The sequence below is a fragment of the Neobacillus piezotolerans genome (assembly GCF_003362805.1).
Classification (GTDB): Bacteria; Bacillota; Bacilli; order Bacillales; family Cytobacillaceae; genus Bacillus_D; species Bacillus_D piezotolerans.
Map to the genome: position 1 here is coordinate 1 of NZ_QNQT01000010.1, position 56,420 is coordinate 56,420.

The 56,420-nt window shown below is 46.5% G+C and carries 62 protein-coding genes and 1 pseudogene (1 of these 63 running past the window's edge); 9 read left to right on the top strand and 54 right to left on the bottom strand.

The features are described from left to right. Positions 1-67 precede the first annotated feature (67 nt). The 19 genes and pseudogenes from DRW41_RS18095 to DRW41_RS18185 all read right to left on the bottom strand — a co-directional run bounded on the left by DRW41_RS18095 (position 68) and on the right by DRW41_RS18185 (position 17,582). Positions 68-1,219: a YqgU-like beta propeller domain-containing protein gene (locus tag DRW41_RS18095; protein ID WP_115453438.1), complete on the bottom strand. Its 1,152-nt coding sequence runs from the start codon at positions 1,217-1,219 to the stop codon at positions 68-70. 83 nt (positions 1,220-1,302) lie between these two features. Next, entirely contained in the window at positions 1,303-2,484 is a 1,182-nt protein-coding gene (locus DRW41_RS18100) for a M14 family metallopeptidase (protein WP_115453439.1), read from the bottom strand. 155 nt (positions 2,485-2,639) lie between these two features. Beyond that, entirely contained in the window at positions 2,640-3,611 is a 972-nt protein-coding gene (locus DRW41_RS18105) for an ROK family glucokinase (protein WP_115453440.1), read from the bottom strand. Further along, a complete protein-coding gene (locus DRW41_RS18110) occupies positions 3,612-3,830 on the bottom strand; it encodes a YqgQ family protein (RefSeq protein WP_115453441.1) in 219 nt (72 codons plus the stop codon). 52 nt (positions 3,831-3,882) lie between these two features. After that, on the bottom strand, positions 3,883-5,451 hold the full coding sequence (locus DRW41_RS18115) for a rhomboid family intramembrane serine protease (protein ID WP_115453525.1): 1,569 nt from the start codon (positions 5,449-5,451) through the stop codon (positions 3,883-3,885). 172 nt (positions 5,452-5,623) lie between these two features. Next, positions 5,624-5,818, bottom strand: a complete 195-nt coding sequence (yqgO, locus tag DRW41_RS18120) for a protein YqgO (RefSeq protein WP_115453442.1) — start codon at positions 5,816-5,818, stop codon at positions 5,624-5,626. Positions 5,819-5,881: 63 nt separating this feature from the next. After that, positions 5,882-6,081, bottom strand: a pseudogene (locus tag DRW41_RS18125) (L-lactate dehydrogenase); the annotation flags it as partial. A gap of 71 nt (positions 6,082-6,152) precedes the next feature. Further along, positions 6,153-6,935: a DUF92 domain-containing protein gene (locus tag DRW41_RS18130; RefSeq protein WP_245959488.1), complete on the bottom strand. Its 783-nt coding sequence runs from the start codon at positions 6,933-6,935 to the stop codon at positions 6,153-6,155. Then, positions 6,932-7,495 carry a 5-formyltetrahydrofolate cyclo-ligase gene (locus tag DRW41_RS18135; protein ID WP_115453443.1) on the bottom strand — a complete coding sequence of 188 codons (564 nt, stop codon included), beginning with the start codon at positions 7,493-7,495 and terminating at the stop codon, positions 6,932-6,934. Before DRW41_RS18135 ends, DRW41_RS18130 begins: the two co-directional genes overlap by 4 nt. Positions 7,496-7,556: 61 nt before the next feature. Beyond that, positions 7,557-7,706: a 50S ribosomal protein L33 gene (gene rpmG, locus DRW41_RS18140; protein WP_082306913.1), complete on the bottom strand. Its 150-nt coding sequence runs from the start codon at positions 7,704-7,706 to the stop codon at positions 7,557-7,559. A gap of 53 nt (positions 7,707-7,759) precedes the next feature. Next, the gene (locus DRW41_RS18145) at positions 7,760-8,410 is read right to left on the bottom strand and encodes a hypothetical protein (protein ID WP_115453444.1); all 651 of its coding nucleotides are present in this window, start codon (positions 8,408-8,410) and stop codon (positions 7,760-7,762) included. Between the two features lie 269 nt (positions 8,411-8,679). Continuing rightward, positions 8,680-9,339, bottom strand: a complete 660-nt coding sequence (gene phoU, locus DRW41_RS18150) for a phosphate signaling complex protein PhoU (RefSeq protein WP_115453445.1) — start codon at positions 9,337-9,339, stop codon at positions 8,680-8,682. 35 nt (positions 9,340-9,374) lie between these two features. Further along, on the bottom strand, positions 9,375-10,184 hold the full coding sequence (pstB, locus tag DRW41_RS18155; RefSeq protein WP_115453446.1) for a phosphate ABC transporter ATP-binding protein PstB: 810 nt from the start codon (positions 10,182-10,184) through the stop codon (positions 9,375-9,377). A gap of 17 nt (positions 10,185-10,201) precedes the next feature. After that, positions 10,202-11,086 (bottom strand): phosphate ABC transporter permease PstA, encoded by an 885-nt coding sequence (pstA, locus tag DRW41_RS18160; RefSeq protein WP_115453447.1) that lies wholly within the window; start codon positions 11,084-11,086, stop codon positions 10,202-10,204. Between the two features lies 1 nt (position 11,087). Beyond that, complete coding sequence (pstC, locus tag DRW41_RS18165) at positions 11,088-12,035, bottom strand: phosphate ABC transporter permease subunit PstC (RefSeq protein WP_115453448.1); 948 nt, start codon at positions 12,033-12,035, stop codon at positions 11,088-11,090. A 108-nt stretch (positions 12,036-12,143) separates the two neighbouring features. After that, positions 12,144-13,091, bottom strand: a complete 948-nt coding sequence (locus tag DRW41_RS18170; protein ID WP_115453449.1) for a PstS family phosphate ABC transporter substrate-binding protein — start codon at positions 13,089-13,091, stop codon at positions 12,144-12,146. 250 nt (positions 13,092-13,341) lie between these two features. Continuing rightward, a complete protein-coding gene (locus DRW41_RS18175) occupies positions 13,342-15,501 on the bottom strand; it encodes a peptidoglycan D,D-transpeptidase FtsI family protein (RefSeq protein WP_115453450.1) in 2,160 nt (719 codons plus the stop codon). A gap of 139 nt (positions 15,502-15,640) precedes the next feature. Beyond that, complete coding sequence (locus tag DRW41_RS18180) at positions 15,641-16,855, bottom strand: MFS transporter (RefSeq protein WP_115453451.1); 1,215 nt, start codon at positions 16,853-16,855, stop codon at positions 15,641-15,643. Positions 16,856-16,973: 118 nt separating this feature from the next. Then, on the bottom strand, positions 16,974-17,582 hold the full coding sequence (locus DRW41_RS18185) for a superoxide dismutase (protein ID WP_115453452.1): 609 nt from the start codon (positions 17,580-17,582) through the stop codon (positions 16,974-16,976). 320 nt (positions 17,583-17,902) lie between these two features. Here DRW41_RS18185 and DRW41_RS18190 point away from each other — a divergent pair, with 320 nt between their 5' ends. After that, positions 17,903-18,598, top strand: coding sequence for a Crp/Fnr family transcriptional regulator (locus tag DRW41_RS18190; protein WP_115453527.1), 696 nt, complete (start codon positions 17,903-17,905; stop codon positions 18,596-18,598). A gap of 84 nt (positions 18,599-18,682) precedes the next feature. Here the strand turns inward: DRW41_RS18190 and DRW41_RS18195 are convergent, their stop codons facing one another. Further along, positions 18,683-19,165 (bottom strand): DUF456 domain-containing protein, encoded by a 483-nt coding sequence (locus DRW41_RS18195; protein WP_115453453.1) that lies wholly within the window; start codon positions 19,163-19,165, stop codon positions 18,683-18,685. A 145-nt stretch (positions 19,166-19,310) separates the two neighbouring features. Here DRW41_RS18195 and DRW41_RS18200 point away from each other — a divergent pair, with 145 nt between their 5' ends. From DRW41_RS18200 to ispG, 3 genes are all read left to right on the top strand, one after another. Beyond that, positions 19,311-20,081 (top strand): DUF1189 domain-containing protein, encoded by a 771-nt coding sequence (locus tag DRW41_RS18200; RefSeq protein WP_115453454.1) that lies wholly within the window; start codon positions 19,311-19,313, stop codon positions 20,079-20,081. Positions 20,082-20,195: 114 nt separating this feature from the next. After that, entirely contained in the window at positions 20,196-20,516 is a 321-nt protein-coding gene (gene yqfZ / locus DRW41_RS18205; protein WP_115453455.1) for a protein YqfZ, read from the top strand. Positions 20,517-20,628: 112 nt separating this feature from the next. Then, positions 20,629-21,735, top strand: coding sequence for a flavodoxin-dependent (E)-4-hydroxy-3-methylbut-2-enyl-diphosphate synthase (ispG, locus tag DRW41_RS18210; RefSeq protein ID WP_115453456.1), 1,107 nt, complete (start codon positions 20,629-20,631; stop codon positions 21,733-21,735). Positions 21,736-21,789: 54 nt separating this feature from the next. Here the strand turns inward: ispG and DRW41_RS18215 are convergent, their stop codons facing one another. Continuing rightward, positions 21,790-22,263: a DUF308 domain-containing protein gene (locus tag DRW41_RS18215; RefSeq protein ID WP_245959489.1), complete on the bottom strand. Its 474-nt coding sequence runs from the start codon at positions 22,261-22,263 to the stop codon at positions 21,790-21,792. Positions 22,264-22,428: 165 nt separating this feature from the next. Here DRW41_RS18215 and DRW41_RS18220 point away from each other — a divergent pair, with 165 nt between their 5' ends. Then, positions 22,429-23,004 (top strand): 5' nucleotidase, NT5C type, encoded by a 576-nt coding sequence (locus DRW41_RS18220; RefSeq protein WP_245959490.1) that lies wholly within the window; start codon positions 22,429-22,431, stop codon positions 23,002-23,004. 12 nt (positions 23,005-23,016) lie between these two features. On the opposite strand, the gene zur is transcribed toward DRW41_RS18220, so the two are convergent. The 3 genes from zur to DRW41_RS18235 are packed head-to-tail and all read right to left on the bottom strand — an operon-like array spanning position 23,017 to position 25,054. Then, positions 23,017-23,427 carry a zinc uptake transcriptional repressor Zur gene (zur, locus tag DRW41_RS18225; protein WP_115453458.1) on the bottom strand — a complete coding sequence of 137 codons (411 nt, stop codon included), beginning with the start codon at positions 23,425-23,427 and terminating at the stop codon, positions 23,017-23,019. Between the two features lie 5 nt (positions 23,428-23,432). Next, on the bottom strand, positions 23,433-24,284 hold the full coding sequence (locus tag DRW41_RS18230; protein WP_115453459.1) for a metal ABC transporter permease: 852 nt from the start codon (positions 24,282-24,284) through the stop codon (positions 23,433-23,435). Next, positions 24,281-25,054: a metal ABC transporter ATP-binding protein gene (locus DRW41_RS18235; RefSeq protein WP_115453460.1), complete on the bottom strand. Its 774-nt coding sequence runs from the start codon at positions 25,052-25,054 to the stop codon at positions 24,281-24,283. Before DRW41_RS18235 ends, DRW41_RS18230 begins: the two co-directional genes overlap by 4 nt. Positions 25,055-25,199: 145 nt before the next feature. Between DRW41_RS18235 and DRW41_RS18240 the strand changes: the two genes are divergently transcribed. Continuing rightward, positions 25,200-25,454 carry a DUF2624 domain-containing protein gene (locus tag DRW41_RS18240; protein WP_115453461.1) on the top strand — a complete coding sequence of 85 codons (255 nt, stop codon included), beginning with the start codon at positions 25,200-25,202 and terminating at the stop codon, positions 25,452-25,454. Positions 25,455-25,542: 88 nt separating this feature from the next. Here the strand turns inward: DRW41_RS18240 and DRW41_RS18245 are convergent, their stop codons facing one another. Further along, on the bottom strand, positions 25,543-26,436 hold the full coding sequence (locus DRW41_RS18245; RefSeq protein WP_115453462.1) for a deoxyribonuclease IV: 894 nt from the start codon (positions 26,434-26,436) through the stop codon (positions 25,543-25,545). Between the two features lie 39 nt (positions 26,437-26,475). Then, positions 26,476-27,789, bottom strand: a complete 1,314-nt coding sequence (locus DRW41_RS18250) for a DEAD/DEAH box helicase (RefSeq protein WP_115453463.1) — start codon at positions 27,787-27,789, stop codon at positions 26,476-26,478. Positions 27,790-28,003: 214 nt separating this feature from the next. On the opposite strand from DRW41_RS18250, the gene vrrA reads away from it, so the two are divergent. Then, complete coding sequence (gene vrrA, locus DRW41_RS18255) at positions 28,004-28,639, top strand: VrrA/YqfQ family protein (protein ID WP_181884635.1); 636 nt, start codon at positions 28,004-28,006, stop codon at positions 28,637-28,639. 129 nt (positions 28,640-28,768) lie between these two features. Then, positions 28,769-29,725 carry a 4-hydroxy-3-methylbut-2-enyl diphosphate reductase gene (locus DRW41_RS18260; RefSeq protein ID WP_115453465.1) on the top strand — a complete coding sequence of 319 codons (957 nt, stop codon included), beginning with the start codon at positions 28,769-28,771 and terminating at the stop codon, positions 29,723-29,725. 38 nt (positions 29,726-29,763) lie between these two features. On the opposite strand, the gene DRW41_RS18265 is transcribed toward DRW41_RS18260, so the two are convergent. The 24 genes from DRW41_RS18265 to rpsU all read right to left on the bottom strand — a co-directional run bounded on the left by DRW41_RS18265 (position 29,764) and on the right by rpsU (position 51,766). Then, entirely contained in the window at positions 29,764-30,879 is a 1,116-nt protein-coding gene (locus DRW41_RS18265; RefSeq protein WP_115453466.1) for a Nif3-like dinuclear metal center hexameric protein, read from the bottom strand. Then, positions 30,876-31,586 (bottom strand): tRNA (adenine(22)-N(1))-methyltransferase, encoded by a 711-nt coding sequence (locus tag DRW41_RS18270; RefSeq protein WP_115453467.1) that lies wholly within the window; start codon positions 31,584-31,586, stop codon positions 30,876-30,878. Before DRW41_RS18270 ends, DRW41_RS18265 begins: the two co-directional genes overlap by 4 nt. Before the next feature lie 188 nt (positions 31,587-31,774). Further along, the gene (cccA, locus tag DRW41_RS18275) at positions 31,775-32,140 is read right to left on the bottom strand and encodes a cytochrome c550 (RefSeq protein WP_115453468.1); all 366 of its coding nucleotides are present in this window, start codon (positions 32,138-32,140) and stop codon (positions 31,775-31,777) included. A 254-nt stretch (positions 32,141-32,394) separates the two neighbouring features. Further along, the gene (locus DRW41_RS18280) at positions 32,395-33,537 is read right to left on the bottom strand and encodes an acyl-CoA dehydrogenase family protein (RefSeq protein ID WP_115453469.1); all 1,143 of its coding nucleotides are present in this window, start codon (positions 33,535-33,537) and stop codon (positions 32,395-32,397) included. Between the two features lie 287 nt (positions 33,538-33,824). Next, a complete protein-coding gene (rpoD, locus tag DRW41_RS18285; RefSeq protein WP_115453470.1) occupies positions 33,825-34,952 on the bottom strand; it encodes an RNA polymerase sigma factor RpoD in 1,128 nt (375 codons plus the stop codon). A 39-nt stretch (positions 34,953-34,991) separates the two neighbouring features. Then, entirely contained in the window at positions 34,992-36,797 is a 1,806-nt protein-coding gene (dnaG, locus tag DRW41_RS18290) for a DNA primase (protein ID WP_115453471.1), read from the bottom strand. Between the two features lie 14 nt (positions 36,798-36,811). Beyond that, positions 36,812-37,327, bottom strand: a complete 516-nt coding sequence (locus tag DRW41_RS18295; protein WP_115453472.1) for a YaiI/YqxD family protein — start codon at positions 37,325-37,327, stop codon at positions 36,812-36,814. Positions 37,328-37,582: 255 nt separating this feature from the next. Next, positions 37,583-38,386 carry a pyruvate, water dikinase regulatory protein gene (locus tag DRW41_RS18300; protein ID WP_115453473.1) on the bottom strand — a complete coding sequence of 268 codons (804 nt, stop codon included), beginning with the start codon at positions 38,384-38,386 and terminating at the stop codon, positions 37,583-37,585. 33 nt (positions 38,387-38,419) lie between these two features. Further along, the gene (gene ccpN, locus DRW41_RS18305) at positions 38,420-39,052 is read right to left on the bottom strand and encodes a transcriptional regulator CcpN (protein ID WP_115453474.1); all 633 of its coding nucleotides are present in this window, start codon (positions 39,050-39,052) and stop codon (positions 38,420-38,422) included. A gap of 31 nt (positions 39,053-39,083) precedes the next feature. Beyond that, the gene (locus DRW41_RS18310; RefSeq protein WP_115453475.1) at positions 39,084-40,466 is read right to left on the bottom strand and encodes a glycine--tRNA ligase; all 1,383 of its coding nucleotides are present in this window, start codon (positions 40,464-40,466) and stop codon (positions 39,084-39,086) included. 300 nt (positions 40,467-40,766) lie between these two features. Then, positions 40,767-41,519: a DNA repair protein RecO gene (gene recO, locus DRW41_RS18315; protein WP_115453476.1), complete on the bottom strand. Its 753-nt coding sequence runs from the start codon at positions 41,517-41,519 to the stop codon at positions 40,767-40,769. A 30-nt stretch (positions 41,520-41,549) separates the two neighbouring features. Then, on the bottom strand, positions 41,550-41,693 hold the full coding sequence (locus DRW41_RS18320; RefSeq protein ID WP_115453477.1) for a YqzL family protein: 144 nt from the start codon (positions 41,691-41,693) through the stop codon (positions 41,550-41,552). Positions 41,694-41,803: 110 nt separating this feature from the next. Next, complete coding sequence (gene era / locus DRW41_RS18325) at positions 41,804-42,727, bottom strand: GTPase Era (RefSeq protein WP_115453478.1); 924 nt, start codon at positions 42,725-42,727, stop codon at positions 41,804-41,806. Positions 42,728-43,053: 326 nt separating this feature from the next. After that, positions 43,054-43,452, bottom strand: coding sequence for a diacylglycerol kinase family protein (locus DRW41_RS18330; RefSeq protein WP_115453479.1), 399 nt, complete (start codon positions 43,450-43,452; stop codon positions 43,054-43,056). Next, positions 43,430-43,900, bottom strand: coding sequence for an rRNA maturation RNase YbeY (ybeY, locus tag DRW41_RS18335; RefSeq protein ID WP_115453480.1), 471 nt, complete (start codon positions 43,898-43,900; stop codon positions 43,430-43,432). Before ybeY ends, DRW41_RS18330 begins: the two co-directional genes overlap by 23 nt. Then, entirely contained in the window at positions 43,897-46,077 is a 2,181-nt protein-coding gene (locus DRW41_RS18340) for an HD family phosphohydrolase (RefSeq protein ID WP_115453481.1), read from the bottom strand. The genes ybeY and DRW41_RS18340 overlap by 4 nt, the downstream gene beginning before the upstream one ends. A 229-nt stretch (positions 46,078-46,306) precedes the next feature. After that, a complete protein-coding gene (locus tag DRW41_RS18345) occupies positions 46,307-47,266 on the bottom strand; it encodes a PhoH family protein (protein WP_115453482.1) in 960 nt (319 codons plus the stop codon). After that, positions 47,267-48,457, bottom strand: a complete 1,191-nt coding sequence (yqfD, locus tag DRW41_RS18350; protein ID WP_115453483.1) for a sporulation protein YqfD — start codon at positions 48,455-48,457, stop codon at positions 47,267-47,269. It abuts the gene before it with no gap. Beyond that, positions 48,454-48,756, bottom strand: a complete 303-nt coding sequence (yqfC, locus tag DRW41_RS18355) for a sporulation protein YqfC (RefSeq protein WP_115453484.1) — start codon at positions 48,754-48,756, stop codon at positions 48,454-48,456. The genes yqfD and yqfC overlap by 4 nt, the downstream gene beginning before the upstream one ends. 96 nt (positions 48,757-48,852) lie before the next feature. Then, positions 48,853-49,302: a YqfB family membrane protein gene (locus DRW41_RS18360; protein WP_115453485.1), complete on the bottom strand. Its 450-nt coding sequence runs from the start codon at positions 49,300-49,302 to the stop codon at positions 48,853-48,855. A 38-nt stretch (positions 49,303-49,340) separates the two neighbouring features. Further along, a complete protein-coding gene (gene floA, locus DRW41_RS18365) occupies positions 49,341-50,327 on the bottom strand; it encodes a flotillin-like protein FloA (protein ID WP_439330882.1) in 987 nt (328 codons plus the stop codon). A 14-nt stretch (positions 50,328-50,341) separates the two neighbouring features. Further along, on the bottom strand, positions 50,342-50,980 hold the full coding sequence (locus DRW41_RS18370) for an NfeD family protein (RefSeq protein ID WP_115453487.1): 639 nt from the start codon (positions 50,978-50,980) through the stop codon (positions 50,342-50,344). 154 nt (positions 50,981-51,134) lie between these two features. After that, complete coding sequence (locus DRW41_RS18375; protein ID WP_115453488.1) at positions 51,135-51,578, bottom strand: GatB/YqeY domain-containing protein; 444 nt, start codon at positions 51,576-51,578, stop codon at positions 51,135-51,137. A gap of 14 nt (positions 51,579-51,592) precedes the next feature. After that, the gene (gene rpsU / locus DRW41_RS18380; protein WP_019154564.1) at positions 51,593-51,766 is read right to left on the bottom strand and encodes a 30S ribosomal protein S21; all 174 of its coding nucleotides are present in this window, start codon (positions 51,764-51,766) and stop codon (positions 51,593-51,595) included. A 236-nt stretch (positions 51,767-52,002) separates the two neighbouring features. Here rpsU and DRW41_RS18385 point away from each other — a divergent pair, with 236 nt between their 5' ends. Beyond that, entirely contained in the window at positions 52,003-52,923 is a 921-nt protein-coding gene (locus DRW41_RS18385; RefSeq protein ID WP_115453489.1) for a Na/Pi symporter, read from the top strand. Between the two features lie 105 nt (positions 52,924-53,028). Here DRW41_RS18385 and mtaB read toward each other — a convergent pair whose 3' ends face one another. From mtaB to dnaJ, 4 genes are all read right to left on the bottom strand, one after another. Beyond that, positions 53,029-54,384, bottom strand: coding sequence for a tRNA (N(6)-L-threonylcarbamoyladenosine(37)-C(2))-methylthiotransferase MtaB (gene mtaB / locus DRW41_RS18390; RefSeq protein ID WP_115453490.1), 1,356 nt, complete (start codon positions 54,382-54,384; stop codon positions 53,029-53,031). A 6-nt stretch (positions 54,385-54,390) separates the two neighbouring features. Beyond that, positions 54,391-55,137, bottom strand: coding sequence for a 16S rRNA (uracil(1498)-N(3))-methyltransferase (locus DRW41_RS18395; RefSeq protein ID WP_115453491.1), 747 nt, complete (start codon positions 55,135-55,137; stop codon positions 54,391-54,393). A 226-nt stretch (positions 55,138-55,363) separates the two neighbouring features. Next, positions 55,364-56,305 (bottom strand): 50S ribosomal protein L11 methyltransferase, encoded by a 942-nt coding sequence (gene prmA, locus DRW41_RS18400; RefSeq protein ID WP_115453492.1) that lies wholly within the window; start codon positions 56,303-56,305, stop codon positions 55,364-55,366. Positions 56,306-56,321: 16 nt separating this feature from the next. Continuing rightward, positions 56,322-56,420, bottom strand: the end of a protein-coding gene (gene dnaJ / locus DRW41_RS18405) for a molecular chaperone DnaJ (protein ID WP_115453493.1). It continues 1,038 nt past the right edge of the window; only the last 99 of its 1,137 coding nucleotides appear in the window; the start codon falls outside the window, past its right edge; the stop codon is at positions 56,322-56,324.

The window sequence follows — 56,420 nt, forward strand, 5'->3', positions numbered from 1 at the left end:
GTTAGGCCTTTTTATTTCACTGTCCACTTTATAGGGCATAGTTCAGATTGGGCAGTCCTTTTTTGCTTTATTCCTGAATGAGGCTAAGGATCTTTTTCTCCGCGGCATCAATCATCTTCTCGAACCTGTACCCATACAGGAAAGCTTCTCCGTTAGGGGACGATACAATCGGCTGATTTTCCGCTCCTTCCAAGATGACCTTCCTTCCTCCCCCAAACGTATGGGAAGCAAGTATGAATCCTTCTGTATAGGTGTCGGCATCCCCGCTTTTGACGGGCTCAAAAATGGTGAATTCCTGCCTTCCGGCATTAAAATCCATAAACGGGACAAGCCAGCCAGAGAACCTGCCCAACTGGGGAAGTTCAAACGAAAATATAGGGCTGAGTTGGTTATCGTAAAATGCAAAAATCGCTCTTTCGAACTCTGTTCCGGCCGCGCTAATCCCCATAATCAGATTTTTATAGGCTTCAAGGTGATAAAGATTCCTGATGGGCGCTGTTTTTACGTCTCCTTGGACATCCTGGAGCACTAGCGGCGCAAAAAACGACGGGGCTTCCTCATTCCATCCAAGATACGCAAACTTATCCCTGCCAATCCATTTTACAAACGGGTCGGAAATGTCCATCTCCTCCACTTTCCGTTCTTCGGCATCCATGCGGAAAGACTTATAGGACCAGTCCTCATTAAACGCGACGATCAGCAGGTCATCTTCCTCATATGGATTCCATTCGACATGGAGTTCGGATGATGGATACGATTGGTTTGCCAATTCCAATCCGCTTGTATCATAAACTGTTACAACCGCTTCATAAGAAGAGGGGGATGTATGGACCATAAGCCGTGTTTTTTGGGGATTAATGGAGACTGTAACAATGGGATTTTCGGTTTTGAGAATTAATTTGCTTTCTCCAGTTTCAAGGGAATAGAAATAAAGGTTGGAGCCTAACGTAAGATTGGATGCAAAGATGACTTCACTGTCATTAAGCCAGCCGAAAACCTTGAAGAACTCTCCTTCCGGCACCTTAAGCGGAAGTTTCCAGTTTTCAGGCGGTTTGGCGGACTGCCCTTCATTTTCCTCCGGATTTCCGGGATGGGCGATTGGTTTGGTATTTTCTTTTAATTGTGAGCATGCCGCCAGGGAAAAGAAAACGAGGCAAATAAATAGCAGCCTGGCAGGTACTGAATATTGGTCGGATTTGTTTCTCAGACTTTTGCCCATTCCTTTCCCCCTCATGCGCAGATATTAATTAGACGAGTGATACACGCCAATGGTTTCAAAATATTTCGTTTTAATTAAAGAAATTAACAACATCCTCCGATTGCAAATTGAAAGATTCCTGATACATCCCTATATATCTTATTAAAACATGATAGTGGCAGAGGATTTATACCCTTTCCAAGTTCAATTGTAAACCCCGGCCGTCGATATTCCTGAATGAACCAGTCTTTAAATCCCGCATGGCTGTCAATTGTCCTCACCGCCCTATAACCGCTCAGCCGGGAAAATTCAGCAGCGATATACGAAGAGACAGCTGGCTCCCTGCCTCCATATCCCCAGTAAAACTCTTCACCTTGTGTATGGAATGCAATCACAGCATCAAAGCCGCTCTTTTCCGTAAGCCTGGCCATCGCCAAAGCTTCCGGCTCGGATAGCGGGGCGGTTCCGGGAAAATCACGGGGCGCAGGAGACTGGGGCTCCTTTCTCTCTTTCTCAACTTCCCAGTTCGCTGGGAATTGATTATTCAGGTCCACTCCCCTAATGTTGGCTTTCCAGCCGGAAAAGTCTGTTCTTCCTCCGTTCATTCCCGTTACCGCCTCTCCAAACCCGGCAGGCGGCCCGTTCAGGACAAGGTCAACACCATCGGGATTCACCATTGGAACGACCGAGAGTTCAGTGGATTCAAAAATCGATAAAGCTTCCTTGCCGAATACTGATTGATTTTCGCATAGCGCGAGTAAATACATATTGACAAGTTCCATTAGTATTCCACTTGTTATCCATTCATTTGCATGGAAAGACGCATTGAAATGAATCTTTCGTTCACCGCTTCCAATCTTAAGCTCCCATATCGGTTTCCCAAGGACGCTGTAGCCAATGGGCGAAACCTTTGCAAACGGATACGTTTCAGTTAAAGCCTCCAAATCCCTTGCAAGAATGGCGGGACTGTATTCCGTCCTCCCAATGACTACGGGCGACTCTACTCTGTATGGAAGCAGGATACTGCTCCCAGGATGCCCCTGGACACCTTGATTCATAAGCTTGATGGCCTTTGAATCAAAATGGCAATTGGAAGCGACCGAATCAACTGTCTCCCCCTCTTTAAGACGATAAGGCTTCCCGGAATAGCCAGGGATACATACCTTCTCTCCAACTTCCCCTACGCAAAGTCCAGGCTCATTGGATTTTTGGATCAGTTCTGGCTGTAAGCGGAATAAACGGGCGTAGTCTGCAAGGCTCCCGCCGGGCAGTCGGCCGATGATCATAATTTCCCCCCTGGCACTTATATAATATCACGCGTTGGTTCATTAAAATGTATGAGCAACGAATGGAATCATGCCAGAAGAAAGCGAAGGCGGCCGTTCAACTATCCATGAAACAAAGATGGCCCCCATGAAAGGGGGCCACATCGGCCAATAGTTTACAGCGACAGGCGTTTCTTGACAAGCCATGCGGCGCCAATGACTCCGGCATCATTCCCAAGAGTCGCTAAAGCAATGGTTGTGGTTTCGCGGACTCTTTCGAAGGCATATCGGGCAAATTGCTCCTTTACCTTATTCAATAGTAAATCGCCCGCTCGTGAAACACCGCCTCCGAGGACGATTTTCTCAGGATTAAGCGTATTGGCGATATTCGCTAGGGCAAGGCCAAGATGAAAGGCAACCTCGTCCACCACCCGGGTGGCAGCCGCATCGCCACCACTCGCGCAATCAAAAACATCCTTCGCACTGACAATGCCGGTATTGGAAATCATGTCGGCAAGCCTACCTTTCTCGCCAGCCGCGGCCGCTTCCATTGCAAGCCTTACGATGCCAGTCGCCGAGGCAATCGTTTCAAGGCAGCCTGTTTTCCCGCAATTGCACTGGGCGCCACCGGCGGGAACAGAAGTAATGTGGCCAATTTCCCCCGCTGCCCCTCCTGCGCCTTGTAAGATGTGGCCATTGGCAATCACCCCTCCGCCAACCCCTGTACCGAGGGTAACGCAAACGAGGTCTTTTGCTCCATCTCCGGCTCCCATCCACATTTCTCCAAGTGCCGCGCAATTCGCATCATTGTCAATTGCGGCTGGCAGGGACGTTTCCCTCTCAAGGATGGCTTGCAAAGGGTAATTCTCCCTCAATCCAAGATTGACCGCGTTATAGAGGACGCCAGTCGCATGATCGACCGGTCCGGGAGCGCCCATTCCGACTCCGGCAAGCTTCTCCCTGCCCTCTCCAAGTTCATGAAGGCGCCTATCGATTGATTTTACAATATTGAGGACTATATTCCTGCCCTTTTCGGAGTGATCCGTCGGAATTTCCCACTTGTCCATGATTTCCCCACAGAGTGATAGGAATGCAAGTTTTGTTGAAGTTCCTCCCAGATCGATTCCCGCAAGCCATTTCTCCATCATTCACTCACCTGTTTTTTTATTATTTTTTTCTTTTTCCAGCTGTATTTCGTGTCTTAACAGCATAATCGCGTTCTGGAATTCCCCTGTTTCAATTAACTGGGAATTGTACATTTCCTGTAGTTCTTCTTCCATTAGTTCCAAATCTGCTAACCTGTCGCCGACATATATAATGGTACCGTACTTTTTCAGGAATTGCTGGATGTCATAAATGCTTTTCACGTGATTTTCCCCTCATTTTCGAATGCCTGGATTTAGTCGCAGTCAATTCAAGTCAACTCCCCGGCACGCCGGAAAGTGCCTTGCCGATTTCTTCCACTAGATTTTGATATTCCTTTTGCCCCGGTTTCAAGGACTCGGCTATTTCGGCATGCTTCTTCGCCGAAACAAGATCCCTTTCCTCAAGATAAATGAGCGCCAGGTTAAAATGTGCTTCCGGAAAGTTGTTGTCCAAGGCAATCGCTTTCAGCAAATGGGCCTTGGCGTCCGCTAGCATTTGCAGCTTGATTTCCGTATAGGAAAGCAGAAAATAGGTCTTTTCGGTTACTTTGTTCCCTTTTTCATACCTGCTGAGGATTGAGTAGGCCTCTCTATAGTTCTCCTTGTTTACTTTTTCTTGCGCCAGTAGGATGACGGAGTGTTCATCCTTAGGGCCAAGCCCTGCCTTGAAGCCATGCTGCAATAATGCTGCGGCAAGCAGGATGGATGCTGCGGCAAAAATTATCTGGCTTAGCGTTTTCCTCTTTTTTGGAAAATGGACAATCCCCGCTCCAAGGAATCCGGCGGCCAGGCCGCCGAGATGTCCGGCGTTGTCAACCATCGAGACTGAGAACCCAAAAGCAAGGTTGACGATGATAATCACAAAAACTGTATGGCCCATCGTCCTGTAAAAAAGCCGTGGATAAACCATTCCAAAATAGAGGAGCGCCCCAAGGCAGCCGAAAATCGCTCCGCTCGCCCCCGCCGAAATTTCATGGCTGAATAGGAAGCTCGCAAGCGACCCTCCAAAACCGGCAAACAGGTAAACAAACAAAAATCTTGGGCTGCCCAACATCCTTTCCACCGCGGTCCCGACAAAATAAAGCCCAATGGTATTCATCGCTAGATGAAGAAATCCGATATGAAGGAATACCGGTGTAATGAATCTCCACCATTCCCCTTCCAAAATCAAAGGGTTGAATTTTGCGCCGAATTTTATCAATGTTGCTGGATTGGTGCTGCCGCCATATAGTTCAACCAATAAAAACACCAACACCTGAATAACCATGAAAATATATGTAAAAAAAGGTTTTCCCGCGGTGAAAATCGCTTGTTCCCGCTTGCTGGCGTTTACCGCATATTCGAGGGTCCGTCGCCTTGCCTCCTCGGCATCGCCGGGAGGAAGGTCCGTGACATTGCTTAAATTCATGAAACTGGCATCCACAATGCCGGATAGGCTAAGGCTTTCCATCGCTTGCCGAAAAGTGCCGTTTGCAAACAGAATTGTCTGGACCGATGTTTCGGAAAATCTGTCACGATAAAGAAAAGGTTCACTTAAAATAGGATGATAATCATCGACCGGAGGCTGTTCACTTATATAAATATTGAATATACGCAGGTTCCTAAGACGCAGCTGGCTCCTGATTTGCGCACCTGTCGCCGCGGTCCGTTCCACATCCCTAGCCATAACGCTGCTCCAACCAAAATCGGAGCGGCATAGACGGACAATCGGCGCCTGCGCTGATTCCTTTTTTTCGAGCCAGAATTCCTTCTCATCCGGAAACAATTTCACAACCCTATAGCCCGATTGTATGATAAATGATTCCGCAAGCTTCCAAAATAAATAATCTTCATAAGAGTTCAAAAAAGTTCCCCTGCTTTCCCAAGGCACCATGATGAAAAAAGAAGCCATCTTTCAATACCATTATAAACGAAGTCTTCTTGAACTTATAATAATATACAAAAGACCAAAATGCGCAAGCGCCTTCGTGACAGCCAAAAATTTCATGGACAATGACGAAAAGAGCCGGCCCGGCTTACAGCCGGTTCGGCTCTCCAAACACAGAATTCATCATTCTTCTTTTAACTCCCGGCATTCCCATGATCGTCCTGACTGCCACTTTCCTGACCCATCCTGTGCCAAGCACGATGTTCATTAGCCTGTACCTGTTCTTGAAAATCAGGTAGCCGGCGGTGCCGAACAAAACGGCTGAAGAAATTGTTTTATTCATATTACCAACCTCCCTTTTTAGAGTTTCCTAAAGGAGTCGGTTTATACGAAATGGCGGATGGGGTCAATGGTTTTTCATGTCTAGCGCAAGGATGTCCTTCAGGACGCCGGCTGAATGGGAAACCTTTCTTTTTCCTCATCAGACAAATCAAGCTCAACAATTTCCTTTATCCCGTTTCGATTTACGATTGCGGGAACACCAATAAAGAGATCGTGCTGCCCATACTCCCCTTGAAGAAGCGCCGAAACAGTCAACACGCAGTTTTAATTGTCAGCACCATCTGGACCAGAGTACACAAGACGCCGGGCATCGGAATCGGACATATATCATTATTTTATAAAATAGCGATATAGGCTCCCAAGACGGCTGCGGCCCCGGATAAAAAGTTGACCAAGTCATTGTCAAGCAGGGAATTCCCCTTTACCTTCATCGCCGCCTGGCCGCAATGGCGCTCTTTTTCAGTCTCCAGCCCGCAAACGGCGCACTTGTACGATACTTGAAAATAAGCTCCCAGAATGGTGTCGATTACACTTCCAAGGAACCCGGAAATAAAGATAATAAAGCCGGTCCATGGCGGCAGCCCGAAGAGGGGGATGGCAAGAATCGCAATAAATCCTGCCCCGGCCAAAGAGGCTCCCGTACCAAGCAGGCTGACAGCGCCCGAGGTTCCCCGTTCCGCCCGTTTAAACCCTTTGATGCTGATGGGGTCCCGTTTGCTGATGGGGCCAATTTCCGAGGCCCAAGTATCCGAATTGGCGCTTGAGATCGCCGCAGCAAAGCAGATAAGCCAAACAGGATTCCCAGACGTGAGGAACAACATACTGCAGATTGACGCCGGACCGCCATTCGCGGCTACCTGCTTCCAGTCCCGCGTCGCCCCTTTTGCCAGTTTTTCATCCATTGCAGCTTTGTTTTTGGCTTTATATTTTGACCATAGGCTGGATGAAACGAAGAATGCCCCAAGGAGGATAAGCCCTCTAGCACCAGTCCCAGCCAGTGACATAAATCCAATGACTACCGCGCTCAAAGCACCTGTCACAGTAAGCGCCTTAAGCTTCCATCCCATCCAGGCCGCCACAATGATTAAAATCGAGCCAAGCAAAAATCCAGGTGTCATTTTTCAAATACCGGTTCTTCCGTCATAATCATCCCAACCTGCCTATCATGGTTCTCGACTGGAAGCTCTCCGACGATTTGGCAGCTGAATGCAAGGGAAGCAGTCTGTCCCTTATAAACTGTAAGAAACCGGTCGTAATAGCCCCCCCCAAAACCAAGCCTGTATCCATCCCGTGAAAATGCCAAACCGGGAACGACGAGCAGGCTAATGTCATCCGGGCGTACCTGTTCTGTCTTCTCTACAATTGGCTCCAAAAGGCCATAGTAAACTTTCTCCAGCTCGGAAAAATCGGTTAAATACCGGAACTGCATCTCCCTGGTAGCCGGCAGGCACTTTGGTACGGCAATCCGTTTCCCTTCCTGCCAGGCTTTCTCAATAATCTGATATGTATCGACTTCAGGCGGCCGGGAAATGGTAATGCCGATCACTTCAGCCTCTTTCCAAGCTGGATGCCCGAATAAATTGGATGCAATCCGATTTGACCGTTCCATGTATTCCCCATCAGACATTGACCTCAGCCGCTCCATCATGGACTTGCGCAACATCTTTTTATCCTCCATCTTCCATACCCCCTATTTAAGTTTTTTAGGCAACAAAAAAAGCAGCAGGAAGCCCCACTGCTTATTTTGTTTCGCGATGTAAAGTTGTACGCTTTTCCCTGGAGCAATATTTTTTCAGCTCAAGGCGATCTGGATTATTGCGTTTATTTTTCTTAGAAATATAGTTGCGCTCTCCACACTCAGTGCAAGCTAACGTAATATTCACGCGCATTATTATCCCTCCAAACAATTAAAGCATGTTCGTTATACGACTTTTCTATAATATCATTTTTCATTTGGAAATGCTAGTCTGTTTTTTAAAAGTACGTTTTTTAAGGAAACAAGTTCATTCTTGGATTCTCCTGAAATAATCCATGTCCCTAGCCGGGCTGTCTTTCCGGGTGGTACGACGATTTCCGTTGAAAGGATGCTGGCTGGATTTCCTTTGGCCAAAGGAGAATATTTAAGGGCACCTTTTCCAATATCCCCCCAAATGCTCTCGGAACTGATATGCCATGACGGGATGACAGTAGCCTCCCATTTCCCATCTTCCCGGTTTTCCCCTCCTACAAGGAACATATTATCCCCTGTGAGATGGAAGATGGTTTGGTCGGCGGGGGAAACAAATGAAAAATGATCCATACTAAAGGCTTTTGGAAGGTGCATCGCAAGCAGCTTCAACCGCTTTTCCTCTTTGGCATGGTTGCAAATAAAATAATTGAGGAAAGAAATTTTTGAATGCGGGTTTTCCTCGGTTACCTTAAGTGTGAGCTTCTCCCCGTAAAGCAGTGTTTCCCTTGCTTCAAATCTTCCGTATACATTTCCGTTGATCCATAAACCCGTTGCGATAGCAAGCTTTTCCGCTGGATAGAAAATTGCCTCTTCCTCTACCGGCCCCATTTGCCCCTGCCTTGTTTCCGAAGGTGTTTTCAACATACCCATAACCGCCCTTTTTAGTTAACTAACCATTCTATTCCACCGGCATCTGTATTAGAACCGCCAGTCCATATAAATAATGGTAGCACTTGGCATAAAGGCTTACAATAAACGCATTTTGTCGGAAATCGCCTATCACCGGACGCACTTCTTTGTTTGGGGGTAAAAAATTCCTGCCGGCCGTCTGAATCAACCTTCCCGCTGTGATTCGACAAAAAACAGCTTTGTTTTTTACCCCTTGGCAAACAAATTTCGTCACATATCAATTCTTAATGATTCAAATCATAGCGTTTTCCGGTTACCAAAAAGATAACCTGCTCCGCGATATTGGTGGAATGGTCTCCGATTCGCTCCAAATACCGGCAAGTAAACGACATCTGCGTAATCTGGTTCGTCGCTTCAGGGTTTCCTGGGATATGCCCTAATAGTTCATGGACAAGTTGGCCGTACATTTCATCCACTTGGTCATCGATTTCCGCGCATTTCCTTGCCAAAGCAACATCGTTTGTGTAAAAGGATTGCAGGGCGGTATCAAGCATTTCGATGACGAGGTCCTTCATTTTCGGAATATCCTCTATCTCTTTAATATGCTTTTCCTTACCGATATGGAGGGCTGACTTGGCGATATTAACCGCGTTGTCTGCAATGCGCTCAACTTCCGATGAGATTTTGAGGGCCGCAAGAATAGCCCTTAAATCAGTTGCGACAGGCGATTCAGTAGCGATTAGCAAAATTGCCTTTTCAGTGATTTGATATTCTAAACGGTTGATTTCCTCATCTTTTTCTATTATTTTCCTGGCATTGTCAAGGTCCTGTGAAATGAACGTGCTGATTGAGTCTTCCACAGCATCCTTTGCCATTTTCACCATTTCCGTAAGCATTTCCTTCAACTGGTTCAAGTTGTTGTCAAAATTGGTTCTTGTGCCCATGGTATCCCACCTTTAGCGTGCTGGATTGGCCTAAATCAGCCAAACCGCCCTGAAATATAATCTTCCGTCCGTTTGTCGGATGGATTGGAAAAGATTGTGCTTGTCTCGGCAAATTCAATGACTTCCCCATTCAGGAAGAACGCAGTCTTATCCGAAATCCGGGAAGCCTGCTGCATATTATGGGTGACAATGATGATGCTAAAATCCTTTTTTAATTCCTGGACAAGCTCTTCTACCTTTAAGGTTGAGATTGGATCCAGTGCCGAAGTTGGTTCGTCCATCAGAATAACGTCAGGCTCGATTGCAAGGCAACGGGCGATGCATAGGCGCTGCTGCTGCCCCCCTGAAAGCCCATAGGCATTCTGGTGGAGCCTGTCTTTTACCTCATCCCAAATCGCCGCTCCCCTTAAGCTTTGCTCGACAATTTCATCAAGGACTTTCTTGTTTTTTATTCCATGGATTTTCGGCCCGTAAGCGATATTTTCATAGATGGATTTTGGGAACGGATTTGGTTTTTGAAAAACCATCCCTACCCTGGTCCGCAGATCCTCGACCTTGTATTCCTTGTCGAGAATGTTTCTTTCACGGTAAAGAATTTCTCCTGAAATCCGGACCGTTGGGACCAGCTCAACCATCCTGTTCAATGTTTTGATATAGGTTGATTTGCCGCATCCAGATGGTCCGATGATGGCGGTAACCTCATTTTCGATAATGTCCAAATTGATACTTTTTAACGCGTGTCCATCGCCATACCAAAGATTAAGATCCTGTGTACTATAGACTATATTCTTTTTGCCAATTCCCTGTGCTGATGTTCCATTTATATTTCCTGCTGTAATCCCCATAGGTAGCTCCCTCCAGGCTAAAATCTTTTTTGGAATTTATTTCGGATAATGATTGCAATCGAATTCATCGCAAACAGAACGATTAAAAGGATAACGATCGTTGCCGCTGCCAAGTTTGCATACTCCGCGGTAAGCGCCGAGTCGACTGTCCAATAGTAAATCTGGACGGGCAATACCGTGAATTTATCTAGAATGCCATTCGGAAGCGGTATTAATAGCGCCGGAATGCCAATGACGACCAGCGGCGCTGTTTCGCCTATTGCCCTAGATAACGCAAGAATTACACCGGTCAGAATGCCCGGAAGAGCTGCTGGTAGAACGACATTTTTAATTGTTTGCCATTTTGTCGCTCCCATTCCGTAGGAAGCTTCCCGTAAAAATTGCGGAACAGCCCTAATGGCTTCCTGGCTCGCCACCACAACAACCGGCAATACTAGCAGGGCCATTGTCAACCCTCCGGCAAGAACAACAGAGCCTAAACCAAGCGCCCTGGCAAAAATGGTCAATCCCAAAATTCCGAATACAACGGATGGGACTCCCGCAAGATTGGATATATTAGTCTGGATAAACGACTGAAACTTTCCCTTTTTCGCATATTCCTCAAGGTAAATCGCAGTGCCAACCCCAAGTATCATTGTCGCGGGAGCAACCACTGCCATTAGCCACAACGTACCGTAGATTGCACCAAGTATTCCAGCCCTTTCAGGATCGGTTGACAACTTATTCAGTAAAAAATCCTTGTCGATCCAGCCCATGCTGTCCGAGACCACCCTGTAGATAAGGACGGCCAGGACGGCGGTGCCAAAAAACGTTGCCAGGAGGAAAACCAATCTAGCGATTTTGTTTGCCAAAAGGCGCTTTCCCATTTTCCTCTCAACCACTGTAGTATCAATATATTTCATATTAATATTCCTCCCTGAACCTGCGTGAAACATATTGCGCGACAAGATTCATTATAAGGGTAAACACGAACAGAGTCATTGCCACGGCGTAAAGGCTGTAATACAAAGTTGTCCCGGCAGCAGCTTCCCCTCCGGTAACTTCGACAATATAAGCTGTCATTGTCTGCATGGATTGAGTTACATCAAACGTAAAGTTCTTGGAGCTTCCACTAGCGATAGCCACAATCATCGTTTCCCCGATTGCCCTCGAAATCCCGAGGACGAATGAGGCAATGATTCCGGAAATCGCGGCTGGAACGACAACCTTCCAGGTCACCTCAAGCTTTGTAGCGCCCAAGGCGAGCGCTCCTTCCCTCATTGCATTTGGAACAGCGCTCATAGCATCTTCCGAAAGGGATGCGACCATCGGAATGATCATAATTCCCATCACAATCCCTGGGCTGAGGATATTTGTCGGCTCCAGTCCCGGGATAAATGAACGCAATAAAGGAGTTACAAATGTAAATGCGAAGAACCCATACACGATAGTTGGGATACCCGCGAGAATTTCAAGCATCGGCTTAAGGATTTTCCTCAGTTTTTCTGAAGCATATTCACTCAGGAAGACAGCCGTCATAAGGCCAATCGGAATGGCGACTGCCATGGCAATCGCAGTTGATAATAGTGTGCCCGTCAAAAGCGGCAGCACGCCAAAGACAGCGTCCTTCCCCAGTGGCTTCAACTTCGTTCCGGTAAAAAAGTCAAGAAAAGGTACCTCTTTGAAAAATAATACTGTTTCAGTGAGTAACGTTAAAACGATTCCTATCGTTGTCAACACTGATATGGCTGCAATTCCAAATAATATCCCTGGAATCATTTTTTCAGCAATGGTCCCAACACTGGCCGTTTTTTTCTTTTTTTCTATGAGGCCGCTAATGTCGAGTCTTTTTTCCCCTGTGGTTCTGTCCATTGTAATAACCCCTTTCACCCTAATACTAAACAGGCCGTACTCCTATGCACGGCGAGAAGATGAGGCGAAAAACTCCTCATCTTCCTAGTGCAGCTATAAAGTATTTTTTTATTTTTTCAAACCGTTCAAAGCATCAAGAGCCGCTTGTTTATCTTCATCAGACAGTGGTGCAAAGCCTGTTTCCTTGGCAACTTCTTGTGCATTTTCCATAGTGTAGATTGCATAATCAAGCACTTGAGGCTTTTCTTTTGCATGGTTTACGTTCAAGTATGTGAAAACTGGACGAGTGAATTCCGCATAATCGCCATCTTCCTTGATTGTATCCAGTGACGGTTCAACGGGTCCCTGGCCAAAATCGACATTTACAGCGGAAAGCTTGTCCTTATTGTTATCATAGTAGCCAAAGCCAAAAAATCCGATTGCATTTTTGTCTTTAGAAACAAGGTCCACTAAAGTCGAGTAGTCCTGCTGTAGGTTGATTTTTTCAGGAAGAGCTTGTTCTTCAAGGATTTTTTCGTAAAAGAATTCATATGTTCCGTGGTTTTCATTCGGGCCATATGTTTTAATTGGTTCGTTTGGAAAGTCCGGGCGGACATCGGACCAATTTTTCTTACCTTTGCTTGCTGTAAAGATATCAATGATTTCCTGCTTCGTAAGTTCTTTCGCCCAGTCATTGTCCTTGTTGATAACAATTGTAATCCCATCGAGCGCAACTTTCAATTCCTGTACTTCGATACCCTGTTTTTCAGCTTCTGCTTTTTCTTCATCTTTTATTGAGCGTGAGGCATTGTTGAAATCCGTTCCGTTTTCCACCAGGAATTTTTTAAATCCGGCAGAAGTTCCGGCCCTGCTGACCTCGACAGATACATTTTCCTGTTCACCCATATAGTTTTCGCCCATTTTGGCCATGAACGGAAATACTGTTCCGGAACCATCAATGACGACACTGCCTTCAAGGCCATCAGCATTGTCTTTGCTATCTCCTCCGCAAGCGGCTGCAACAACCATTACCGCGGCAAGCATTAAAACCATTCCAAGCTTTTTGACAAGTTTCATTTCAAGTTTACCCCCTGAGGAAAATGTTTTTTTCTTCCGTGCATGTTCAGAATAAGGCCTTAGTGTTAAAAGGGTTTTAATCGAATGTAAACAATTTGTAAATTTAATAAAAAAACTTACAAACTCAAACCAAGCTAGCTTCGTTGAAACTATAATACTCCCACTTATTTCGAGTATTCACTAAGGTAAATTTATTATTCCCTATACGAATAAAAAAAAACCGCCCCAAATAAGAGACGGTTCTAATAGCCTATTGGCCGGATGCAGCTTGCTGCTCGTTTGCATTTTCATTCGTGTTTTCATTTGCTTCATCGTTCTGCCGGGTTCCGCCAGAGGCACGTTCTTTTTTCAGCTCAAAATAGGTGTCTAGAACTCTTCGACCGATTTCATTGTTGTAGGAAGTGCCATTATTGCCTTGGTAGGCCCATGGAATCAGCACTGACATTGCAATTTCAGGCCGTTCAAAAGGAGCGTAGCTTACAAGGCTCAGGTTCATGACTTGGGGTGGAATCTTTCCAAACTTCTTCCGCTCAAACCCGTCATAAAATGCCTCGGCAGTCCCTGTTTTACCAGCCGGATTATACTGTGCGCTTCCAAATTTCCGCGCCCCTGTACCGTCCCCTTGCATAACCATCCTGAATCCTGTCTGCACGCGTTTAAGCCATTCTTCATTCCCATCCAGCTTATTCAATATTTTCGGCTGAATTTCCTGGATAATCGGGCCAAGCTCGTTTGGTTCCATGACCGGTTCACGTATTTCCTTCACAATATGCGGCTGGATCCTTGTTCCGCCGTTTGCGATTGTGGAAACATATTGAGCAAGCTGCATCGCGGTATACGTGTCATACTGCCCGATTGCTAGATCTAGCTGCTTACCCGGATCAATTTTTCCCGGATAGCCGATGGCCTCATTTGGAAGGTCGATTCCCGTCCTGACGCCTAGACCGAATTGGCCGTATAATCCCCGCATAATATCGAATCCTTCATTTCGGATGCGGAGCGGCTGGTTTGGAGTATAGGATCCATGGCCGATTTTGATCGCAGTATGGAACATATAGACGTTTGATGATATTTGGAGCGCGCGGAGATCATTAATGACACCAAATCCCGTCCTTCTCCATGACCCCTTTGGTTTTGTCCCTTTAATCATCATGGGTACATCAAGGAATTTATCCCCTGGCTTTATTGCTCCACTCTGGAAGCCTGCATATATCGTTGCGCCCTTAACAGTTGAGCCCACGTTATAGGAAGTCGTAAATGTTCCATATGCGTAGTCGCTCATCTCGTACTTGCCTGTTTTCGGGTTTTTCTCAATCTTCTTGCCCGCCATCGTCAGGATTTCACCTGTGTATGGGTTCATTAGGACAACAAAGCCACGGTCAAGGAGCTTGGAGTTGCCGTTCTGTTTTGCTTTCCATAATTCTTCCTCGAGGATTTTTTCAACTTCCTGCTGCAATTCCATATCAATTGTGAGTACGAGGTCCTTACCCCGTTTGCCTTCGGAAACAACTGTCGTCCCAAGGATTTTTCCCGATTTGTCCGTTTTGTTTTTCACCTTGGCTTTTTGGCCTTGCAGTACTTCCTCGTATTGCTTTTCAATATAGCTGATCCCGACGCGGTCATTTCGGCTGTAGTCCCGCGACAAATAATAATCAAGCTGTTCTTTAGGAATACCTTTGTCCGAATTGGTTACATTGCCCAGGATCGTTTTCAGCGTATCGCCGAACGCGTATTGGCGGGTCCAGTCGGTGGTCGTATCGACTCCTGGCAGATCCTCGAGATTTTCACTGACGAGTGCGAATTCCTCGGGGGTTACATTGTCATTTTTTACAATTTGCGGAGATTGGTAATAGCCGGAGTTGAATTCCCGAAAAATCGCCGCTACTTCCAATTCATCCTTTGAAAGGCTGTTGATATCCTCCTCGGTTACTCTCTCGACCTGAAGTTTATAGATGTCTTCATCCTTTAATTCCTTATTTTCATATAAATCCCATTCTTTTTCGGTTATTTTCTCTTTTGCTTCTTTTTTGTGGGTTAACAGCCAAAAATCCTTTTTGTCCCTTTCCTGCAGCTTTTTGGAATCCTTATTTATCAACTTTGCAAGTTTTGTTGCCACCTCTAGCATTTCTTCCTGAGAGGTTCCTTGATATTTGGTATAGGTTATTGCGTTCAGCGGAGAGTTGTCAACAATGATTGTCCCATTCCTGTCGAACATTTTCCCACGAGGAACAGGATTTTTAACGGTTATATCCTCTGTCCGTTCTATCTCCCGCTTAAAGTCATCCCCATATACAATCTGAACGATGCCGAGCCGTAATATCAGCATCGAAAAAAGGACGAACACTGCGAAAAACAACATATTCAGTCTGAAGGGAACATGCGCCTTCTTCTTTTTTTTCTTCGTTACCATGCACTCACACTTCCTTAAAAATTTCGCTAAACCTATTTTATCGGAAAGTGAATACTTTTTCTATCTGGAACTCCCTTCCAACGGCCTAGTTTCCCGTGAGCAGGCGAAAATGAACCTTAAGGCCCAGAGGGGGGCGGTCCTAAGGCGAAGAAAGGTGCACCTTCCTTATAAAGAAATAAATGAAACTATGCCCCGCACCCAAGACAAGGAGGATGGCGGGGATGCTTTTATGCCAGTCAAAAAGGGTTACAGCAACAAGAAATGCCAAGATTGAAACGATTCTACCCATATTCAAAAAAACTTCCCTGACAACAATGTACTCTATCCGCATTTCAGCCGCCTTCCAGCTCCTTCCAATTACATCGTAAGTAATCGACATATACGGAACAAGCAGAATTGGATAGGCCACTGCAATCAGTGCGCCATAAAGCAGGAGTTTTGCAAATGTTACATCCCTGAAAATAAGAAAAACGGCTCCGTACAAAATCAGGCCCCCAAGGAGGATGGCTTTTTTTCGCCTCCTCTTCTTAATTAGCCTGGAAACCGCATAGTAGGCAATAAAGGAAACACCCGAGTTTAGTAAACCGAATGTTCCGAGTGACAACTCGCTCCCTGTTGATAAAAATACATATACTGAAATTACAAATACAAACGTCCCTTCCCTAAGTCCCTGGAAAAGATGGGCGTTTGTAATCAGCCGCCAATTTTGGTTTCGTTTCCTTTCGGACAAAACTTCCTTAAATGAATATTTTCCTTCCGAAGGCCTCCGCTTCATGAAGAAACTGAGGAAAACCGCAAGCGAGAAGAGGGTTAGGGATAGGCTGAAAACAGCCATATAGCCTTTCGTGCCGCCGATTAATGTAATGATGAATCCAGAAGCAATCGGCCCAACCATCCCTCCAACTGAAGAAAGAATTCCGAGAAAGCCATTAAAAAAGTCCCTTGTTTCCGGTTCGGTAATTTCGAATGTTAGGACGTTGAAAGCTAGCCAATAAAAGCCATAGCCAATCCCGAGAAGGCCACCGAGAAGCATGAGCATACGGGATGCACCGGTACCTGCGGCAAGGACCGATAAATAAAACAGCGCAAGAAATATCACGCCAGTGCGCAGGACGATGATCCGGTCGACTTTTTTTGCCCATCTTCCCGCGATAATGAATGTCAGCGGCTGGAGGATGACAATGGAGAGATTATATAAACCAATTTCGGTAAAATCACCCGATTGCTTCCATAGATATATATTCACGAACGAATTGGACAAGGCGACACTTAAAGAATAAAGACCACCCAAGGCTAGCAAAAGCACGAGGTCCCTTGTTACTTTTAGTTCCCCTAGAATCAGTTTTTTTGCCATATGAAAACTCCCTTTTTTCTTAAGGGTAGTCTTCATCATCGGCCCGATTTCTATTCCACCTTAGTTTTAACCCAAAAAGAAAAAAGGCAGAGTTGCTCTGCCTTTCTATCTTTCAAAATTATTTCGCTTCAGTATACCGTTTTAATACTTCATCCCAGTTAACGACATTCCAGAATGTATTAATATATTCCGGACGGCGGTTCTGGTATTTCAGGTAGTACGCATGCTCCCAGACATCTAATCCAAGGATTGGTGTTTTGCCTTCCATCAAAGGAGAGTCCTGGTTAGGTGTGCTTGTAACTTCAAGCTCGCCGTTATTGACAATAAGCCAAGCCCATCCAGAGCCAAACCGGGTAGTCGCGGCTTTTGCAAACTCTTCCTTGAAGGATTCAAGGCTGCCAAATTTACTGTTAATGGCATCCGCCAATTCACCTGTCGGCTCTCCGCCGCCCTCCGGGGATAGGATTTGCCAGAAAAGGCTATGGTTTGCATGGCCTCCCCCATTGTTGCGGACCGCGGTCCTTGCGGATTCAGGTACTGCATCAAGATTGGAAATGACTTCTTCAACTGTTTTTGAGAGAAGTTCTTCATTACCTTCCAGTGCGTTGTTTAGATTGGTTACATATGTGTTATGGTGCTTCGTGTGGTGGATGTTCATTGTTTCCTTATCGATGTGCGGCTCTAGCGCATCATACGCATAAGGCAGCTGCGGCAATTCGAATGCCATGGACAACTCCTCCTATGTAATAGTTTTCTTTTTTGAATATTCCCAAAGCTTTTGCAGCTTTAGATTAGCAAAGTTTTGTTCACGATTCAAATGAAACGCATGCAACTAACGATGCGATTACCGTTAAATTGATTTCATTCATACCATATTTATATTTCTTCACCAAAATTCGGTAAATTGTCAATTTCAGAAATATCCAGCGTTGTCAACGATTTAAGTCATAACAGCCGAAAAATTCTTCCAATAATTGTAAAAGTGATATTGACATGCTGTTAACAATCTTTTTAAATCAAAGTGACGGCACAAAAGGAGTTGCGGATATGCAAGATAACACTATTTCTTTATACAATATGTTGAGCCATTTTTTTGAAGGCCGGGATCCGGTACAGAAGGTAAAGGCTGGGACAGTCTTGTTCCACGAAAGAGATCGCGTCGAGTATATTTACCTCATTCAAAAGGGGAGTGCAGCAATTGGTCGCGTCCACCTAAAAGGAAAGGAATTCATCCTCAAAATCCTCAATGAGAGGGAATTGATTGTTGAATACCAGATGTTCAAGCCATTATCGAGTTACCATTTCTCCGCAAAGGCGTTAACCGACTGCGAAGTAGTCCCTATAAAGCGGGAGCAATTCGAGGAGTTCGTAACGAACGATCCAAATGCCATGTCCGCATTGGTTTCCTGGCTCAGCACCTCTTATCTGAAGGCCCAGATGAAATGCCAGGACCTCATAATGAACGGAAAAAAGGGCGGCCTTTATTCAATTTTAATCCGTCTTTGCAATTCATATGGAGTCCCTACCAAGGACGGAATCCTGATTGACCTTCCCCTTACCCACCAGGAGCTTGCCAACCTGACATACGGGACGAGGGAAGTCATCCAAAGAAGCCTGAAGGAATTAAGGGATAATGGGATAATTTCCTATGATCAGCAAAAGTTCACGGTAAAAAAATTGTCTTATTTGAGGCACGAAGTTGACTGCCAAAACTGCGCCCATGAAATCTGCGGGCTGAATTGAGGAAAGCTTTATTTACCATTATATCCGGCTCCCGCCTTAATCGGGGAGCCGGTGTTTCATTTACATGCCTTCAAACAAGGCTTGCTAAAAGACAAGAAAGAGGAAGTAAGCGACCATCCCCGCCTGGATGACCGTTTTTGCAGCAGCCCCTCCAATAAAACCAATAACAGAGCCGAATCCTATTTTTATACTCTCGTCGAGCCTTTTCCGGTGGATGATTAATTCCGCGGCAATCGCCCCAAGGAATGGCCCAAGGATGATTCCCGCGAATGGCAGGATAAACGGGCCGGCAATAAGCCCAATCGTACTTCCCCAAACAGCCGCCTTCGAACCTCCGTATTTTTTAATTCCAAAAACATTCGCCGCATAGTCGGCACCAAACAACAAAACTGTGAACATTGCCTCGACCGTCCAGAAAAACCAATTGAACGGCTCAAAGGAAACGAAAAACCCGTAAACAAGGAATCCCGCAAAAATAAACAAGACACTTGGAACCACCGGGAAGAATATCCCGACAAACGCGATGATAAACAATAAAATGACGATCGCTAAAATAAACCCTTCCATCTCTAATTGCTCCTTTTTCCAATATAACTTCCTACTACCCCTGTTCCCCTATATTCCAACCATTTCACTCCCGCTTTTTGTGCTTGTGATTACAGATATATAGAGATAAAATGAAAGGGCTGAAACTTGTTAGGGGTGTGTTTTCATGAATGTTTTTAAACAGATGTACAAAAGTTTGTATTCCCCAAGGGACATTGCCATTTACCGGTTTCAGGGGATTGGCAAAACGATTCTCTATGTATTTCTACTGACCTTGCTGTCGGTGCTTCCTACCTTTTACCATTTTAGCATTGCAATTAATAATGGGATACAGGCAGCCGAGGAAATCATGAGGGAAGAACTTCCTGATTTTACGATTAAAAACGGGGAATTGGACTCGGAGAACAAAGTGCCTGTCACGATAGAGCGTGATGGATTTTCAATAACAATCGACCCGACTGGTTCGGTAAGCGGCAAAGATTTGGCGAACACCGGAAACACTTTTGCCTTATTGAAGGATGAGTTCGCACTCGCTGCTGGCGGTAACGTACAGACCTACCCTTATTCGATGATTGATGCAACGGAAGTCGGCAAACAGGATTTCGTTGACTTTTTCGCTTCAATGGATGGCGTAACCTATATCATCCTTCCTATCGCGTTTGTTTTCATTTATCTTGTATCATCCGCGATGAAATTCATTGAAGTCAGTGTCCTGGCCATGATGGGCCTGATTCTTAAGAATATTGGCGGAAGGCGCCTAAATTACGGCCACCTTTGGAGGATGGCCGCATACAGCGTGACAATCTCAACTGTCTTTTTTACAATCATGGAAGCAATCAAAACGCCTGTCCCGAGCGGCTTCCTTATTAACTGGCTCGTTTCCGCGATCGTCCTCTACCTTGCGATCAATGAAACCCCTGCTCCAAAAAAAGCATAATACTGCTTGACCGAAAATAGCAGCTCCCTTCCAGGGGCTGCTTTTTTTGATGAACCGGTCTATTTCCGCTGAAAGGGCATATATATGAAAAAAATCGCGCTGGAGGCCTGTCCCATGAAAAAAATGATTGCAGTCCTTTTCTTTGCCGCCTTGTTTATCAGCATGTATGTTGACTTAACTGCCGGCACACTGACCGTATCTATTGCAGCCCCCCCACCCAAAAGCGTTGAGGCATCAGACATTGGGATATCAAATTTCACCGCAGTGGTGCAGCCCGGGCAGACACTCCTTTCCGTTATTGAAAAAAGGCGCGGCAGCACCCCGAATGTATCCATTGACAAACTGATTGCCGATTTTAAAGCCCTGAATCCAGGGGCTTCCCCTGAACTCCTTCAAATAGGGAAAGAGTACCGGTTCCCTGTTTATGAACGGTAGAAGCTTGCCGAAAAGCACCTTACCTTGTAAGATTGCCCGGGTACTGATAAAATAATGGAGTATTGTTTATTAATCATGTATTTATCCGTACGCAAAAAGGAGCGAACTGCACGTGAATGAAATTATACATCGCACAAAAACACGTCCGGTTAAAGTTGGTAACCTGACCATTGGCGGAAACAACGAGCTTATTATACAGAGCATGACTACAACAAAAACCCACGATGTCGAGGCTACGGTCGCTGAAATTAAAAGGCTTGAAGACGCGGGATGCCAGATTGTACGTGTCGCATGTCCGGATGAGCGGGCCGCCAACGCGATAGCCGAGATCAAAAAAAGGATTAATATCCCCCTTGTAGTCGACATTCACTTCGACTACAAGCTTGCATTAAAAGCAATTGAAGGCGGAGCCGATAAAATAAGGATTAACCCAGGAAATATCGGGAAGCGCGAAAAAGTCGAAGCAGTCGTAAAAGCGGCTAAGGAGCGGGGCATTCCAATCAGGATTGGCGTCAATGCCGGTTCGTTGGAAAAGAAGATTCTTGAGAAATATGGGTATCCAACCGCGGACGGCATGGTTGAAAGCGCGCTTCACCATATTAAAATCCTTGAAGACCTCGATTTCCATGACATCATCGTTTCAATGAAAGCATCAGACGTAAACCTAGCTATTGAAGCGTATAGTAAGGCTGCCAGGGCATTCGATTATCCGCTCCATCTGGGTATTACTGAATCAGGGACGCTTTTCTCTGGTACGGTCAAAAGTGCTGCCGGTCTTGGCGCGTTATTGAACATGGGAATTGGCAACACATTAAGGATATCCCTTAGCGCCGATCCGGTACAGGAAGTCAAAGTCGCCAGGGAACTTTTGAAGGTATTTGGCCTCTCTTCCAATGCCGCAACCCTTATCTCCTGCCCGACATGCGGCAGGATTGAAATCGACCTAATCAGCATTGCCAATGAAGTTGAAGAATATATTTCACAAATCAAAGCACCTATAAAAATCGCTGTTCTTGGCTGCGCCGTTAACGGACCAGGTGAAGCACGCGAAGCGGATATCGGCATTGCGGGTGCCCGCGGCGAAGGACTTCTTTTCCGTCATGGTGAAATTATCCGGAAAGTACCGGAAGAAACAATGGTAGAGGAATTGAAAAAGGAAATTGACGCCATCGCGGAGGAATACTTCCAAAAGCAGGCTCTTGAAAAACAAGGGGTATAACGAATGAGAGGCCCGGCGGTCGCCAGGCCTCTTTTCTATTGCCCCAGTTAAAGCCTAGAAAAAGGGTGTAATAAAGATCCCGATGATAAGAGAAATCGCACCGATGCCGATTGCCCACCCGCCAGATTTTGTCGCTCCTCTTCTCATCGCCAGGAATCCAACTATGATTCCTGCCGCGCCAAGAATGACCGGCATGATGAACAAGGATAAAATCGCCAGCGCTAGCCCTGCGAAACCAAGCATGCCTCCCGCGGTGTCACGGTCCATTTCACGCTGGTCATACCGTTCTTCCATCCTGTTTTGCCGGATTGGGACGGGAGCCGCTAATTCAGCCGCGGTTTCTTCCCGATTATCGTTGTGGACGGCTGATTGAGAAGCTGCTGTGGAACTCACCCCGGGTGTACCGGTAGGTGCCGGAAGCAGCACGACCGATTCCGTAGAGGTTTCTTCGTTATAGTTGGAAGGCTGTCGCTCCCGGCTATAGTTTTCCTGCATCGAGTTGTTGTTATCCCTTGATTGATCGGCCACCTAAAATCCCTCGCTTTCAAAAGGTAGGAGCCTTCTTAGTGTTTGCATGCCCGCTTTTTTTACTATGTCAATCTTTGCATGGACTACACAGAACTGTTTTTTTGGTAAAATAAGATGATGTACATGAGCATTTGCAGACAGAAAGTGACAAAAGGAGTTTTATTCATGAAAAGAATAGGAATTGATATTGATGGGACGGTAACCTCCCCATCAAGCATCTTGCCGTATATAAACAAAGCATTTAACCTGAATGTTACCCTGGAAGATGTTAAAGAATACGACCTTCTCCATCTTGTGGACATTCCGAGGGAGCAATTTGCCAAGTGGTTTGAAGGAGCGGAACCGGAAATTTATAACGGTTCCCCTTTAGCGGAAGGAGCCAGGGAAGTTCTGACAAAGTGGGCAAACCATTATGAACTGTACTTTATTAGCGCGCGTGCATCCCATTTGCTTGATTTGACCAGGCAATGGTTCACCGCCAACGAACTCGCCTACCATCATATCGAACTAATTGGTACACACAACAAAATCGCGACCGCTAAAAAATACGGTGTGGATTTGTTTTTGGAAGACAAGCATGACAACGCTGTTTCCATCCATGAAGAATGTGGTATACCAGTACTATTATTTGACGCTCCGTATAACCGCGATCCAATTCCTGATGGCGTTATCCGGGTAGCAAACTGGCAGGAAGCGAATGAATGGATAAAAAAGCAGATATGCAAAAAAGCCTCTGAATAAAGAGGCTTTTTTTCATACGCATTCAGGGCATTTCCCGTATATTTCAAACTTATGGCCCGATATATCATAGCCGTTAAGGTCTTCACCAAGGCCGTTCATTGGGCAAGTGCCAAGTTCCTTTGTCTTTCCGCACTCCAGACAGATAAAGTGGTGATGGTGCGCTGTCCGGGAGCAAGTGAACCGGAAATGCTTTTCACCGGAAAGGTCCGTCGTTTCCAATATCCCGAGTTCCGCGAATAATGACAGGTTCCTGTAAATAGTATCAAAACTAAGGCCTGGGTATTCCCCTTTGAGCCTCTCAAGTACATCCTTTGCTGTTAAATACTTATTGCTTATTGAAAAAAGCTGGAGCATTTCTTCCCTTTTACCTGTATACTTATATCCTTTTTCCTTTAAAAAATCCAGGGCTTCGTTTACATCCATTCCAATCACCCCTTTGCAAATCTTCTCTTCAAGCCCGCCTTTTTGTAAATAATCGCGCCAACTAAAATTGCAATTGCGAGAAGGACAATCGTTCCCCCGGGAGCCAAATCAAGATAGTATGCGGCGAAGAGGCCGCCTATTACCGAAATTTCCCCAAACGCCACAGATAAAAAGATTGCCTGCTTAAAACCCTTTGCTATCCTCATGCTGGCTGCGACAGGCAGCGTCATGAGCGACGAAACAAGCAGGATCCCGACTATCCTCATGGAGGCCGCAATGACAAGCGCCACCATCACAATGAAAACAAAATGGATCGCCTTTGAGGCGATGCCCGAAGCCTTTGCATGCTCTTCGTCAAACGAAAGCAAAAACAGCTCTTTATACAATAAGACTACGACCGCAAGGACAAACACACTAATTGCGGCTATCGTCCAAACATCGACCCGGCTGACGGCGGTAACGCTACCGAACAAATAGCTGAAAAGGTCCGCATTGAACCCATCAGCGAGCGAGATGAATATTACGCCTATTCCAATCCCACCGGAAAGGATGATTGGAATGGCGAGTTCCTGATAATGTTTATATACGTCCCTAAGCTTTTCGATGAAAAGGGAACCCGCCACCGAAAACGCCATACCCATATATAAAGGATTGATGGCGCCGGAAAGGCCAAGTTTTTTCTCCAAAAGGAGGCTTGCTGCAATGCCGGACAATGTTACATGGCTTAATGCATCTGCGATGAGCGAGAGGCGCCTGACAACAATGAATACCCCCAAAAGAGGAGCGATCACACCGATTAAGGCCCCGGAGAGGAACGTATTCTGCAGAAATTCATAACGAAGGATCCCGCTTATCATCTTCCCGCCTCCCCGTGGTGATGGTGGTTAAGGAGATGGATTCCATGGCCATATATATCCGAGAGCCCGTTTTCAGCCATCTCCTCAAATTCGGCGGCTCCTCCATGAAAATGAAGGTGCTTATTCAGGCAGGCGACATGGGTAACGGTTTCCGAGATTGTTCCAATATCATGCGTTACAAGCAAAAGAGTAATGCCACGCTCCTTATTCAATGTTTCGAGCATGTCATAAAACACATTGACGCGCCTGGTATCTACGCCTACAGTTGGCTCGTCCAGAATAAGCAGTTCAGGATCGCTTACGAGGGCCCTTGCGATAAAAACCCTTTGTTGCTGGCCGCCGGAAAGCTCCCCGATGTTTTTTGCCGAAAATTCAGCCATGCCGACAGATTCCAGGGCTTTATGGACCTTCTGCCAATCACTGCTCCGCATAAAGCTGAACAAGCCGATTTTCCTGGTCAATCCGCTTGAAACCACTTCTTCAACCGTAGCGGGAAACCCCGAATTGAACGAGTTTGCTTTTTGGGAAACATAGCCTATTTTATGCCACTCCGAAAATGAGCCAATTGGTTTTCCAAAAAGGCGGATTTCCCCTTCCTGTGGGGAAAGGAGGCCGAGAATCAGTTTAAGGAGCGTCGACTTTCCTGAGCCATTTGGCCCGACAATTCCAAGGAAAGCCCCTTTTGGAACGGTTAAATTAATATCTTCTAGGACTATTTCCTTCTCATATCGATAAGAAAGCCCCTTTATTTCTATCACTGGCACTGCCATATAATCACCTTATTTTAAGAATCATTCCGATTTACGTTATGTAGTATAACCCAGTTCCCGGATGTTGTAAAGCCGCCTGTCCAGCAAGTACTTTTTTGCACTGTTTTTCCAATATCAACATACATTAGGAAGGGGAGTGATGAGAATGAGGATTTTCGAAAATATTATCAACCACAAAATAAATACCATAACTACGGATGAACTGCTTAATTACGCAAACCAGTTCGAAATTTCCATCAACAAAAACCAGGCAAGCAAGATTGCCTCATACTTAAGAGGGAAACAGGTGAATATTTTTGATAGCGCCCAAAGAGCCTCGATCATTAAGGAAGTCGCCAAAATTGCGGGCCCTGAAACTGCCCGGGAAGTAAATAAGCTTTTTCTTAAATTCACCAGCTGAAAAAATTTGCAGATTCCAAAACAAAATTAAGCCTTCCGCCCGCGCGATACGGACAGAAGGCTTTTCCCGTTTTCATTAAAGCACTTATTTATACATGAACCGGAATCCCCTTCAGGCTTGGGTCAAAAACCTGATTCCTCAGCATTTCGATTTCATGCTTATACGGAGCCTTTTGGTTTTTCTTGTCTTCTCCGACATATGGAGTCTCAAGGATTTTTGGGACATGAATCAATTGCGGATGATGGACAATGCGGCTTAATGCGTCAAAGCCGATATGGCCGTACCCAATATTTTCATGGCGGTCCTTCCTCATCCCGACAGCATTCTTGCTATCGTTAATATGAAGGACTTTAAGCCTGTCAATCCCGATGATTTTATCAAACTTTTCAAGGACGCCGTCAAAGTCGTTTATGATATCATACCCCGCATCATGGGTATGGCATGTATCGAAACAGATGGATAGCTGGTCGTTATAGGTTACCCCGTCAATGATCATCGCCAGCTCTTCGAATGTTTTTCCGCATTCCGACCCTTTACCCGCCATCGTTTCAAGGGCCACCTGGACTTTTTCTTGTCCGGTCAGCACCTCGTTCAATCCTTCGACAATCTTCCGGATCCCTTCTTCCGTTCCCGCGCCAACATGGGCACCGGGATGAAGGACGATTTGGGTTGCGCCGATCGCTTCGGTCCGATCGATTTCAGAGCGCAAAAAGTTCACCCCTAATTCGAAGGTGGCCGGATTCACTATATTCCCGATATTGATGATGTATGGGGCATGGACGATAATTTCTGAAATTCCGTTCTCTTCCATATGCCTTCTGCCAGCCTCGATATTCAATTCCTCAATCTTTTTTCTTCTTGTATTTTGCGGGGCGCCAGTATAAATCATGAATGTATTCGAACCATAGGAGACAGCTTCCTTGCTGGCTGTAAGGAGCATTTCCTTCCCGCTCATTGACACATGGGAGCCAATTTTCAACATGTACCTTTCTCCTTCCGCATGGGGCAACTTTACCCTACTCTATTTCTTTTTGTTCAGCCTGCTTTGCCTCTTCTTTACCTTGGCGATTTCAGCATTCATTTTTTTCTTATAGCCCGGTTTCACCTTGCCGGGCGCCTTAACCATCGACTTGGCCACTTTATCGGTTTCATCTTCCGTTTTCTTTCTCGTTTTCCGCTTGTTGCGGGCCGCAATTTCAACAAGGCCTTCCTTGCCGAAGTCGACATGCTTGAAGGTGATGCCCATTTTTTCTAGCTTGTTGAGGGCATCCTCATCCGATGTATCATACACTGTCAACGCGATTCCGGAATGTCCGGCCCTTGCCGTCCTGCCAACCCTGTGGATATAAAAATCCAAGTCACTCGGCAATTCATAATTGATGACATGGCTGACCCCTTCAATATCTATTCCCCGGGCGGCAAGGTCGGTCGCCACGATATATTGATACTCCAGATCCTGGATTTGCTTCATCATTTTTTTCCGTTCACGGGGGTTGAGGTCGCCATGGACCCTGCCTACTTTCATCCCTTCACCGATAAGGAAATCGGCAACCTCGTCCGCCATTTTTTTAGTGTTCGTAAAAACAATTGCGAGATATGGGTTGAATGCACGCAGGACTTTGGAAACTATTTCTTTTTTGTTTTTATGCCTAGAAGGCAACAGCCAATGCTCAAGATTTTCAGCGGCCTTTTTCTTTGGTTCGATATGGATATATTTTGGGTTTTCCATATACTTTTTTAAAAAAGGCTTCAGCTTCTCGGGAATGGTTGCCGAAAACACTAGCATTTGAAGCTTTTCAGGCATCCTTGAAGCGATTTTGTCCACATCCTCCAAAAAGCCCATATCCAGCATTAAATCTGCTTCATCAATCACGAGTGTTCCGGCTGTATGGACGAACAAAGCCTGTTCCTGTATCAGGTCATTGATGCGGGATGGAGTGCCGACAACGATGTGAGGCTGCACTTTAAGTTTTTCAATTGTTTTTTGTTTGTCCGTACCGCCGATATAATTTCGTATCCTGATTTCTTCAGGACCATCATAAAGTTCGGCCGCCTTTAAAAACTGGTGGTAAATCTGGCTTGCCAGTTCCCTTGTGGGTGCGGTGATTACGGCCTGTACCTCCTGTCGTCCCGGGTCAAGTTTATCCATGATCGGAAGCAGGTAAGAATGTGTTTTACCTGTCCCTGTCCTTGACTGGCCTATCGCGCTTTCTCCCTTTAACGCGGCAGGAATCATTTGTTCCTGGATTTCAGTCGGTTTGGTGAAGCCAAGCGACTCCACTGCTTCTATAAGAAACGGTTTAAGCTTGAATCGATCAAATTGGTTTCCGCTCATATTATTGCTCCTTACGTTCAATTAATGGAACATACTTATCCATCCTGTAATTATAGTAAAGTTTCACTTAAATCTCCACCAGGAATCCCTTTAAATTCATCATTTACAATTTACATGCTTTTCATCACCCGTTCCTTTACGCAGGTTCCTTAACATTTATATAAAAACTGCATAGTTTAAAAAGAGGATATTTTTTTGAAAGGAGACTGTCATGATGCCACCTATGCCGCAAATGCGGAGGCAAGGGGGATTCGGGCGCAACCCAATGGGAAGGCCTCCGTTTGGAAGGCAGCCAGGCTTCCCTGGCCCGCAGCGGCCGCCTTTTATGGGTCCGATGAACCCAATGCAAAGACAGCCGTCAAGGGGGGGAGGGCTACTCGCAAGGCTGTTCGGCAGGTCCGGGGCTGGGGGGGCCGCCGGACGTGGAAGCGCGGCCACAGGTGCCGCCGGAGAAGCAGGGGCGGGGTCCGTCCTGAAGGCTCTCGGTAATCCGGATGCCTTGAACACTTTCCTTGCGAATACCCAAAATGTGCTCAACACCGCCCAGCAATTTGGCCCGCTAATCGAACAATATGGCCCGCTCTTAAGGAATCTGCCGGGGATGTGGAAATTGTATCGCGGCCTTAAAGACACAGACGAAGGCAAAGATGCCACATCGAACGAAGCTTCGGAAAAAAGAAAACAGGACAATGGGAACCAGGTAGCCAAACCGGAAAAAACAGCCGCATCAAACAAGGTTGTTGAAAGCAGGCGAGAAAAAATTCCAGCTCCATCCCAGGGACAATCAGCCGAAAAAGCGAAGGCGGAACCAGCAAGGGGACAATCGAAGCCAAGACTCTTTTATCAATAAACATGCCGGGCGCCGGAATTTGGCGCCTTTTTCCATTATTACTTTTGAATTTTTGCACTTTGAAGTATTTCTCAAAGTCCGATATACTATATACATAGTATTCAAGTCAGACCTTTACAGGAGGCTGTTATGAAAGTCATTAAAATTTCACCGCGCGGCTATTGCTATGGCGTAGTAGACGCCATGGTCATTGCCCGGAACGCGGCTTTAGATAAATCGCTGCCACGTCCTATTTATATCCTGGGCATGATCGTCCATAATAAACATGTCACAGATGCGTTCGCCGAAGAAGGGATTATTACCCTGGACGGCAACAACAGAAGGGAAATACTCGAAAAAGTCGACAAAGGGACGGTTATTTTCACCGCCCATGGTATCTCACCCGAAGTACGCAGCCTGGCGAAGGAAAAGGGGCTTGTCACACTCGACGCCACCTGCCCGGATGTCACAAAGACCCATGAACTGATCCGCGAGAAGGAAGCGGAGGGCTTTAAAGTCATTTACATCGGGAAAAAAGGGCATCCTGAGCCAGAAGGCGCTGTTGGCGTCGCAGCGCCGGGAACTGTCTTCCTTGTTGAAACAGCTGCCGATGTCGACGCGCTTGAAATTGAGCACGACAAAATCATCGTAACGAACCAGACAACGATGAGCCAATGGGATGTAGCTGAAATCATGAAAAGGGTAAAGGAAAAATATCCACATGCCGAAGTGCACAAGGAGATATGCATGGCAACGCAGGTCCGCCAGGAAGCCGTTGCCGAACAGGCGGGTGAAGCGGATGTCCTGATTGTCGTCGGGGATCCAAAAAGTAACAACTCCAACAGGCTCGCCCAGGTTTCTGAAGAAATCGCCGGCACGAAGGCCTATCGGATCGCCGATATTGCGGAGCTTGACCTTGAATGGCTGAAGGACGCCTCCACTGTAGCGGTTACAGCTGGGGCATCGACCCCTACCCCGATTACGAAGGAGGTCATTTCCTTCCTTGAGCAGTATGACCCGGAAGACCCGGGCACCTGGAAGAGAAAAAAGAATGTGCCGCTTTCAAAAATCCTGCCGAAAGTCAAGAATCCCGAAGTGCAAATATAGAATATGAAAACCGGCTGAAAAACAGCCGGTTTTTTATTTTAAATAACCTCGAATGGATTAGTGTCAATGTCAGATGCAAGGATTTCCGCATCGTAGCCCGCATCCGCGCATAATCCCGAAAGGATTGCAGCCAGGCCCTTTTTCATGATTTTTTCAACGTTATGTCCCGGATCCACAATATTCAGCCCAAGCATCAGTGCATCCTGGGCAACATGGTAATAAATATCCCCTGTCACATACACATCCGCTCCACTGAATTTCGCCTGAGAAAAATACTTGTTCCCATCTCCTCCAAGGACGGCCACTTTCTTCACTTTTGCTTCAAGGTCCCCGACAACACGAACGGCTTCCACGCCCAGGTCGGCTTTCACTTTTTCGGCAAATTGGCGGAGGCTCATTTCTTCAATCGTACCAATCCTGCCCAGGCCCAAAGAAGCTCCTTTATTGTCCACTGGGTAAAGGTCATAAGCAGGCTCTTCATAAGGATGAGCCTTAAGCATAGCAGTTACAACCTTTTTAACTAGCCTTTCCGGCAGGATTGTTTCAATTCTCGTTTCTTCAACTTCCTCAATCCTTCCCTGGCTTCCAATGAAAGGATTTGTTCTCTCTCCTGGAAGGAACCGCCCCGTTCCCGAAGCGGAAAAAGAGCAATGGCTATAGTTTCCGATTGCGCCTGCACCTGCATTTCCCATAGCCTCCCTTACAGCGCCGGCATGTGCGTCAGGTACGAAAACGACAAGCTTTTTTAATCTTTCTTCATATGTAGGGACAAGTACTTCAGGTTTCTCAAGGTCCAACGCCGTGGCAAGCATATCATTGACCCCTCCCTGGGCTACATCGAGGTTGGTGTGGGCCGCATAGACGGATATATCATGCTTGATTAATTTTTCGAAAATCCGCCCCTGTGCCGTATCGGTCGCAAGTTTCGCCAATGGCCTGTAAATGGGCGGATGGTGGGCGATAATGAGCTGCACGCCTTTTTCAATGGCTTCATCAACAACCTGCTCAACCAAGTCAAGGGCGACCAAAACCCGGCTGACCGGCCTGTTCAGCTGTCCGACCTGGAGGCCAACCCGGTCTCCTTCCATCGCATATTCCTTCGGTGAAAAAGATTCCATCAGGCCGATCAATTCATGGCCATTTATTTTTTTCATTTTGCAAGTACCTCCTCAACCTTCCTGATTTTCCCCGCCAATTCTTGCTTCTTCCAATCAACTTCCCTGGATGGCTGGGCATTATCCAACTGGGAGAGGACCCTCCGCCAGTTCTCTTTTTCAAGCGACCATTTTTTTAAAAAGGCTGCCTCTTTCCGCTTCAGCAAAAACGGTCCAAATATAAGCCCCAGTTCCAATTCATCATGATATGGGGCTAATGGATCCCCTGTTTCCGCCACCAGGATTTCATAAATCTTGCCATCCTCCTCGAGGATTTCCTCATCTATCAGTTCCCAGCCGTTCCTGTACAGCCACTCCCGGACCGAATTGGCGCCGACATTGGGCTGAAGGATCAGCCTGTTTACACCATCAAGCTTATTTTTACCAGCTTCAAGAATTTCCGAAATGAGCACGCCGCCCATCCCGGCTATCGTAATGCAGTCGGCTTCCCCTGGCTCCAAAACCTCGAGGCCGTCCCCCAGCCTTACTTCAATCATATCCTGAAGGCCGGTTGCCTCTACTTGCCTTTTCGCGGACTTGTAAGGCCCCTCGACCACTTCCCCAGCTATAGCCGAAGTTATTCTCCCCTGTTTTGCCAGGTAGCATGGCAAATAGGCGTGGTCGGAGCCGATATCGGCAACCCTCGCACCATTCGGTATAAACGAAGCAACCTTCTCCAAGCGCATTGATAGTTGTTCTGCATTCAATTTTAAGCACCACTTTTCACTTTGACATTTACTTCTTCAAGTATAGAAAAAGTCCTTCACATATGCAAAGGACACCATAAAAACAAAACGCGAAATGATTTTCTGGTCATTAGCGGAATTCTAATTTTAAATCTGGGGAAATGTTAAAGCTGCCTCCCAGGATGGATGGCAGCTTTCGCAACTAAGTATTATTTCTTGTCGGCGAGCCATTTAGCCATGGCATCGGCTTCGGCTCCTTTTACAAGGCCGCCAGGCATGCTTGTGCCTTTTCCGTTAAGAAGGATGTCCTTAATTCCTGCTTCATCCAGCCTTGAACCGACATCGCTTAGCTTAGGGCCCATTGCCCCCTGGAGATTGTCCCCGTGGCAACTGATGCAGCCAGCGGACTTGTACAGGTCTTCAGGTTTTGCTGCGACCTCAGTCTTTTCGCCGCCCTTCTTATCCCCTTCGGCAACTTCTTTCATGTCGCCCAGACCCTTGAAGGAAAGCAAGAACATTAACCCGATCCCCATTACCATGATTAAAATGAATGGGATTACTGGATTGCGATTCATGAAATACCCCTCCCTTATGTACGAACATGTGTGTAATATACAAACAACTACTATTTTATCTGATTATCGCCGGAAGGAAAAGCATTTAAGTTACTTTTGTCACATTTTATTGCATTGTGGAGCCCACCTGATTTTTTTCAGTGAAAAAATGCCTGATAACACTTGAATTCTATTCTCCCGGCATTTGCAAGAAAATTGAAGGCTGGCTGATAATATTCGCAGCCAGCCTTTTATGAAAAGGTAACATCGCCTTTTTAGCTGCAGCCGATTTCCCTTGCGATCACGATTCGCTGGATTTCCGATGTCCCTTCCCCGATTTCCAGTAGCTTGGCGTCCCTCATATACCGTTCAACATGATAGTCCTTCATATAACCGTACCCACCGTGGATTTGGACGGCCTGGTCGGTGACTTCCATGCAGATTTCCGAGGCATACAGCTTGCACATCGCCGCTTCCTTCGTAAATGGCTTACCATTGTCTTTTAGCCAAGCGGCTTTGTACACCATCGTCCTGGCCAGCTCGATTTTCAGAGCCATATCCGCCAGTTTGAACTGAATGGCCTGGAATGAAGACAGGGACTTCCCGAACTGCTTCCTTTCTTTCGCATACTGGCTTGCCTTGTCGTACGCCGCCTGCGCGATTCCGACCGCCATCGCACCAATCCCGATCCGCCCTCCATCAAGCGTGATCAGGAACTGCTTGAAGCCTTCGCCCCTTTTCCCAAGGAGATTTTCGGTAGGGACCCTGACGTCTTCCATAACAAGTTCTGTTGTATTGGATGAATGGAGCCCCATTTTTTCATAGTTGTCTATTACTTTAAAACCTTTTGCATCCGTAGGAACAATAATGGCGCTAATTTCCTTGCCTTCTTCGGATTGTCCGGTCACCGCGGTCAGTGCCAGATGCTTAGCATAGCTGGCATTTGTAATAAAGCACTTGCTGCCGTTGATGACCCATTCACCGTTCTCTTCTTTGGCGGATGTCCTTGTGCCGCCCGCGTCTGATCCGGCGTTTGGCTCGGTAAGGCCAAAGGCTCCGAATGATTCACCCGTGCAGATGGGGGCCAGGTACTTCCGTTTTTGCTCCTCGGTGCCGAACATATTTATTGGTGCGCCGCCAAGGGAAATATGGGCTGAATATGTAATTCCCGTAGAGCCGCATGCCCTGCTAAGTTCTTCTGTCACAATAGCGAAACTAATCGTATCCGCGCCGCCCCCGCCGTATTCTTCGGGAAAAGGAAGCCCCATAATGCCCATTTCACCGAGCTTTTTAAATATATCGGCAGGGAACTGCTTCGTCCTGTCCCTCTCTAACGCACCAGGCGCAACTTCCGCATCGGCAAACTCCCTAATTGTCTTTTTTATCATTTCTTGCTCAGCTGTTAAATTGAAATCCATGTATACCCCTCCAAATTGCTATGTATGCGCTTTCTTATCCATTATATGGCCGAGGTAAAATTTTCTCAACATTTATAACTTTTAGAAAAGGGTTTATAATAGAAGTATTCACAAAAGTTAATTTTAGGGCGGTTGCATTTGGATTCCAGTTTAAGTAAAATAAAGCAAATAGAAAAGCAGAAGCTCCGATTAGCCGATATGGACTGAACGGAAGCAACTGCTTATGGTTTTAAAAAACAGCCTGCCTTTCGAAATAGGCAAGCTGCATATCTTTGGGGAGTTCCCCTTTATTCAAGAAAATCTTTCAGGCGTTTGCTTCGGCTTGGATGCCTCAGTTTCCTTAAGGCTTTCGCCTCGATTTGCCTGATGCGTTCCCTTGTTACACCGAAGACCTTGCCGACCTCTTCCAGCGTCCTGGTGCGTCCGTCATCCAGGCCAAACCTGAGCCGCAGTACATTTTCTTCGCGGTCGGTCAGCGTGTCAAGGACATCCTCGAGCTGCTCCTTCAACAATTCGAAAGCGGCATGCTCCGATGGAGAGGTTGCATCCTGATCCTCGATGAAATCACCAAGATGGGAATCGTCTTCTTCCCCAATCGGCGTTTCAAGTGAAACAGGTTCCTGGGCAATCTTGAGGATTTCCCTAACTTTGTCTGGAGTGAGGTCCATATCCTCGGCAATTTCCTCCGGCGTTGGTTCGCGCCCGAGATCCTGAAGCAGCTGCCGTTGGACCCTGATCAGTTTGTTGATCGTTTCAACCATATGGACAGGGATGCGGATTGTCCGGGCCTGGTCCGCGATTGCGCGGGTAATCGCCTGGCGGATCCACCATGTTGCGTACGTACTGAATTTAAAGCCTTTGCGGTAGTCGAATTTTTCAACCGCCTTGATCAGGCCCATGTTCCCTTCCTGAATCAAGTCAAGAAAGAGCATACCGCGGCCAACATATCTTTTGGCGATGCTGACAACGAGCCGGAGGTTTGCTTCGGCTAGGCGGCGTTTCGCTTCTTCATCGCCGGCCTCGATCCGGTTGGCGAGTTCAATTTCCTCTTCGGCGGAAAGCAGGTCGACGCGTCCAATTTCCTTTAAATACATTCGAACTGGGTCGTTGATTTTTACACCGGGAGGGACGCTCAAGTCATTAAGGTCGAATTCCTCGTCATCTTCTTTCGCAAGCTGTGGAACGCTCGAATCCGCCTCTTCGTTATCCCCTATCAGGTCGATTCCCTGGTCGCCAAGGTATTCATAAAATTCATCCATCTGATGGGAATCCAGGTCGTAATTCGCCAGTTTTTCAGCTATATCGTCATAGGCAAGGTGGCCAACTTTTTTACCCAGTGCTGTTAATTGGTCTTTCACTTGTTCAACGGTCAATTCATTCTCGACCTCATTTGACCGTGCTGATTTTTCAGCCATAGGTCCCCCTCCTTCAAAATTCAGGCATATTGCTATCCATTACAATGATTTTTGCAATTCAATTATTTCTTTGCCCAGTTCCATCGCTTTCTGGTAATCCTTCTGGGCATCAGCTTCTTTTTGGAGATTTCGTTTTTCTTTTATTTTTAACAACTTTTGATATTTCAACACCTGATGGATGTAATCATTTAGCTCCTGCTCACCCAATTCCTCATTAAGCGTCATCATTTCGATATCGGCAACCATCCTCCAAAGCTTTTCATCCTTAATATAATTCAGGAACTCTCCCAATTCGAATTGGTCCTTTTCCTCATAGTAACCGAAAAGATATGTGATGATTGCCTGGTGATCGTCATGGTTGAACATAGTGCCTTTAAGCATTTCCTGGATTTTATAGGCATTATCCCTGTCCCTCAGCATATGGGCGATCATCCTGCGCTCCGCGTTGTAATGGGCGGGCTTAAGGCCCGACGAAGCTGCGCGAACCGGCGGCAGTTCCCTCTTTTTGGGGATCCCTTCCTGCCGTCCGCCCTTTTTGGGGGCGTCAGCCGCCATCTGTTGCTTTAAGGCTTCAAGTGACAAAGAAAATTCAGCAGCGAGCTGCCTGAGATAATGGTCTTTTTCTACCGCTTTTTCAAGGCCGCTTATTTCGCTTACTATCTTTTCGATATAGGAAAGCCTATCTCCTTCATTCTGAAGATTTTTTCCTCGACGATAATAATGGAATTTAAAAGACATCAATGTAAGGCTTGCGCCTAAAATGTCGTTCCTGAACTTTTCAGGTCCATATTTCCTTATATAGTCATCGGGGTCGAGGCCATCAGGCATTAAAGCCACTCGGATTTCAATTCCCGCTTCCGCAAGCATTCCGGCTGCTCGGAAAGCCGCTTCAATGCCGGCATTGTCCGAATCATAGCAAATTGTAACAGATTGGGCGTTCCTTCGGATTAGGGAAATATGGTCCTGGGTCAGCGATGTGCCCATTGTGGCGATACCATTTTCCACCCCGGCCCGGTAAGCGGCGATTGCATCGGCAAATCCTTCGAATAGGATGGCATGGTGCTGCCGCCTAATGACCGGTTTTGCCAAGTGAAAGTTATATAGGATTTTGCCTTTATTGAAGATTGGCGTTTCGGGGCTGTTCAGGTACTTGACGTCTTCCTTTCCCAGGGCTCTTCCCGAAAATGCAATCGCTTTTCCATTTTGGTCAAACAACGGGAACATAATTCTATTCCTGAAACGGTCAAAGTACGTCCCATCCTTCTCCCTTTTGATGATGAGGCCCGCTTTTTCCATTTCTTCAGCCTTAAAGCCCCTTTTCTGAAGGAATTCCGTAACGAAATCCCAGGAATCCAGGGCATAGCCAATTTGAAAGGTGTCAATTGACTCCCTTGTAAACCCCCTTGCAAGCAGGTATTCGAGGGCTTCCTGTCCATCCTTTGTATTTACCAGCAAATGGTGGTAAAATTTCTTAAGCAATTCATGGGCTTCAAAATAAGGCTGCAGGCCCGCATGCCTGGCATTTTCCGCTTCTGTGGCGGCTCGGGTGATTCCTAGGTCGATTCCCGTCCTTTCAGCCAGTTTGGAGGCGGCTTCCGCGAATGGCATTCCTTCAAGGTCCATTAAAAATGAAAAAACGTTTCCGCCTGCCCCGCAGCCAAAACAATAATAAATCTGCTTATCGGGAGAAACAGAAAAAGACGGTGAATTTTCTCCATGAAACGGACAAAGGCCAAAGTAATTGCGGCCTTGTTTTTTCAGCTGTACATATTCACCGATAAAATCCACTATATCAACAGATTGCCTAATCTGATTGACTTTTTCTTCGGGGATTCGCTCAGCCATGAAAACAACTCCAGTTAACGTTCTTGGCCGCCGTGAAGGCCTCGGCCAGCACAAACGGACAATACTTCCGCCAGTTTTTCTGCAAAACGGTTCCGTTCCAACTCTGTATACGGAGCCGGGCCCTTTCCGTATATGCCTCTGGCGCGGGCTTTCTTTTTTATATACCGGATGTCAAGGGCCGTCTGGATATCTTTTTCCTCAAATAAAATTCCCTTAGGCGATAGGACATAAACCCCTTTCAGCAGGAGAGTGGAAGCAAGTCCGATATCCTGTGTGACGACAATGTCGCCTTTGGATGTGTGGTTCATAATATAAAGGTCGGCCGCTTCCCGATCCGAATCGACATATTTCCACTCCCACTCCAAATATAGCTCCCTGGACGTATAGTGGGCATGGGAGGCAACGAAAATGGCCGCAACAGAAAAATCGGACGCCAATTGTGCGATCTCCTCTTTAACAGGGCACGAATCCGCATCCACAAACAATGTGGGGCAATTTTTTTCCATACTACTAATTCTACATCCCCCCATGAATTCCTTCTTACCCGGCAAAGATTATCGAAGATTGTGTCGAATTTTTTTCTAACCGTTCCCTTGACTTCTGACAATAAATAGTTTATTCCTTGTAAAGCAAGTCTAAACCTGCAATATGTTCTTTTTTACCACAATTTTTTATTATAGAACATTTTAAACGATTTTGCCATTCATTTATCTCTTTTTTAAAGCAGAAAAATAATGACCGGTAAAAGGAAAACACATGCCCTTATTGGCCATGTGTTTTTTCCCTTATCCTCTTTGAACTTTGCTCAAAATGACATTCGCTGTTTCCTCGACAGCCTTATTTGTTACATCGATTACTGGACAGCCAATCTTTTGGATTACTTTTTCAAAGAATTCAAGTTCTTCCTTGATCCTTGCGATATTCGCATAGCTTGCGCTGTCATTCAACCCAAGTGAAATCAGGCGTTCCCTTCGGATAGTATTTAATTTTTCAGGGCTGATTTTCAAACCGATGCATTTCTCGGCCGGAACCCGGTAAAGTTCCTCAGGAGGGTCAACCTCGGGAACGAGCGGAACATTCGCTACTTTTAGGCGCTTGTGGGCCAAATATTGGGACAAAGGGGTTTTGGAAGTGCGGGAAACGCCGATTAGAATAATATCGGCCTTCATGAGCCCCCTTGGATCCCTTCCATCATCGTATTTGACGGCGAACTCGATTGCTTCGACCTTTTTAAAATAATCCTCATCCAGCTTCCTGACAAGCCCGGGCTCGAACAGCGGTGTCTTGCCTGACAGCTGCTGGATTTGATCCATCAGCGGCCCGATCAAATCTACTGCGTAAATGCCTGCTTCTTCCGCTTTCTCCTTCATATATGCGCGCATCAGCGGCTTTACAAGTGTAAATGCGATCATCCCTTTTTCGAACGCCGCCAGTGAAATAACCTCATCGATATGGTCGGTATCTTCAACATAAGGGAATCTCTTAAGCTTGATATGATTTCCGTTGAATTGGGTGATTGCCGCTTTCGTTACCAGTTCGGCAGTTTCCCCAACCGAATCGGACACTACATAGATTGTTGGCTGGTCCATGGTCGTCTTTTTTCCCCTCTTCCTAAACTTTGCTCATTCCGCGTTTCCAAGGGATACAAAAGCCCTCGTTATGCTGGTTTTCGTAATTCGGCCAATTACTTCAAAGCCCGCTTCCGTTTCCCTGATTACAGGAATCGCATCAATTTGCCTGTCAATCAATTTCATGGCAACGTCGGTGAGTAGGTCTTCCTTCCGGCACACAGTAATATTAGGCATCCTTGTCATGATGATATTGACTGGAAGGGCAGATAGCTCCTGATTTCCAAGGCTTGCCCTGAGCAGATCTTTCCGGGATAGGACCCCGGCAAGAATTGAGTTTTGATCAACTACGAATAAGGTGCCAACATCCTCTAGAAACATCGTAACAATCGCGTCATATACGGAAACATTTTCATTCACAACGACAGGCCTTGATTGGTAGTCGCTCACAAGGATTTTTTGGAGCTTTTCGGAAAGAAGCTGATCCCCGGATTTCCCGGTATAGAAGTAGCCCACCCTCGGCCTGGCGTCAAGAAATCCGGCCATAGTCAAAATCGCCAGATCCGGCCTTAGCGTGGCACGTGTCAGATTCAGCTTTTCGGCAATATGCTCACCTGTAATCGGCCCATTTTCTTTTACTATTTGCAAAATTTGATCCTGCCGTTTATTCAGTTCCAAGTCCCTCACCGCCTATTCACTGTGCTACAAACAATCCATTCTAAAATTGTGTTTTCTCCTTCAGGAATGCTGAAAGCTCCTCAATCGGGATGCGTGTTTGTTCCATTGTATCACGGTCCCTTACGGTTACTTTCCTGTCTTCGGCAGTATCGAAATCGACGGTAATGCAGAAAGGGGTACCGATTTCATCATGGCGGCGGTACCGTTTCCCGATTGAGCCGGCTTCATCGAAGTCGACCATGAATTCTTTGGCGAGGTCAGCGAAGATTTCCCTCGCGGAATCCGATAGCTTTTTCGATAACGGCAAGACAGCCGCCTTGAATGGCGCAAGCGCGGGATGAAGATGCATGACGGTCCTTGACGTTCCATCTTCAAGTTGTTCTTCTTCATAAGCATCAATCAGATAGGCAAGCGTAACCCGGTCGGCGCCAAGCGATGGTTCAATGCAATACGGAACATACTTCTCATTCGTTTCGGGATCAAGATAATGGAAGTCTTCACCTGAAAACTGCATATGCTGCTTCAAATCGTAATCTGTGCGGGATGCGACTCCCCAAAGCTCTCCCCATCCGAAAGGAAACTTGTATTCGAAGTCGGTTGTAGCGTTGCTGTAATGGGAAAGTTCATCGTCGGAATGGTCGCGGAGCCTGAGGTTTTCTTTTTTCATTCCAAGCGAAAGCAGCCATTTCTCAGCGAAATTCTTCCAATAGGCAAACCATTCCAGTTCGGTTCCAGGCTTGCAGAAGAATTCAAGCTCCATTTGCTCAAACTCCCTGGTCCTAAAGGTAAAGTTTCCGGGAGTGATTTCATTGCGGAAGCTTTTGCCGACTTGCGCGATACCAAACGGAAGCTTCTTCCTCATCGTCCTCTGGACATTTTTAAAATTCACAAAAATCCCCTGGGCGGTTTCCGGACGAAGGAAAATTTCGTTCGCGCTTGACTCGGTAACCCCCTGGAATGTCTTGAACATCAAGTTGAACTGGCGGATGCCGGTGAATTCCTTGCTGCCGCAATCAGGGCACGCAATATCATGTTCCTTGATGAGCTCTTCCATTTTTTCAAAAGGAAGGCCGTCGACAACTAATTCAATGCCTTTTTCATCCAGGGCATTTTCAATCAATTTATCCGCCCGATGCCTGGATTTGCACTTCTTGCAGTCGATCATAGGATCATTGAAATTACCGATATGGCCGGAAGCTTCCCAAGTCCTCGGATTCATCAAGATGGCCGCGTCAAGGCCGACATTGTATGGGGATTCCTGAACAAACTTCTTCCACCATGCTTTTTTTATATTGTTTTTCAGTTCCACTCCAAGCGGGCCGTAATCCCAAGTATTCGCTAGCCCGCCATATATTTCGGAACCCGGAAATACAAAGCCCCGGTGTTTTGCATGGGAGACAATTTGGTCCATTGAAACGCTCATTCTACATTTCTCCTTTTTCTTAGTATATGTATTCAGGCGCGAAATAAAAAACTCCCGCCCCTATGCCAATTAAGCATAGGGACGAGAGTTAACCCGCGGTTCCACCCTATTTGCTGCGATGAAAAACAGCCTCTTTGAATGAATGTTGCTCCGGAACGCCTTTCCCAGGTTTCCTGTCTCCGGCTTCCACCATCCCGGATTCGCTTTTACAGGAGCCGCCAGGTACTCTTTTCCTTCTTGGCAACTATAAAATTGACTTTATTAAGATAGTAGCGAAAAAGAACGCTGATGTCAACCCGGTTAAACCATGCCTCTCAGGCTGTCCATTGAATCAAGGAACCTTTTCGACTTGAGGCTCAAGCCCGAGTATTCCTCATAATACGCCGAGATGATTCGCATCAATTCATCCTTAGTCTCTTTCTTCACCGAAATGTTCCCAAGCCGGGAGAGGTCAAAGTAGTAAAACAGCCTGAGGAGCCTTGCCCCCGCCTGGGAAAGTTTAAAATGGTAAGGATCCTTTTCAAGGCAGCGGTGGCATATCAGCCCGCCCTCCCTTATGGAAAAAGAAAAATGCCCGTCTGTGCTGCCACAAACGGCGCATTGATCTAGGATGGGGTAAAGCCCCATCACATTCAGCATTTTCATCTCATAAATGAACATGAGAATTTCCGGATCGTATCCCTCATTTAAATAGTTCAGCGTCTGGTAAAGCAGTTCGAATAAATATGGGTTGGGCTTCCTATCCTCTACTGCCTTATCTGTTAATTCTGCGATATAACTCGCGTAGGCGGTAAGGAAAATATCTTCCCGGATCGATCTCATCGATGAAATGATTTCCCCCTGCTGGAGGCTCCCCATCCCGCTGCCTTTCTGAACGAGGAAATACCCATAGGTCAATAACTGGGTTGCAGCGGACAGCCTGCTCTTCGGCTTCTTCGCACCCCTCGCCATTGCCCCGATTTTGCCCCATTCTCGGGTATAAATCGTAACAACCTTGTTTGTTTCACCGTAATCGGTAGTTCTAATGATGATGCCTTCACATTTTTGCAGCATCCCAGTCACCATCCAGGTATTTAGACAAACTTATGAAACAGGAAAATCTGCTTGCGCTAGCTCTTCGTCGAAATTGCCGGGTATTTCTATTCTTTCCTTCTCCATTTCCTTAAAGAGAAGATATGTGTCAATATTACCTGTCTGACTGAACACTTTCCAGGTAAAATCCAACATGGAAAACCCCATCCTTTCCTTAATAGACTAGCTCTAATCTTCATCCCTGGTTACATTTATCTTAGCCTGCCATTCGAAAAAAATAATGCGAAAATATTGTTAATCGTTTTCTAATACTCATCCTCGCGGAACCCGAATTCACGCAGCCTCGACATTTTGTTGCGCCAATCCTTTTGGACTTTCACCCATAGTTCCAAATACACTTTAGTTCCAAGAAGCTGCTCAATGTCCATTCTAGCCCGCTTCCCGATTTCCTTCAGCATGCCGCCCTGCTTGCCGATAATGATCCCTTTTTGCGAATCCCGCTCCACAATAATTGCGGCCATGACGTGGACCATATCTTTTTTTTCATCCCGCTCCATTTTTTCGATAATGACCGCCAATGAGTGCGGGACTTCTTCCCTCGTCAGGTGGAGCGCTTTTTCCCGGATTAGTTCGGAAACGATGAATCTCTCCGGATGGTCTGTAACCTGGTCGGCAGGATAGAATTGCGGCCCCTCCGGCAGGTATTCCTTTATTTGCCCAAGAAGGCGGTCAACATTGTTTCCTTCCAGCGCGGAGATTGGAACAATCGCTTCAAACGGATGCCTCTCCTGATAATCATCAATAATTCCAAGCAATTGGTCGGGATGGATTTTATCAATTTTATTGATGATTAGAAAAACCGGCGTCTTCACGGACTGAAGCTTTTCAATAATGAATTCCTCGCCTTTTCCAAACCCTTCCTCCGCACTGACCATAAACAGGACAAGGTCGACTCCTTTAAGGGTGTTTTGGGCCACTTTCATCATAAAGTCGCCGAGTCTATGTTTGGGCTTGTGTATGCCCGGTGTATCAATGAAAATAAATTGTGCGTCGTCGAGTGTCAGAACCCCCTGCACCTTATTGCGGGTTGTTTGTGGCTTATCGCTCATAATCGCGATTTTCTGCCCAATCACCCTGTTTAAAAAAGTGGATTTCCCAACATTTGGGCGTCCGATTATCGAGATGAATCCCGATTTATGGCCCTTTTCCACGCTTGTGCCATCTGCCATGCTTGCAATCCTCCGGTATTTAGCGATGAAGGGAAACCCTTCTGCTGTAGTTTCATATTACCTCTTTGTATATTATTAAAACCTTTTTGAAATACATTCCCCCACGGCGGAAATGCCGTTAATGGAATGTTTCTCCTTCCATCTTACCTTAAATTCAGGCGGTTTTCATCCCTGTAAGGATATTTCCCAAAAATAAGTTGGAATTTTCTTAAAATTACTTTTTGTATGAAATGCTTGTTTCGCCATTTTAGCAATTTACGCGGACGATTTCAAATCAGTTTGGCTTTTGAGAGAAAAATAAAAAGGCCAGGACTGTGCCTGCCTTTTCACCTGCCAAAAATTAACGTGATTTTCGGCAAAAAAATGATTGCGCCAATTAATAAGGATAAACATGCATAAACGAGGACAGCCCCAGCGGCGATATCCTTCGCCTGTTTCGCGATCGGGTGAAATTCCTCCGTCACCAGGTCCACCACCCTTTCCACCGCTGTATTCAGCAATTCAAGGGAAAGCATCCCCGCAATCGCCAAAAGGATAAAGAGCCATTCCATTTTCGAAATCGAGAAAAGAATCGAAAGTCCGATGGCGACGGTTCCCGCAAAGATATGGATTTGCAGATTCCTCTCTCTTTTGATTGCCGACCCTATTCCCGAGAGGGCATAGACGAAAGATTTCAAAAGGCGGCCCCCGGGCCCCCTGCCGTTACCTGGTAAGCCCGAATCCATCTAAAATATCCTTTTGAAGCGAAAACATTTCTTTTTCATCCGCTTCTGTTTCATGGTCATATCCGAGAAGATGAAGGAAGCCATGGACCGCAAGGAAACCAAGCTCACGCATAAACGAATGCCCATATTCCTCCGCCTGCTGCATTGTCTTCGGTATGGAAATAATGATATCTCCCAAAACCCTTGGCAAATCCCTTCCGGAAATTTCAATCTCCCCTTCGCCGGGCTCTTCCATTGGGAAAGAGAGGACATCTGTCGGAACATCTTTTTGCCTGTATTCGAGGTTGATTTCCTGAATGCGGTCATTTCCCACAAAAGTCACTGAAACCTCGCTGCCCTCCTCAACATTCATTTGAAGCCCGGCATAATTAAGCAGGCTTTCAAGTTGGGAAATATCCCCATCCGCCACTTCGCCTGTTTCATCCAAAAAATCTATAATCATTTTCATGCATCCACCACCTTTTGTTTTGTCATTTCAGTAGGATATTCAATCCTTGAATGGAAAATCCCTTTCAGCGTTTCACAAAGTGTATGTTCGACCACTTCAATTTCCCTTAGTGTTAAATCACACTCATTCAGCTGCCCGTCCTGCAGCTTGTCCGAAATAATGGAATGGACCAAGGACTCAATTTGCTCCGGAGTGGGCTGCGCCATTGAGCGGACAGCTGCTTCGACACTGTCTGCAATTCCAATAATAGCCGTTTCTTTCGTCTGGGCTTTCGGTCCCGGGTATCGGAAATCCTCTTCATTTACATTCCCTGCTTGCTTGGCCTTATGGTAAAAAAATTTAATCAACGAGGTGCCATGGTGTTGTTCCGCGATATCGATGATTTCTTTGGGCATATGGTGTTTTTTCAACAATGCTGCCCCGTCCGATGCGTGGGCAATGATGATTTGCGCGCTTTTCCCCGGTGACAGACGGTCATGCGGGTTATCCCGGTTGATTTGATTTTCAATGAAAAACAGCGGACGCTTCGTCTTTCCAATATCATGGTAATAGCACCCAACCCTGGCCAGAAGCCCGTTGGCGCCAATCGCCTCACAAGCCGCCTCCGACATATTGGCGACCATTACACTGTGATGGTAAGTCCCGGGTGCCTCTGTAAGAATTTTTTTCAGCAGCGGGTGGTTTGGGTTCGACAGTTCAATCAGCCGCATTGTCGACAGGATGCCAAAACTTGCCTCAAGAAACGGCAATAGGCCGATGGCAAGAACAGCGGAAGCAATGCCGGATACAGCAGCAAAAATAAAAATCAAGCCGTACTCCATCCCGTTATATTGTGTGTTTCTGAGGAATAGCAGCGAGAATATGACGGAAATATTCACAACGGAAACAAAGATGCCCGCCGGAAGTATTTTCGATCTGGCATTGTGGTCCCGCAGAAACAGGGTTGCCGCCAGACCTCCGCACAGAATATATATGCCAGCCGACATGTTCAGCGCACCTGTTGTCTCTTCATTGAATATGATGCTTCCGCAAATCCCCTGAACGATAGCCGTCAGCCAGGCGAGCCTTTCATCAACCAAAATTTTAATAATGATCCCAGCCATCGCGGCCGGAAACAAGGAGCTCACCCCTTCGAACCCAAATTGCTGGAACTGGCTGGCCATTTTCATAAGCAGGATAGAAAACGAAAAAACAATCCCAAAGAGAAGCAAATCTGTTTGCTTTTTATCAGGCTGGATTTTCCGTTCCAAAAAATAATAATAAATCGATGATAAAATAATTACAATCAGGAGAAGGAGGCCGAACAGCGGCTTTTTTGAATCCTGGCTATCCAGAAGGCCTGCAAGCTTTAATTGCCTGTAGATTTCATGGCTGACCAATTCCCCTTCTTCGACAATGACCTGCCCTTCAAGGATTTTGACCGGCTCAACAGTTTCAGCGGTGCGCCTTCTTGCTTCTTCGGTTGCCTGAGGGTCATAAAACTCATTTTGGATAACCGCATACCTTCTCATAAGGATCGCGGCACGTTTCATGCTTGGCCCGAGTGTTGAAAATTTTAATTCTTCTTCAACCTTCTTTTTCGAATTTTCAACTTCGTCGGCCGGAATTGGTTTGCTCATTTCGTTGCTGACCGCAGTTAAAGTGAGGTCTTTGGCAATTGCGAGCTGCCTTTTATCGGCTGACACAAGAGCGGTAAAAACCTCTTCAGGCAAATCGTCTATTACAGCCGGAGTAAGTCTTTCCTTTAACTTTTTTACCTTGTCAGAAACAGGGGGCTCTGTTGCGGCTGGCGCTGGTTCGCTTGATTCACCCTCAGGTGCCGCTTTCTTTTTCTCTTCCTGGATTTCGTCGCTCACCTTAATCGCGGTATCAAAAATTGAAGCGACAAGATCCACCTGGTTCTGGGTATATTCGCTTTTCAGCGTGTATACCCCCTGCACCCGCTCCAGTTCATGTTTGCGCTTCTCCTCCGTGCTTTCTTTATCCTCCACCGTAATTGGGGATACCACTGTCTTCTCGGCGATATTAAATAGCCCTAGCTTCAATTTATCAGGCTTTACATTCCCGTACATTGAAAGGAACAGGATCACCCCAATAAAAGCAAAGAAAAGGATGCGGAAAAAAGTTATATCAAGCAGCCGCTTAATGTTCTGAAACTGGTGCCTAAGCAGATCCATACTGTTCCCCTTTCCCCAAAAAAGGACTCTTACGCTATCTTTTTAAAAAACTCCTGAATTTAGGGGCATCGCTGCCCTTTTAGAAATCATAACAGTTTTCACCTGAACTTTCACTTATAATTCCAGAATTAAGAAGAAAGGGGAAAGGGAAGAACTCCATGTAAATGTTGGGGGCGGAATAAAAAATGCCATTCGAATTGGAAAAAGCCGCCCCAAAAGGAGCAGCCTCTCATTCAGCTTTGCCGTATGCCTCAATGATCCGCCCGACAAGAGGATGCCGGACAACGTCTGCTTGCTCAAGGCGGACGAAGGCGATTCCCCGTACTCCATCGAGAATCTCTTCGGCCGAAAACAATCCGGATTTGGCGCCTTTCGGAAGGTCGACCTGGGTCTTGTCCCCCGTAATGACCATCTTGGATCCAAACCCAAGGCGGGTAAGGAACATTTTCATCTGAGCGTGTGTTGTGTTTTGGGCTTCGTCAAGAATGACGAATGCCTCATCGAGCGTCCGTCCCCTCATATAGGCAAGCGGGGCGATTTCAATGGTGCCGCGCTCTATTAGCCTTAAGGTATGTTCCATGCCCAGTACATCATGGAGGGCATCATAAAGGGGCCTCAAATACGGGTCGACCTTTTCCTTCAGGTCGCCCGGAAGGAAACCGAGGCTTTCCCCCGCTTCAACTGCAGGCCTCGTCAAAATGATCTTGTTTACCGTACCATTTTTCAGGGCAGCCACCGCCATGACAACGGCTAGATAGGTTTTTCCTGTGCCCGCCGGCCCGATCCCGAAAACCATATCATTCTTTTTCATGGCATTGATATAATATCCCTGCCCGATCGTTTTGGCCCTGATCGCTTTTCCTCGCGCGTTTCGGGCGATCTCCTCTTCGAATAAATTCTCGAAGTAGTCAAGTGTCCCTTTCCTCGCAAGCTCGATGGCATAAATGACGTCACGCGGGCCAATGGCAATCCCTTTCCTGATGACATGGATCAGCCTGTCAAGCACAGAGGCGGCCAGCTCGGCGTTTTCGGGAGGCCCGGCCACATGGACAGCCTCGCCTCTCGATATGATCGAAACCTGGAGTTCCTGTTCGAAAATTTTAAGATTTGAATCGGAGTTTCCAAAAAGAGTTACAGCCTCATTTGGATTTTCAAGCTGAAGTTGAATCATTCTTGAATTTTCAGTCATTCATGAGTCTCCTTGGATAATGGGTTGTCCTATCGCGATATTTTCTACAACTGTATAAAGAATTGACAGCTTTACTTTACCATTCGCAATCGAGCTGTGCAAAATTTTTTCACTTTTAATCATAGCATTTTCATCAATGTGTTTTTTTATATCCGTCCTTGCCAACTCGGAAGCCCTTTTAATGGCTTCGCTGCTGGTGTAAATCCTGGTGACTTCTTCACGTTCCCTCATCGTCTTGTTCACATATGCAATAGGAGTCTCCCATTTGATAAGTTTCATTCCCACGGATGTTGTGTCCGTTTCATAGTTCTTGAACTTTGTTTTCCCAAATCCCCAGATTGGAAACTCAACGCCGCCAATCCGCAGGAAATGTTTTTGCTGCTCCCTGCCATTGAAAACCTGGAAGGTAGCGGACAAAGGGAGTACGATTTTTCCCTGGTACAATGTTTCTCCCCAAATCTCGCCTTTAGCCGCCACCGCTTCATACGCGCCTTCCCTTCCGATAAGCCCGGATACAAGGAGCTGCCCGGGTACGACATGGTCATTCACCTGAAAAAGCTTTTGGCCTTTCTCGATAAAATAATTGGTGATGACCGCTTCCTTCTTCGCGATCAGGTGCCGCGGCCCAATTGCCTGAGGGGGTTTCGGCTGCTTTTTTTCAACAACCCTGAAATGGAAAGTCGTTCCCCTAAGTTCAACCCCTACCCAGGTAATTGCTTCAACCCGGTTCGTCAGCTCCTTTTGGATGGTTTCAACGCTCTCGAGGAAAAACATCGCCTTTCCCCGCTTTACCCCAAGCTTGTCCAGTTCCTGACGAATCTTATATTCGGTTTCGGGTTTCGCCCCTTTTATTTCAATACCCCAAACGATATTGGATAACAACATGACTACAAAGAAAAACAAGACGGCGCCAATTAAAAATCCGCTATTCTTAATGAGCCTTTTTAAAAGGAAGGGGGCGCCTTTCCTTCTAATAAAAGATACCTTGCACTCACTGCCCCTCGCAAACTTCCGGATCCTCAATGCGTCGCTAAGTCTCATTGTGAAATGGGCCGCCTCAGGGGAAATCCTTCTCGCATTCCAGATTTGGACCCCGTTCCTCGCCAATACATTCAGGAACCGCTCAATTCCCCTTCCCGTCAACTTTACCGTCACCTTGCCCGTTAAAAATTCCACCCACTGATTTTTCATTTTGACCCCCCGGCATCTTCCTGAATATATATAACCTGGTCAATTTTTCCTTCAAGGAGTATTTCTTCAGGCAAGATTGTTTTAATGACAAATGCTTTCCCTTTTATTAAAAGCTGCCCCTTTTTCAGCAGCAGCCTTAGTTCCCTGTCTGTGAAGGCAAGCAGTCCGCGATGGTTTTCGACATAAATATGGATTTGGCCGATCATTGTAATCCTCGGCAAATCCATCATGACGTCCTGGGGAAGATCCATCTTTGCTGCTACCCATTTTCGGAGGCGCTGGCCCCATTTTTTTGCCATAAAAAAAGAACCTCCTTTCATTTCATATATTTATGAAATGAAAGAAAGTTCTAGCACCTGTTTTTCTATCCAAGCTCTAAAAGCGGGGGAATCCGGCTATCTTTTATAATAAGGCTTTTTTGACCTTGGCGGGCCAAGGATTTCCGCCCATACTACGGCATCTGCGAGATTTTTTTCCGTTACCGGCTCGATGGACAAATTCTCTCCTACACCTTTGCCTGGATTTTGTACAATCCGCCTACCGGTATCCCCGCTCTTTTCCACGGCATTATCCTGTAAAGGAGAAGGGTTTACAGCTTCCCTCGCTGCTTCCCCTTTACCTGAAAGAGTAACGGTTGAAGAATCCTGTCTCCTTGCAGGGCGCCTGTCCATTCCTTTTTGGTCTGGCTTGGCTGCTTCCCCGTACCTTTCCTGAAGCTCACGCGCCAGCTCGGGCAGCCTTCCAGGGCGCCTGTTCTCATCTTTTCCCTTTAATTTCGAAAACATGGAAGAAACAAATGCGATTATAACAAATAATAGGATTGGATTTTCAAAAAGCCTTTCCATTCGGGCCCTCCTTCCCTGCAATCAGCAGTTCCAGGCTGTTACTGGCCATCTTTTTTATCCTTGCCCATTTTTCCGATTGAGCCCCTCATATCGGTGTCCGCGGAAATATTTTTAAAATTCATATAATCCATCACGCCAATATTCCCGGATTTCAAAGCCTCCGCCATCGCCAGCGGCACTTCCGCCTCCGCCTGGACAACCATCGCCCTCATTTCTTCAACCTTTGCCCTCATTTCCTGTTCGCTCGCGACAGCCATTGCGCGACGCTCTTCAGCTTTCGCCTGGGCAATTTTCTTGTCGGCCTCGGCCTGTTCGGTCTGAAGTTCCGCCCCGATATTTTTGCCGATGTCCACATCCGCGATATCAATGGACAGGATTTCAAAAGCAGTTCCGGCGTCAAGCCCTTTCGAAAGAACGGTCTGGGAAATCAGGTCGGGATTTTCAAGTACTTTGCTATGGTTCTCGGAAGATCCAATCGTGGAGACAACGCCTTCCCCCACACGGGCAACAACCGTTTCTTCACCTGCGCCTCCGACTAGCCGGTCAATGTTCGCGCGTACTGTTATCCTAGCTTTTGCCTTCACTTCAATACCGTTCATCGCAACACCGGCAATGAATGGCGTTTCAATAACTTTTGGATTAACGCTCATTTGGACGGCTTCAAGGACATCACGGCCAGCAAGGTCGATTGCCGCGCTTCGTTCGAACGATAGTTCAATATTCGCCCTGTGGGCTGCAATAAGCGCGTTTACGACCCTGTCAACGTTCCCCCCAGCCAAATAGTGGCTCTCAAGCTGGTTCGTCGTGACATTCAAGCCTGCTTTGTGCGCTTTAATAAGCGGGTTGATAACCCTGTGAGGGGTAACCCTTCGCAGCCTCATTCCAACCAGTGTGAAGATGCTCACCCTTACACCAGCGGCAAGCGCGGAAATCCAAAGCATAACCGGAACAAAAGATAGCAATATCCCGAATAAAATGATTGCGACTGCTACAATCGCGATAATAAAAACAGCTTCATTCGTCAAAATCATCAGCCTCCTTATTTCTTTATCTCTCTAACTACGACCCTGGGTCCTTCAACTTCAATTACTTTAACTCTCGCGTTTTGCCCAATAAAGGAGCCTTCCGTCACCACATCGACGCGTTCGCTGCCGAAAATTGCCGTGCCGGCCGGCCGAAGCACGGTCTGCGCGACCCCTTCCTTTCCGATCAGGTCTGTCCTGTTTTCGTTTGAAACATACCCGTCTTCTTTGCGGGCGCTGTCGAACAGGACCATCGAATTAAACAGGGCCATTTTTTTATGGAATACTTTAATAAGCAAAATGAATAACACAATTGAAAACGCCATCGAGATTAGAAGAGAAACCCCGATTTGGAATGTGCTTTCGCCGGCCATGAACAAACTGCCCACCAGCGCCGCAATCCCAAGCGTCCCGGCTACCGCGCCAGGAAGGAAAAATTCAAGAAAAATCAGGATGATGCCCAAGATAAAAAGTGCTAGTGTCCCAAAACCCGCCAGACCGGCCATAAAGTGGCCATAAAAAAACAACAGCAGCGCGGAAAGCCCGATAAGCCCTGGCAAGCCGATCCTTGGTGAAAACAGTTCCAGGACCATCGCCATCCCCGCAATGCACAACAGCACAGTAACAACAATAGGGTCCGTTAAAAATTCAGTCATCGCTATCCTCCTCCCTAAATCCCTGCTCTATTATGTACGCATTACCAGGCTGAAAGTTTCATAACGGGTCAACAAATTTCGTAAACGCTACCATCAATTTTTGAATAAAATTAAAACCGCAGGCTTGCGCCTGCGGCCATTGATGTCAGTTGAATTATGAAAGGTGTTGTTGCACAAGTTTATTCACAAGCGATCCGTCCGCCTTGCCTTTGACTTTCGGCATGATGGCAGCCATCACTTTCCCCATATCCGCTTTGGAACTTGCGCCTGTTTCGGCGATTGTTTCATTTACAATCCCCTCCAGTTCCTCTTCGGAAAGCTGCTGAGGCATGTAAATTTCTACAATCGAAAGTTCCTGGCGCAATTTTTCAACCAGGTCAGGACGACCTGCTTTATCAAATTCATGAAGGGAGTCTTTCCGTTGTTTCATTTCGCGAGAAAGGACAGTCAGCTCTTCTTCTTCCGACAATTCCCTCCCATGCTTAATGGCTTCATTCTGCATGGAAGCTTTAATCATCCGGATGACCGTAAGCTTGTCTTTGTCTTTTGTTTTCATCGCTTGTTTCATGTCATTATTTAAACGCTCGAGAAGACTCATAGGTCCACCCTCTCTTACCACTTACGTTTTCTGGCTGCTTCAGACTTCTTCTTACGCTTGACACTTGGTTTTTCGTAGAATTCGCGCTTTCTTGCTTCTTGGATAGTACCTGACTTAGATACAGTACGTTTAAAGCGTCGAAGAGCATCTTCAAGCGATTCGTTTTTACGAACGACGGTTTTAGACATTCTCTTTCCCTCCCTCCGAACACAACACACTCACATCAAACACATGGAAAACCATGTACTTTGCCATTATAATACAACCTGTTATGAAGGTCAACTGAATTTACATACGTTATAGGGTTAATGTCCATCTTTTTTAAAATAGGCCCGATTTTATAAGGGTAGTTCTTATCCATAAGAGAAAAAAAGAATCATTCTCTCCCGGGACAGGCCATAGACTTGTAAAGGGAGTGGATGCCGTGAAATACATTGTTTTATTTTGTTTATGCATAGGGCTGTTCATTTTTGGAATGACCATAATCAGGATTGGAATGTTTAATATTTCAGGGAATCGGCTCAAAGGGCTGCTCCAGAAATTAACAAGCACCCCTTTGAAGGGCATGGCCACCGGCACACTTGTAACAGCTGTCCTGCAAAGCAGCTCGACCGTCATGGTTCTGGCGATAGGGTTGATTTCCGCCAAAATCCTCACCTTCCCTCAATCGATCGGGATTATTTTGGGGACAAATATTGGGACCACTTTCAAAACAGAATTAATTACATTCGACTTAGGAAAAATTCTCATTCCGGTAGCGGTGGCCGGAGGGATATTCATTCTAGCCAGGAAGGTCGTTTTAAGAAGTACTGGAATGGTCCTCCTTGGCATTGCATCTGTATTTACCGCAATGAAAGGGTTTGAAGCCCTATCACTGCCCCTGGCCTCAGTGGACGCCGTCCATAAGCTGCTATTGTCTTTAAATGAGCATATCCTCGTCGGGATAGCAGCAGGCGCCTGCATGACGGCAATCATCCAATCCAGTACCGCGATGACGGGGATTGCAATGGGGTTCCTTACCTCGGGAATTCTCGGGCTTGAGGCGGGAATCGCAGTCATGCTTGGGGCCAATATTGGTACATGCATCACAGCGCTAATCGCCGCTATTGGAGGCGGCGAGGAAGCGAAGCTTGCCGCATTTGCACACGTATGGCTAAACGTCATTGGCGTCCTGCTCTTTATCCCCCTCATTCCCGTACTTGGGAACCTTGGGCCAGAAATCGCCGGATCGCCTGATGTCCAGCTGGCCCATATCAGCGTCATCTTTAATGTATCCACTTCATTGCTGGCGCTTCCTTTCGCGGAAAGGTTCGGGAGGATGATTATGCACCTCCACGGAAAATAAAAAGCGCTCCCTACCGGATCAGGAAATTGCATTCCGGAATTTTTGAGGTGAAACTCCTCTAAACACAGGAAGGCTGCCCCTCACTTGAAGGGCAGCCTAACATTATTAAACGATCGCTTCCTTTATAGGAGCCTCATCGTCTTCCATCACACGAACAAATTGGCCTTCATTATATGGATAGCCGGCCTTCTCAATTTTGACTTTCACAATTTTTCCAACAAAATCCTCGGAAGCAGGGAATACAACTTTCAGATAGTTGTCGGTATAGCCAACATACAATCCGGATTTGCCGCCTTCCTTGAATTCCTCTTCAGGAATCACTTCAAGCACTTCCCCTTCAAATTGTGACGCATATTCCTTGGCAAGCTGGTCGGATAGGGAAATCAGGCGATGGACGCGCTCATTTTTCACCTCTTCATCAACCTGATCCTCCATACGCGCGGCAGGCGTACCTGTGCGCTTGGAGTATGGGAATACGTGAAGTTCGGAAAATTTATGCTTTTCGATAAAATTGTACGTATCCATGAACTCCTCTTCTGTTTCACCCGGGAAACCGACGATGACATCGGATGTAACAGCAAGGCCTGGAAGTGCTTCCTTCAAACGGTCAAGCCGCTCTCCGAAAAATTCCATCGTATATTTCCTGCGCATCCGTTTCAAAACGGTGTCGGAACCGGATTGAAGCGGGATATGCAGGTGCCGGACGACAAGCTTCGAATCATTGATTACCTGGATGACTTCGTCTGTAATCTGGCTTGCTTCAATCGAAGATATGCGAAGGCGCTTCAACCCTTTAACCTCGGCTTCAAGATCCCTGAGCAGGGCAGCCAGATTATAATCCTTCAGGTCTTCGCCGTAGCCCCCGGTATGGATGCCGGTCAGGACGATTTCCTTATAACCGGCATCGACGAGCTGCTGCGCTTGGCGGATGACTTCCTTCGGATCCCGTGACCTCATAAGGCCTCGGGCCCACGGAATAATGCAAAAGGTGCAGAAGTTGTTGCAGCCCTCCTGGATTTTCAACGATGCGCGCGTCCTGTCGGTAAATGCGGGAACATCCAGCTCCTCATAGACCCGGTTTTTCATGATATTGCGGACGCCGTTGATCGGCTGCCGCTCTTCCTTGTACTGGGCGATGTAGTCCAGCATCTTTACGCGGTCCTGTGTACCGACAACGATATCCACACCCGGAATCGCCATGATTTCAGCAGGTGATGTCTGGGCGTAGCAGCCTGTGACGCAGATGACGGCATCCGGGTTCTTCCTGATCGCCCTGCGGATAACCTGGCGGCTTTTTTTATCGCCAGTGTTCGTGACCGTGCAAGTATTGATTATATATACATCAGAAGAAGACTCGAATTCAACACGTTCGTAGCCTTCCTGTTTGAACAATTGCCAAATTGCTTCAGTTTCATAGTGGTTCACCTTGCATCCAAGAGTATGAAACGCGACTGTAGGCATGTAAACTCACCTCATTAATTCTAAATGATAGGATATCGCCGCCAGCGCATAGAGCGGAGCGGTTTCCGTCCTTAATATTCTCGGTCCAAGACCACATAGCTTAAAACCATGTTCCTTCAGAAGATAAACTTCCCCCTCGGAAAGCCCTCCCTCCGGCCCAAAAATCATCAGCAGGGAATCTCCCGGAGCCATTTTAGAAAGAGTATCGGAGAACACGGATGCTTCCCCGGCCCTGCTCTCTTCTTCATAAGCGACGAGCTTTGCATCATACGTTTCTGATTCCGTGAGCAGTGCGCGAAAATCCACCGGGGCCAAAACCTCAGGCAAAATGTTGCGGTGTGATTGTTCGGCGGCTTCCTTGGCGATTTTTTGCCACCGTTCAGCCTTCTTGCCCGATTTTTTTTCGTCCAGCTTCACGACGGAGCGCGCGGCGGCAAATGGTATGAACTTGTGCGCACCCATTTCTGTACCCTTTTGGATAATCCATTCAAGCTTGTCCCCTTTCGGAAGCCCGCTTGCGATCGCCACGCGGATAGGAAGCTCAGTTGTTCCATCATTCCATTTTACAACGTCCGCGGCTATCGTTTCACCGGTAATTTCTGCAATTTTACATACAGCGCTCCTTCCGCCGGGGCCAACACAAATAATTTGATCCCCTTCCCCCATCCGCATAACCTTCACGATGTGGAAACGGTCATCCCCTTCAAGAATGAAACGGTTCTGTTCCATTTTTTCAACAAAATAGCGCTGCACGAGAAGCACCCCTCTGTAAGCAATATTTCTATTTTACTAAAAGTTTCTAGCAAAGTCACTTTATTTTGAGTGATTTATGGAGTTTTAATTGTTGTGAAATTCAGATATCTGGTAATCCAGTCCTAATAATTTTCCGTTCTGCGTCTTACCATGGGGCATCTTTGGACGAATAGTTCCCGTAATAAAAAAAGCATCCGCCTGGTGAGCGGACGCCTAAAGCTAAAAATTATTTCTTTTGGGCGATAATCGCAACCCAGTCTTCCATTAAAATTGTTTCCACTATTGAAAAACCTTCGTTTATGATAGCATCCTTGACCAAATCTTTTTTAGCCTGAATGATTCCTGAAGCGATGAAAGTGCCTCCCGGCTTTACAACACGGGCCACATCTTCAGTAAACCGTAAAATGACTTCGGCAAGAATATTGGCGACAATGACATCAGCTGAATGATCTTCTATACCGTCAAGAAGGTTGTTCTGGGCAACCGACACCTTCTCCTGGACCTTATTCAGCTTAATATTCAGCTTCGCGGATTTAACAGCCACTTCGTCAAGGTCGTATGCCCTGATATTAGCAGCGCCAAGTAAAGCGGCTGCTATGCTCAGCACTCCCGAACCAGTGCCCACATCGATCACTTCATCCCCTGCTTTTACAGTTCGTTCGAGCGCCTGGATGCACATTACAGTCGTTGGATGGGTTCCCGTACCGAAAGCCATCCCCGGGTCAAGTTCAATAATCAATTCATCGCTACTGACAGGGGTATAATCCTCCCAGGTCGGAACAACCGTGAACCGCTCGGAAATTTTCACGGGATTATAGTACTTTTTCCAGGCGGTAGCCCATTCTTCCTCGTTCACTTCCGATATCGTGACTTTGTTTAACCCGATATCGATATCATGGATGATCAGATTATTGATTGATTCCTTAATGGCATCGACCGTCTCCCCAAGGAAACTGTTTACAGGAAGATATGCCTTTACGATAACACCTTCCTCAGGATAATCCTTTGGATCCAGCTGATAAATTTCCCCGAACTGGTCTTCCCGCTCTTTTATAAGCTCATATGGGTCTTCAATGACAACCCCGCTTGCCCCAGCTTCGTGGAGTATATGGGAAATCGGTTCGACTGCTTCATTAGCCGTATGGATGCTGATTTCAGACCATTTCATCTTGCCTGCCCCACTCTCAATCGCCTTTAAAGGCGCGTTTTACTTTTGAAAAAAAGCTTTCTTCATGCTCACCCAGCGGCACATTTCCGCTCATTTCCGCGAATTCGCGGAGCAA

Excerpts from the sequence above, each read along its gene's own strand:
- DRW41_RS18095 (WP_115453438.1), bottom strand. The coding sequence starts at position 1,219 with ATGGGCAAAAGTCTGAGAAACAAATCCGACCAATATTCAGTACCTGCC.
- DRW41_RS18100 (WP_115453439.1), bottom strand. The coding sequence starts at position 2,484 with ATGATCATCGGCCGACTGCCCGGCGGGAGCCTTGCAGACTACGCCCGT.
- DRW41_RS18105 (WP_115453440.1), bottom strand. The coding sequence starts at position 3,611 with ATGATGGAGAAATGGCTTGCGGGAATCGATCTGGGAGGAACTTCAACA.
- yqgO (WP_115453442.1), bottom strand. The coding sequence starts at position 5,818 with ATGAATAAAACAATTTCTTCAGCCGTTTTGTTCGGCACCGCCGGCTAC.
- DRW41_RS18130 (WP_245959488.1), bottom strand. The coding sequence starts at position 6,935 with ATGACACCTGGATTTTTGCTTGGCTCGATTTTAATCATTGTGGCGGCC.
- DRW41_RS18135 (WP_115453443.1), bottom strand. The coding sequence starts at position 7,495 with ATGGAGGATAAAAAGATGTTGCGCAAGTCCATGATGGAGCGGCTGAGG.
- rpmG (WP_082306913.1), bottom strand. The coding sequence starts at position 7,706 with ATGCGCGTGAATATTACGTTAGCTTGCACTGAGTGTGGAGAGCGCAAC.
- DRW41_RS18145 (WP_115453444.1), bottom strand. The coding sequence starts at position 8,410 with ATGTTGAAAACACCTTCGGAAACAAGGCAGGGGCAAATGGGGCCGGTA.
- phoU (WP_115453445.1), bottom strand. The coding sequence starts at position 9,339 with ATGGGCACAAGAACCAATTTTGACAACAACTTGAACCAGTTGAAGGAA.
- pstB (WP_115453446.1), bottom strand. The coding sequence starts at position 10,184 with ATGGGGATTACAGCAGGAAATATAAATGGAACATCAGCACAGGGAATT.
- pstA (WP_115453447.1), bottom strand. The coding sequence starts at position 11,086 with ATGAAATATATTGATACTACAGTGGTTGAGAGGAAAATGGGAAAGCGC.
- pstC (WP_115453448.1), bottom strand. The coding sequence starts at position 12,035 with ATGGACAGAACCACAGGGGAAAAAAGACTCGACATTAGCGGCCTCATA.
- DRW41_RS18170 (WP_115453449.1), bottom strand. The coding sequence starts at position 13,091 with ATGAAACTTGTCAAAAAGCTTGGAATGGTTTTAATGCTTGCCGCGGTA.
- DRW41_RS18175 (WP_115453450.1), bottom strand. The coding sequence starts at position 15,501 with ATGGTAACGAAGAAAAAAAAGAAGAAGGCGCATGTTCCCTTCAGACTG.
- DRW41_RS18180 (WP_115453451.1), bottom strand. The coding sequence starts at position 16,855 with ATGGCAAAAAAACTGATTCTAGGGGAACTAAAAGTAACAAGGGACCTC.
- DRW41_RS18185 (WP_115453452.1), bottom strand. The coding sequence starts at position 17,582 with ATGGCATTCGAATTGCCGCAGCTGCCTTATGCGTATGATGCGCTAGAG.
- DRW41_RS18190 (WP_115453527.1), top strand. The coding sequence starts at position 17,903 with ATGCAAGATAACACTATTTCTTTATACAATATGTTGAGCCATTTTTTT.
- DRW41_RS18195 (WP_115453453.1), bottom strand. The coding sequence starts at position 19,165 with ATGGAAGGGTTTATTTTAGCGATCGTCATTTTATTGTTTATCATCGCG.
- DRW41_RS18200 (WP_115453454.1), top strand. The coding sequence starts at position 19,311 with ATGAATGTTTTTAAACAGATGTACAAAAGTTTGTATTCCCCAAGGGAC.
- yqfZ (WP_115453455.1), top strand. The coding sequence starts at position 20,196 with ATGAAAAAAATGATTGCAGTCCTTTTCTTTGCCGCCTTGTTTATCAGC.
- DRW41_RS18220 (WP_245959490.1), top strand. The coding sequence starts at position 22,429 with ATGAAAAGAATAGGAATTGATATTGATGGGACGGTAACCTCCCCATCA.
- zur (WP_115453458.1), bottom strand. The coding sequence starts at position 23,427 with ATGGATGTAAACGAAGCCCTGGATTTTTTAAAGGAAAAAGGATATAAG.
- DRW41_RS18230 (WP_115453459.1), bottom strand. The coding sequence starts at position 24,284 with ATGATAAGCGGGATCCTTCGTTATGAATTTCTGCAGAATACGTTCCTC.
- DRW41_RS18235 (WP_115453460.1), bottom strand. The coding sequence starts at position 25,054 with ATGGCAGTGCCAGTGATAGAAATAAAGGGGCTTTCTTATCGATATGAG.
- DRW41_RS18240 (WP_115453461.1), top strand. The coding sequence starts at position 25,200 with ATGAGGATTTTCGAAAATATTATCAACCACAAAATAAATACCATAACT.
- DRW41_RS18245 (WP_115453462.1), bottom strand. The coding sequence starts at position 26,436 with ATGTTGAAAATTGGCTCCCATGTGTCAATGAGCGGGAAGGAAATGCTC.
- DRW41_RS18250 (WP_115453463.1), bottom strand. The coding sequence starts at position 27,789 with ATGAGCGGAAACCAATTTGATCGATTCAAGCTTAAACCGTTTCTTATA.
- vrrA (WP_181884635.1), top strand. The coding sequence starts at position 28,004 with ATGCCACCTATGCCGCAAATGCGGAGGCAAGGGGGATTCGGGCGCAAC.
- DRW41_RS18260 (WP_115453465.1), top strand. The coding sequence starts at position 28,769 with ATGAAAGTCATTAAAATTTCACCGCGCGGCTATTGCTATGGCGTAGTA.
- DRW41_RS18265 (WP_115453466.1), bottom strand. The coding sequence starts at position 30,879 with ATGAAAAAAATAAATGGCCATGAATTGATCGGCCTGATGGAATCTTTT.
- cccA (WP_115453468.1), bottom strand. The coding sequence starts at position 32,140 with ATGAATCGCAATCCAGTAATCCCATTCATTTTAATCATGGTAATGGGG.
- DRW41_RS18280 (WP_115453469.1), bottom strand. The coding sequence starts at position 33,537 with ATGGATTTCAATTTAACAGCTGAGCAAGAAATGATAAAAAAGACAATT.
- rpoD (WP_115453470.1), bottom strand. The coding sequence starts at position 34,952 with ATGGCTGAAAAATCAGCACGGTCAAATGAGGTCGAGAATGAATTGACC.
- dnaG (WP_115453471.1), bottom strand. The coding sequence starts at position 36,797 with ATGGCTGAGCGAATCCCCGAAGAAAAAGTCAATCAGATTAGGCAATCT.
- DRW41_RS18295 (WP_115453472.1), bottom strand. The coding sequence starts at position 37,327 with ATGGGGGGATGTAGAATTAGTAGTATGGAAAAAAATTGCCCCACATTG.
- DRW41_RS18300 (WP_115453473.1), bottom strand. The coding sequence starts at position 38,386 with ATGGACCAGCCAACAATCTATGTAGTGTCCGATTCGGTTGGGGAAACT.
- DRW41_RS18310 (WP_115453475.1), bottom strand. The coding sequence starts at position 40,466 with ATGAGCGTTTCAATGGACCAAATTGTCTCCCATGCAAAACACCGGGGC.
- recO (WP_115453476.1), bottom strand. The coding sequence starts at position 41,519 with ATGCTGCAAAAATGTGAAGGCATCATCATTAGAACTACCGATTACGGT.
- DRW41_RS18320 (WP_115453477.1), bottom strand. The coding sequence starts at position 41,693 with ATGTTGGATTTTACCTGGAAAGTGTTCAGTCAGACAGGTAATATTGAC.
- era (WP_115453478.1), bottom strand. The coding sequence starts at position 42,727 with ATGGCAGATGGCACAAGCGTGGAAAAGGGCCATAAATCGGGATTCATC.
- DRW41_RS18330 (WP_115453479.1), bottom strand. The coding sequence starts at position 43,452 with ATGGATTCGGGCTTACCAGGTAACGGCAGGGGGCCCGGGGGCCGCCTT.
- ybeY (WP_115453480.1), bottom strand. The coding sequence starts at position 43,900 with ATGAAAATGATTATAGATTTTTTGGATGAAACAGGCGAAGTGGCGGAT.
- DRW41_RS18340 (WP_115453481.1), bottom strand. The coding sequence starts at position 46,077 with ATGGATCTGCTTAGGCACCAGTTTCAGAACATTAAGCGGCTGCTTGAT.
- DRW41_RS18345 (WP_115453482.1), bottom strand. The coding sequence starts at position 47,266 with ATGACTGAAAATTCAAGAATGATTCAACTTCAGCTTGAAAATCCAAAT.
- yqfD (WP_115453483.1), bottom strand. The coding sequence starts at position 48,457 with ATGAAAAATCAGTGGGTGGAATTTTTAACGGGCAAGGTGACGGTAAAG.
- yqfC (WP_115453484.1), bottom strand. The coding sequence starts at position 48,756 with ATGGCAAAAAAATGGGGCCAGCGCCTCCGAAAATGGGTAGCAGCAAAG.
- DRW41_RS18360 (WP_115453485.1), bottom strand. The coding sequence starts at position 49,302 with ATGGAAAGGCTTTTTGAAAATCCAATCCTATTATTTGTTATAATCGCA.
- DRW41_RS18370 (WP_115453487.1), bottom strand. The coding sequence starts at position 50,980 with ATGACTGAATTTTTAACGGACCCTATTGTTGTTACTGTGCTGTTGTGC.
- DRW41_RS18375 (WP_115453488.1), bottom strand. The coding sequence starts at position 51,578 with ATGAGTCTTCTCGAGCGTTTAAATAATGACATGAAACAAGCGATGAAA.
- rpsU (WP_019154564.1), bottom strand. The coding sequence starts at position 51,766 with ATGTCTAAAACCGTCGTTCGTAAAAACGAATCGCTTGAAGATGCTCTT.
- mtaB (WP_115453490.1), bottom strand. The coding sequence starts at position 54,384 with ATGCCTACAGTCGCGTTTCATACTCTTGGATGCAAGGTGAACCACTAT.
- prmA (WP_115453492.1), bottom strand. The coding sequence starts at position 56,305 with ATGAAATGGTCTGAAATCAGCATCCATACGGCTAATGAAGCAGTCGAA.